Below are 57,671 nucleotides of genomic sequence, written 5' to 3'. Positions count from 1 at the left end.
CGACTGGCGCGGGCGCGGCAGCCCGTTCGCGGCCGGCGTCCCCGTCGTCGGCCTGCAGAACTACACCGACCTGCTCGCCGGTGGCGGTCTGCCCACGCAGGACCTCGGCACGGCCCTGCGGAACAACCTCTGGTACGTGCTGCTCGTCGTCCCGACGCAGACCGTCGTGGCGCTGCTGCTGGCGACGGCCGTCAACAACCGGCTGCTGCGCGGCCGCGGGTTCTTCCGCACCGCGTTCTACTTCCCGTCGGTGACCAGCTCGGTGGCCATCACCGTGGTCTTCCTCTTCCTCTTCGGGGCCTCCGGCGCGGTCAACCAGGTGCTCGCGTGGCTCGGGATCAACGGCCCGAACTGGTTCGCCGACCCCGACGGCGTGCTGCACCTGCTGTTCGGCGCGGTCGGGATCGACTCCGCGCCGGCGGTCCTGGCCGACCACGGCCTGCTCGGCGTCTCCTGGTGGGACTGGCTCGCCGGGCCCAGCGTGGCGATGACGGCGCTGATCATCCTGGCGATCTTCACGACGTCGGGGACGTTCATGCTGCTGTTCCTCGCCGCGCTGCAGAACATCGCCGGCGAGGTGTCCGAGGCGGCGACCATGGACGGCGCCAACGCCTGGCAGCGGTTCGTCCACGTGACGGTGCCGATGCTGCGTCCCACGCTCTTCACGGTCCTCACGCTGGGCCTGGTCGGCACGTGGCAGGTCTTCGACCAGATCTACACCGGCACGCAGGGCGGCCCGGCCAAGACGACCATCACGCCGGCCTACCTGAGCTACACGTCGTCCTTCGTGAACCAGCAGTGGGGGCAGGGCGCGGCCATCGCGTTCATCCTCTTCGCGATCATCGTCGTGCTGTCGCTGGTGCAGCGCGCCGTGCTGAAGGAGCGGTGATGGGGACGACGACGGCCGAGCGCTCGGCGGCACCCGCACCCGCTGCGCAGCCGGCGCCCCGTTCGGGCAAGCGGTTCCGGTGGACGACGGCGACGTCGTACACCGTGCTCGCGGTGCTCGCGCTGGTCTACGTGCTGCCGTTCTTCGTGCAGCTGGCCAACAGCCTCAAGACCGACGCCGAGGCCACGGCCTCCCCCCTCGACCTCGTGCCCGTGCCGCCGACGTTCAGCGCCTACGAGCAGCTCTTCTCCGGCCTGCCGTTCGGGCTGGCCGCCACGAACAGCGTGGTGGTGGCGCTGTCGGTCACCGCGGGACGCGTCTTCTTCAGCTGCCTGGCGGGCTACGCGCTGGCACGCCTGCAGTTCCGCGGGTCGTCGCTGGTGATGGCGCTGTTCATCGCCGTCATGGCGGTGCCCGGCGTGGTGCTGCTCATCCCCAAGTTCCTCGTGCTGAACCAGCTGGGGATCTACAACTCCTACGCAGGTCTGATCATCCCGCTCATGGCCGACGCCGCCGGGGTGTTCATCATGCGGAACTTCTTCACCGCGATCCCCCGCAGCGTGGAGGAGGCCGCCAAGCTCGACGGCGCCGGCGCGTTCCGCACCTTCTGGTCGGTGGTCCTGCCGATGGCGCGCCCGGCGGTCATCACCATCACGATCCTCAGCTTCCAGGCGTCGTGGAACGAGCTGAGCCACTTCATCGTGGCGACCAACTCCCCCGACCTCATCACCCTCACCAAGCTGGTCGCGCAGCTCGCCTCGGGCGGCCAGGGGCAGTCGAACCAGTACCCGCTGAAGCTGGCGGCGGCGCTGCTCATGACCATCCCCGTGGCCGTGCTGTTCTTCGTCTTCCAGAAGCGCATCATGGCGAGCGCCGAGGGCGCAGTGAAGGAGTAGCCCCCAGCCTCACCGGGTGCGCGACGACGACAGACGGAGAGAGGCCGGCCCGAGCGCCCCCTCGCGGGGACGCCGGACCGGCCTCTGCGTCAGACCGGAAGCGCTGGTCAGGCGCTCAGGAGGCTCCGCAGCACGTACTGCAGGATGCCGCCGTTGCGGTAGTAGTCAGCCTCACCGGGGGTGTCGATGCGCAGGCGCGCGTCGAACTCGGTGACCGTGCCGTCCTCCTTGGTGGCCGTCACCTTCAGGGTGCGCGGCGTCGTCCCGGAGTTCAGCTCGGTGACCCCGGTGATGTCGAAGGTCTCCGTGCCGTCCAGGCCCAGGGAGTCGGCCGACTCGCCCTCGGGGAACTGCAGCGGCAGCACGCCCATCCCGATGAGGTTCGAGCGGTGGATGCGCTCGAAGCTCTCGGTGATGACAGCCTTGACGCCGAGCAGCGTCGTGCCCTTGGCGGCCCAGTCGCGCGAGGAGCCCGAGCCGTACTCCTTGCCACCGAGCACCACCAGCGGGGTGCCCTGCGCGGCGTAGTGCTGCGCGGCGTCGTAGATGGTCTCCTGCGGGCCGCCCTCGACGGTGAAGTCGCGGGTGAAGCCACCGGCGACGTCGTCGAGGAGCTGGTTGCGCAGGCGGATGTTCGCGAACGTGCCGCGGATCATCACCTCGTGGTTGCCGCGGCGGGAGCCGTAGGAGTTGAAGTCCTTGCGGTCCACGCCGTGCTCGGCGAGGTAGCGGCCAGCGGGGCTGTCGGCCTTGATGGACCCGGCCGGGCTGATGTGGTCGGTGGTGACCGAGTCGCCCAGCTTGGCCAGCACGCGGGCGCCGGTGATGTCGGAGACCGGCGACGGCTCGGTCTGCATGCCCTCGAAGTACGGGGGCTTGCGGACGTAGGTCGACTCGCCGTCCCAGCTGAAGACGTCGCCGTCGGGCGTGGGCAGCGACTGCCAGCGCTCGTCACCGGCGAAGACGTCGGCGTAGTCCTTGGCGAACATCTCCTGGGTGATGGAGGTGCCCACCACCTCGGCCACCTCGGCCGCGGACGGCCAGATGTCCTCGAGGAAGACCTGCTGGCCGTCGGAGCCGGTGCCGATCGGGTCGGTCTCCGGGTCCCAGTCCATCGTGCCGGCCAGCGCGTAGGCGATGACCAGCGGCGGGGACGCCAGGTAGTTGAGCTGGACGTCGGGGTTGATGCGCCCCTCGAAGTTGCGGTTGCCCGAGAGCACCGCGGCGACGGCGAGGCCGCCCTCCTGCACGCCGGCGGAGATCTCCTCCGGCAGCGGACCGGAGTTGCCGATGCAGGTGGTGCAGCCGTAGCCCACCAGGTGGTAGCCGAGCTTCTCGAGGTAGGGCACCAGGCCCGCGCGCTCGTAGTAGTCGGTGACGACCTTGGAGCCGGGCGCCATGGAGGTCTTCACCCAGGGGCGGACCGACAGGCCCTTCTCGACGGCGTTGCGGGCCAGCAGGCCGGCGCCGACCATGACGAAGGGGTTGGACGTGTTGGTGCACGAGGTGATCGCGGCGATCACCACGTGGCCGTGGTCGAGGTCGAAGGTCGACCCGCCGCCCACGCTGACGGGCACCTTCTTGGAGGGGCGGCCGTCCGGGGTGGGCAGGTCACCGCCGGAGTGCACCGGAGCGGCACCGTTCCCGCCCGAGCCCGAGGGGGCGTCGGAGGCCGGGAAGGTCTCCTCGAGCGCCTCGTCCTGCGAGGTCCCCGCGGTGGCGTCCACGGCGTCGCCCGCGGCTGCGTCGTCGTCGGCGCTGACGTAGTTCGGCAGCACCTTGCGGAACGCGGCCTTGGACGCGGACAGCTCGATGCGGTCCTGGGGGCGCTTCGGGCCGGCGATGGAGGGCACCACGGTGGACAGGTCCAGCTCGAGCTTCTCGGAGAAGCGCGGCTCGGCCTTCGGGTCGTGCCAGAGGCCCTGCTCCTTGGCGTACGCCTCCACCAGCGCGACCTGCTCGTCCGACCGGCCGGTGAGGCGCAGGTAGTCGAGCGTGATGTCGTCCACGGGGAAGATGGCGCAGGTGGAGCCGAACTCGGGGCTCATGTTGCCGATGGTGGCGCGGTTGGCCAGCGGCACGGCGGACACGCCCTCGCCGTAGAACTCCACGAACTTGCCGACCACGCCGTGCTTGCGCAGCTGCTCGGTGATGGTGAGGACGACGTCGGTGGCGGTGGCGCCGGCGGGGATCTCGCCGGTGAGCTTGAAGCCCACGACGCGCGGGATGAGCATGCTGACGGGCTGGCCGAGCATCGCGGCCTCGGCCTCGATGCCGCCGACGCCCCAACCGAGCACGCCCAGGCCGTTGACCATGGTCGTGTGGGAGTCCGTGCCGACGCAGGTGTCGGGGTACACCGTCTCAACACCGTCGCCGCTCTGGCGCGAGTACACCACGCGCGCCAGGTGCTCGATGTTGACCTGGTGGACGATGCCGGTGCCCGGGGGGACGACCTTGAAGTCGTCGAAGGCGCCCTGGCCCCAGCGCAGGAACTGGTAGCGCTCGCCGTTGCGCTCGTACTCGATCTCGACGTTGCGCTCGAACGCGTCCTGGCGGCCGAAGACGTCGACGATGACGGAGTGGTCGATGACCAGCTCGGCCGGCGCCAGCGGGTTGACCTTGGACGGGTCTCCGCCGAGCTCGGCGACGGCCTCGCGCATGGTGGCGAGGTCGACGATGCAGGGCACGCCGGTGAAGTCCTGCATCACCACGCGCGCGGGGGTGAACTGGATCTCGGTGTCCGGCTCCGCCGAGGGGTCCCACCCGGCGAGCGCGCGCACGTGCTCGGCGGTGGTGTTGGCGCCGTCCTCGGTGCGCAGGAGGTTCTCCAGCAGCACCTTGAGGCTGAAGGGCAGGTCAGCGGCGCCCTCCACCGCGGAGAGGCGGTAGAGCTCGTAGCTCTTGGAGCCGACCTGCAGCTCGCCCCTCGCTCCGAAGCTGTCGACGCTGGTGCTCTTCGTGCTTCCCGAGCTCATGCCCGTCCTCCCGCTCGACCCGATCTCCGGTGACCGCAGACCATCCTCGCCCACGCCTGGTGATCACTCGTCATCGGGCATGGCTGGCTGAAGTACCTTGAGCTCAAGATACCTCGTCGGGTCAACGGCCCCCAGCGGCCGCAGCGGGCGTCAGCGGGAGCGGCGCTCCTCCCGGCCGCGCGGCACCACCAGCGGCGTCCCGGTCACGGGGTCGGGGACGACGACGCACGCGAGGCCGTACACGCGCTCGACCAGCTCCGCCGTGAGCACGTCCGCCGGCGGCCCGGCGGCCACCACGTCGCCGGCGTCCACCACCACGAGATGGGTGGCGTAGCGCGCGGCGTGGCCGAGGTCGTGCAGGACGGCCACCACCGTCGTCCCCGCCTCGTGCAGGTCGGCGAAGAGGTCGAGCAGCTCGACCTGGTGGGCGATGTCGAGGAAGGTGGTCGGCTCGTCGAGGAGCAGCAGCGGGGTCTGCTGCGCCAGGGCCACCGCCACCCACACCCGCTGGCGCTGGCCGCCGGAGAGCTCCTCCACCAGCCGGTCGCGCAGCTCGTCGACGCCGGTGGCGACCATCGCGTCGGCCACGGCCACCTCGTCGGCCGCCGACCACTGCCGCACCAGCCCCTGGTGGGGGTAGCGGCCGCGGGCCACGAGGTCGCCCACGGTGATGCCCTCGGGCGCGCTCGCCGACTGGGGCAGCAGCCCGATGCGCCGAGCCGCCTCCTTGGGCCTGTAGCCGGCCAGCACCCGGCCGTCGAGCAGCACCGACCCGCCCTGCGGGCGCAGCAGCCGCGAGAAGGCGCGCAGCAGCGTCGACTTGCCGCAGGCGTTGGGGCCGACCACCGCGGTGAAGGACCCGTCGGGCACCACGAGGGAGAGGTCCTCGGCCACGACCCGGCCCTCGTACCCCAGGCGCAGGTGCTCGGCCCTGAGCCTCGCCTCCCCACGACCGGCCTGGCCTCCCCGGCCCGCCTGCTCGCTCACACCGCTCCCCTCCCCCTCGGCCGGCCGCGGACCAGCAGCAGCACCAGCAGGTACACCCCACCGCCCACCACCGTCACCACGCCCACGGGCACCCCGGAGGCGAACCGCTGGGCCACCTGGTCCGCCGAGAGCAGCAGCAGCGACCCCACCAGCGCCGACCCCGTCAGCGGCAGACCCGCCCCGCGCATCGCCAGCCGCGCGACCTGCGGCGCGGCGAGCGCCACGAAGGCGATCGGCCCGGTGCTCGCGGTCACCACCGACACCAGGGCGACGCCGACGACGACGAGCGCCAGCCTCGCCCGCTCCACGGGGACGCCGTGGGCGCCGGCGGCGTCGTCGCCGAGCTCCAGCTGTCGCAGCGCCGTCGAGAGCAGGGCCAGCAGCGGCAGCAGGACGACCAGCACCGCGAGCGCCCACCGCAGGTCGTCCCAGCCCACCAGCGACAGGGAGCCGGCGCCCCAGACCGCGCCGGCCATGGCCACCTCGGTCTGGGCGCGCAGCAGCAGGTAGGTGTTCGCGGCGTGGAGCACCGCCGTGGCGGCGATGCCGACGACGACGAGGCGGTACCCCTGCACCGAGCCGTGCACGCGGGCGAGGGCGTAGACGGCGGCGGCGGTGAGCATGCCGCCCGCCAGCGCACCGACGGTCGTGGAGACCCCGCCACCGGTGGAGCCGGTGGCCGAGCCGGTGGTGGCGGAGAAGGAGGCGCTGGCGCCGGTCAGCACGGTGAGCGAGAGCAGCGCCCCGGTGTACGCGCCGGTGGAGAAGCCGATGACGTCGGGCGAGCCCAGCGGGTTGCGCGTGAGCGACTGGAACACCGCCCCGGAGGCGCCCAGCGCGGCGCCGAACGCGAGGGCCGCCAGCACGCGCGGGAGCCGCCACTCGAGCACGATCGTGCGCTCGAACCCGGCGCCGGGGTCCAGGGCGGCGGTGAGCACCTGCGCAGGGGTGAGCGGGTAGTCACCGGTGCCGAGGGCGATGACGGCGAGCGCGGCGCACGCGGCGGCCACCAGGAGGCCGACGACCAGCGGCCTGCGGTGCACCCGCAGGCCGACCAGCGGCAGGCGGCCACCCTTGAGAGCGGTCGGCGCGCTCACGGGGCGGGCACCCGCTGGCGGCGGACCAGCGCGACGAGCACGGGGGCGCCGAGGGCGGCGGTGACCACGCCGGCGGGCAGCTCCCCCGGGCGCAGCACCACGCGGCCGACGACGTCGGCCAGGAGCAGCAGCACCGGCGCCGCGAAGGCGCAGCAGGCCACCAGCCAGCGCTGGTCGGGTCCGACCGCCCAGCGGACGACGTGCGGCACCACGAGCCCGACGAAGGCGATCGGCCCGGCCGCCGCGGTCGCGCCGCCCGCCAGCAGCGCCACCGCTCCCACGGCTGCGACGCGCACCAGCCAGACCCGCGCGCCGAGGGCCTGGGCGAGGTCGTCCCCGAGGGCCACGGCGTTGAGCGCCGGGGCCAGCGCCAGCGCCACCACCAGCCCGGCGGCCAGCAGCGGCCAGACCGCTTCGAGCCCGGCCCAGCCGCGGTCGGCGAGGTTCCCGCTCTCCCACACCACCAGCGCCGAGAAGGCCCGCGGGTCGGACAGGCGCAGCGCCGACGTCAGGCCCGCGAGCACCGCTCCGAGCGCCAGTCCGGCCAGCAGCAGCTGCACCGGTGAGCCGCGCCCGCCGCTGCCCGGCGCCGAGGCGCCGACCAGCTGCACGAGGACGGTGGCGAGCAGGGCGCCCAGCAGCGCCGCCCACACGCCGCCGCCCGTGGCCGAGGCCCCCAGCACGCCCACCGCGACCGCGGCGGCGAACGACGCCCCGGCGGTGACGCCGAGGATGCCCGGGTCGGCCAGGGGGTTGCGCGTCACGGCCTGCACCAGGGCGCCCGAGACCCCCAGGGCGGCCCCGGCCGCCAGGCCGAGCACCGTCCGGGGCAGCCGCTGGTCGACGACGACGGAGGCGTCCGTGCCCACCGGCGCGCTGCCACCGCGCAGCGCCGAGGCCAGTGCGTCGACGACAGCACCGACGGGCACCTGGCGCGAGCCGACGGCCAGGCTCAGCCAGACCGCAACGACGAGTCCGGCGGCCAGCACGAGCAGCGCCGCGCGGCGCCGTCGTGCCCTGGTCATGCCGTCCTCACAGGCGTGAGGTTAGCCTGACCTCACAGGGGAGATCTCGGCGGCGCTCGTCGTCGTCCCCAGCCCGTCCGACACCTGGAGACCCTCGTGCGCCGCCGCGACCTGCTCGCCCTCGTCCCCGCCTCCGCGATCGCCGCGGCGCTCGCCGCGTGCTCCTCCGGGAGCACCGCCTCCGAGGGCGCCTCCAGCGCGGTCCCCTCCGGCGCGGCGGGCTCTGCTGGCGGGGCGTTCCCCGCCACCGTGCAGACGAAGTTCGGCGACGTGACCATCACCGCCGCTCCGCAGCGCGTCGTCGCCCTGGGCTGGGGGGACGCCGAGACGGCGCTCGCCCTGGGCGTGCAGCCCGTCGGCGCCTCCGACTGGCTGGGCTTCGGCGGCGAGGGCGTCGGCCCGTGGGCGAAGGGGCTCTACACGACGGCGCCGGTGATCATCGAGACGCTGGAGCCGTCCTACGAGGCGATCGCCGCGCTCAAGCCCGACCTCATCCTCGACACCAAGAGCTCCGGCGACCAGGCCCGCTACGAGCGGCTCTCGCAGATCGCGAAGACCGTCGGCGTGCCCACCGGCGGCGACAGCTACCTCACCACCACGGGCCAGCAGGTGGAGCTGGTCTCCACCGCCCTGGGCAAGCAGGCCGAGGGCCAGCAGCTGCTCGAGGAGCTGCGCGCCGCCTTCGAGCAGGCCGCCGCCGACCACCCGCAGTGGAAGGGCCGCACCGCCACCGTGGCCACGAAGACCTCCAACGGGTGGGGCGCCTACGTCGCAGCGCCGGGCGGGGAGGGCACGGACCCGCTGGGCGGGCGCGTGGAGTTCATGGAGGCCCTCGGCTTCCAGCAGAACCCGAAGATCGCGGCGCTGCCCGCCAACAGCGGCGGGTTCAGCGTCGACGTCTCCACCGAGCAGCTGGACCTGCTCGACGCCGACGTCGTCGTCGCCTTCCCGATCTTCATCCCCACCACCGACATCACCGGCGACGCCGCCTGGAACGCGCTGCCCGCCGTGACCGCGGAGCACGCGCTCGTCATCGACGGGGACACGAGCTCGGCGTTCTCCCTCGGCACCACGCTGGCCACCCAGTACGCGCTGGAGCAGCTGGTGCCGCAGCTGGAGACCGTCTCCCCCTGACGGCCCCCGCGGGGGCCGTCAGGGGCGCACGGAGCGCGAACCCCTCAGGCGCGCGCGAAGCGCGCGACGGCCTCCACGTGGTGGGTCTGCGGGAACAGGTCGAACGCGCGCAGCGCGTCGAGGCGGTAGCCCAGCTCGGCGAGGACGGCGACGTCGCGGGCCAGCGCCGCCGGGTCGCAGGCGACGTGGACCACGGTGCGGGGCGCCAGTGCGGCCACCCGCTCCAGCACGCCGCGGCGGGCGCCGACGCGGGGCGGGTCGAGCACCACGACGTCGACGGACTCGCCGTCCGCAGCCAGCGCGGACAGCGCCCGGTCCACGCGTCCGGGGAGCACGCGCACCTGCGGGAGGTCGCGCAGGTTGCGGCGGGCGTCGGCCACGGCGCGGGCGTCACCCTCGACGCTGACGACGCGCCCCTGCTCGCCGACCTCCTCGGCGAGGGCCGCGGTGAGCAGCCCCGCACCGGCGTACAGGTCCGCCACGGCGTCGCCCGGGGCGAGCCCGGCGAAGGCGACCACAGCACCCGCGAGCGCCTCCGCGGCGCCCGGGTGCACCTGCCAGAAGCCGGAGCCCGTCACCCGGAACGTGCGCGGCCCGCGGGGCAGCGCCACCTCCTGGGCCACCCAGGTGCGGCCGCGCACGCGCGCCAGGCCCTCGTCGCCCACCACCGCCAGGGACGACGGCACGGGCGGCGTCGGCAGCCGCAGCCGGCGGCCCTGCCCGTCGCCGGTGCGGCGGGGGGTGACCACGAGCAGGCGGTCCTCGCCGGCCTGGGGGGCCACCACCTCCACGGCCTCGGCGCCGGGCCAGGTCACGGCGCGGGGGTCCACCTCCGCGGCGCGCGGGGCGGCGATGCGGCAGTCGTCCACCTCCACCACGCGGTGGGAGCGGTGCTCGCGCAGCCCGAGGCGGCCGCCCGGGCCGACGGCGTACTGCACGCGCGTGCGCCAGCGCAGCCCCTCCTCGACGTCCACGCCGTCGCCGTCCACGGCCTCCACCACGAGCCCGCCCTCACCGACGACGCCCGCCAGAGCGGCGGCGTCCAGCCCCGCGAGGCGCTCCAGCTGCTCGGTGAGCACGGCGGCCTTGAGCGCCCGCTGGGCGGGGACGGCCGCGTGCTGCCAGTCGCAGCCCCCGCACCGGCCCGGACCGGACCACGGGCACGGCGGCGTCACGCGGTCGGGCGAGGGGCGCAGCACGGCCACGGCGTCGGCGCGCCAGAAGCTGTCCCGGGGGGCGCCCTCGGTGACGCGCGCCACCACCCGCTCACCGGGCAGCGCGTGGCGCACGAAGAGCACGCGGCCCTCGTGGCGGGCCACGCAGTGGCCGCCGTGGGCGACCGCGCCCACCTCGACCTCCACCTCCAGGCCCACCGGAGACCCGGAGTCGTCCTGGTCGTCCTGGTCGTCCTGGTCGGTCTGGTCGGGCGTGTGCTGGGTGCTCACCGGGTCTCCCCCTCGTGGTCTGACGTCGTCTGGGCCGTCACGGCGCCCTGGCGCACCGACCCGGCCGCTGGTCCGCGCCAGCGGTCCTCGGCGCCCGCCGAGGAGCTCAGCTGGAACGGCACGCTGGCCACCACCACGCCGGGGGTGAACAGCAGGCGCCCCTTGAGGCGCAGCGCCGTCTGGTTGTGGAGCACCTGCTCCCACCAGTGCCCCACGACGTACTCGGGGATGTAGACCACCACGAGGTCGCGGGGTGACTCCCGGCGCAGGTCGCGCACGTACTGGACGATCGGCCGGGTGATCTCGCGGTAGGGCGACTCCAGCGCCTTGAGCGGCACCGGCAGGTCCAGCGCGTCCCACTGGCGCTGCAGCGCCGCCGTCGCCTCCGGCTCCACGTCCACCGTGAGCGCCTCCAGCACCGAGGGCCGCGAGACCCGGGCGTACGCCAGCGCGCGCAGCGTGGGGCGGTGCACCTTGGACACCAGGACGATGGCGTGCACCTTCGACGGCAGCAGCTTCACCGCCGGCGTCGCCTCCACCGCCAGCTCCTGCGCGACCCGGTCGTAGTGCTTGCGGATGGCGCGCATGATCACGAAGAGCACCGCCATCCCCAGCAGCGTGATCCAGGCACCGCGGGTGAACTTGGTGATGAGCACGATGACGAGCACCGAGCCGGTCATCGCCACACCGACGGTGTTGATGATGCGCGAGCGCACCATGCGGGCCCGCTCGCGCGGGTCGCTCTCGGTGGCGAGCAGCCGGGTCCAGTGCTTGACCATGCCGGTCTGGCTCATGGTGAAGGAGATGAACACGCCCACCACGTAGAGCTGGATGAGCTTGGTGACCTGAGCGTCGAAGGCCACGATGAGCACGATCGCGACGCCGGCGAGGGCGATGATCCCGTTGCTGAACGCGAGGCGGTCGCCGCGGGTGTTCATCTGCCGCGGCAGGAAGCCGTCGCGCGCCAGGATCGAGGCGAGCACCGGGAAGCCGTTGAAGGCGGTGTTGGCGGCCAGCACCAGGATCACGCCGGTGGCGATGGTCACGAGGTAGAACGCCGGCGCGAAGCCGGAGAACACCGACTGGGCGATCTGGCCGATCACCGGGTCCTGCACGTAGCTGTCGCCCACGGGCGCGCCGTTCCGGATCAGCTGGATGGCGGGGTCCTCGGCGAACTGCACGCCGGTGGCCCGGGCCAGCAGGATGATGCTGAAGAGCATGACGATGCTGATGCCGCCCAGCAGGGCCAGCGTCGTCGCCGCGTTCCTGCTCTTGGGCTTGCGGAAGGCCGGCACGCCGTTGCTGATGGCCTCCACGCCGGTGAGCGCCGCGCAGCCGGAGGAGAACGCCCGGGCCAGCAGCAGCGCCCCGCCCAGGCCGGTCAGGCCCGCCTCGTAGCCGGGCTCGGCGATGAGGCTCAGGCCGGCGCTCTCGGCGGGCGGCAGGTCGCCGAGGACGTAGCGGGTCCCGCCCACCAGCGCCATGACCCCGATGGCGCCCATGAACACGTAGGTGGGGATGGCGAAGGCGGTGCCCGACTCCCGGACGCCGCGCAGGTTCAGGGTGGTGAGGACGACGACGACGGCGACCGCCAGGAGCACCTCGTGGCCGTTGAGGAACGGCAGGGCGGCGGTGGCGTACTGGGCGCCGGAGGACACCGACACGGCCACCGTCAGCGTGTAGTCGCACAGCAGCGCGGCGCCCACCGTGACGCCGCCGGTGCGGCCGAGGTTGGTGGTCACCACCTCGTAGTCGCCGCCGCCGGAGGGGTAGGCGTGCACGTTCTGCCGGTAGGACGAGACCACGACCACCAGCACCAGGACGACGACGAGCGCGATCCAGGGTGAGAGCAGGTAGGCACCCGCACCGGCGATGGCGAGGGTGAGCAGGATCTCGTCGGGGGCGTAGGCGACCGAGCTCAGGGCGTCGGAGGCGAACACCGGCAGCGCGATGCGCTTGGGCAGCAGCGTCTCGTTGAGCTTGTCGCTGCGCACCGGGCGACCGACGAGCAGCCGCTTCACCGCGTCCGTGATGGGCACGAGCGTCGATGGTAGGCCGGGCGGGGGCCTGCGGGGTGCGTCCGGCCCCGGGAGGCGCACCCGGACCCGGGAGGCGGGGGGCTCGGCGGCGGGTGGTGCCGGTGGTGCGGCCCGTCGGTCGCACCACCGCCGCGCGCTGTAGGTTCGCCGGTGTGCGCGTGGTCATCATGGGGTGCGGCCGGGTCGGCTCGGCCCTGGCCCTGAGGCTCGACGCCCTGGGGCACCTGGTCACGGTGGTCGACCAGAACCCGGACGCCTTCCGGCGCCTCGGCGCGTTCGACGGCGAGCGCGTGACCGGCATCGGCTTCGACCGGGACACCCTCGTCGAGGCCGGGATCGAGTCCGCCGACGCCTTCGCCGCCGTCAGCAGCGGCGACAACTCCAACATCCTCGCCGCGCGCGTCGCCCGCGAGACGTTCGGCGTCACCAACGTCGTGGCCCGCATCTACGACCCGGGCCGCGCCGAGGTCTACGAGCGCCTCGGCATCCCCACCGTCGCCACCGTGCCGTGGGCCGCCGACCAGGTGCTCCGCCGGATCCTCCCGCAGGGCGCCACGAGCGAGTTCACGGACACCACCGGCACGCTGTCCCTGGCCCAGGTGCAGGTGCACCCGGGGTGGGTGGGCACCCGGCTGACGGCGCTGGAGGCCCGCGTGGGCGCTCGGGTGGCCTACGTGGTGAGGCTGGGGCGGGCGCTGCTGCCCGGGCCCGACACCGTCCACCAGGACGGCGACCAGGTGCACCTGCTCGCCCGCGCGGCCGACCTCGCCGACGTGGAGCGGTCGCTGGTCCAGCCGCCCGCGGCCGAGGAGTGAGGTCCATGAGCGGTCGGGGAGCCCGGAGGGCGCGGGTCGGGTCGGAGCGGGTGTCGAGGGTCTGGGGGGCGTCGTGCGGGTCGTGATCGCCGGAGCGGGCAACGTGGGGCGCTCCATCGCCCGCGAGCTGCTCGGCAACGGGCACCAGGTGCTCCTCATCGACAGGGACCCGCGGGCGATGAAGATGCAGTCGGTGCCCGAGGCCGACTGGCTCCTGGCCGACTCCTGCGAGACGTCCAGCCTGTCCGAGGCCGCCCTCGACACCGCCGACGTCGTGGTGGCCGCGACCGCGGACGACAAGGCCAACCTCGTCACCAGCCTGCTGGCCAAGACCGAGTACGGCGTTCCGCGCACCGTGGCGCGGGTGAACAACCCCAAGAACGAGTGGATGTTCGACGAGGCCTGGGGCGTCGACGTGGCGGTGTCGACGCCGCGCCTCATGACGGCGCTGGTCGAGGAGGCCGTCTCCATCGGTGACCTCGTGAGGATGTTCACCTTCCAGCAGGGCGGCGCGGCCATGGTCGAGCTCACGCTGCCCGCGGCCTCGCCGCTGTCGGGCACCCGCGTGGGCGACGTCGAGTGGCCGCCGGACACCGTCCTCGTGGGCATCATCCGGGCCGGGCGCCCGATCGCGCCGTCGGCCGACGACGCCCTCGAGGGGCGCGACCAGCTGCTCCTGCTCACCGTGCAGGACAGCGAGGAGGCCCTCAAGGAGCTGCTGGCGCCGCCGGCGACGGAGCAGCAGGCCTCCCAGGGCGGTCTGCTCGACTACTGAGGTCCGGCTCCACGGGAGCTGTCAGCGTCGCCGACCGGACCCGTCGGTCCCGTCGGTCCCGTCGACCCGGTCTCGGCAGCGCTCCCGGCCCGTCGCAGCGCGAGCCAGGTGACCCAGGCGGCGGCCGCGAACAGCGGCAGTCCCATCGCCAGGCGGGCCACGCCCAGGGCGGTCACGGCACCGGCGAGGTACAGAGGCGTCTGCACGGCCAGGCGCACCGCGAAGAGCCCCACCCACATCCACGTGAGCCGTCGGTGCAGGCGCAGCTGGGCGGGGTCTCGGCGCCACTCGCCGCTGCCCGCTCCGCCACCGCGCGCCGCGGCGACGAGCAGCCCCGTCACGGGCAGCGGCCCCCCGGGCAGGGGCCCGACCTTCGGCAGCGGCAGCGTGGAGGTCGCCAGCACCACCGCGTAGACGGCGTTGAGGAGCAGCCCCCACCAGTAGAAGTCGACGGCGTCGCCCGTGCGCCAGGCGGTGAGGGCGCAGATGCCCACCCCCACGGCCCCGGCGAGGGCCTGCTGCAGGGGCTGCCGGGCCAGGAGCCGTGCGACCGCTGCCACCGCCGCGACGCCCAGCGCGAGGCCCCCGGCCCACACGAGCGAGCGGGTGGCTGTGATGACGATCACGAAGACCAGGCCCGGGAGCACGGCCTCGGCCGCTCCGCGGGGGCCGCCGACGGTCTCCGCGAGGGAGAAGCCCTCGCCGGAGGCGGCCCGGCCGACCCCGGACTGCAGGCTCACCGCTGTCCTCGCCGCGTCAGGAGGCGGCGGCAGCGGGGACGAGCTCGTAGCGGGGGTTGTAGAGGGTCTTGCGGCCGTCGTCGCACCCGACGAAGCCCTCCACGCGCACCGCGGCGCCGGGGACGATGCCCGGGATCTCGCGGCGGCCCAGCCAGATCAGCGTGAGCGTGCCGGTGCCGTCGAACAGCTCCGCCACCAGCGCGGGGACCCCCGCTCGGGGCCGCAGCGTGACGGTGCGCAGGGTGCCTGAGACGCTGGCCCTCCGTCGGCCCGACAGGGAGGCGCAGGGGGTGCCGCCCATGGCGGCGGAGGCCTTCTGCGCGTCCTCGGCGATCAGCTGCTCGTTGCCCGCCGTCAGCCGCGACAGCGCGCGCAGGAGCGGGTGGCGAGCGGACTTAACGGTGCCCATGGCGACGAGGGTAGGCGCTCCGAGCGAGTGCTGTGAGCAGGTCCGAGGACCGCTGGGCCGGACGGGCGCGCCGCCCTGGACGGCGTCGCCCGGCCAGCCGCGCAGACCTCCGGCACCCGCGCTCGAGCCCTCCTAGACCTCCTGCTGGCCCTGCTGCGCAGCGGGCTGCTCCCCGGTGGGCTGCTCCCCTGCCGGCACGGCCCCCGCGGGCGCCTGCGGCAGCTTCAGCGGCAGCAGGTCGCGCGGGGCCATCGCCTCGCTGCCGCGCACCACGACCGCCCCCCGCAGGAGCGCCTCGAGGGGCGCGGCCGCCTCGGCGTCCACGGCCGCGGGACCTGAGAGCACGGCCCTCAGGAACCAGCGGGGGCCGTCGACGCCCACGAAGCGCGCCGGGGAGGCCATGACGCGGCCGTCGGGCAGACGGGTCGGCACCTGCGCCACCAGCTCGGTGCCGTAGGGGCCGGGGACCTCCTGCGAGACGCCGCCGGAGCTCGCCAGCGACGCGGCGATCTCGCTGCGCACCTCGCCCCAGATGCCCTGCGTGCGGGGCGCGGCGAAGGCCTGCAGCTGTGCGGTCGACCCTGACAGCGCCACCGTGGCGGCGACCACGCGGCGGGTGCCGTCCTCCACCTCCAGGCGCAGCTCCATCCCGGGCACCCCGGGCAGCCGGAGCGCCCCGAGGTCCACGCGCGGCAGCTCGTCGTCCACCTCGGTGACGTCGAAGGGCCCCTGCGGGCGCGGCGAGAGGCCCGCGGGGGCGGCGGGGGCCGTGCTGGCGCCCTCTCCTCCCCCGGCCCCGCCGTCGGCCCCCGGGACCCCCGCGGCCCCGGAGCTCTCGTCGGTCTCGGTGGTGGTGGCCTCCGCGGCCTCGTCGTCGCGCGCGGAGCGGCGCCGGAAGATGCTCACAGCACGTCACCCGTCGTCGTGGTGGTGGAGGTGGTGGACGCGGCGGCGGGAGCGCTGCCCCAGCCGCCGGTGGACCCGTGCCCGCCGGCGCCCCGCTCGCTGGGCTCGAGGGACTCCACGGGCACGAAGCGGGCCCGCGCGACGCGCTGGAGGACCAGCTGCGCGATCCGGTCGCCGCGACGCACGTGGAAGGGCTGGTCGGCGTCGGTGTTGACCAGCGTCACGCGCACCTCCCCGCGGTAGCCGGCGTCCACGGTGCCGGGGCCGTTGAGCGTGGTGACGCCGTGGCGGGCCGCCAGGCCCGAGCGCGGGTGGACGAAGGCGGCCCAGCCGTCCGGCACCGCCACGGCCACGCCCGTGGGCAGCGTGGCGCGCCCGCCCGGGGCGATGACCGCGTCGACGGCGGAGAGCAGGTCGGCGCCGGCGTCCCCGGGGTGGGCGTACGCCGGGTCCGGCAGGTCGGCGGTGAGGCGCTGCAGCGGCACCTCGAGCTCCTCGACCGGATCCGCCGCCGGGACGCCGGCGGGGTCGCCCTCGAGCCCCGCCCCTGCTTCGAGCACGCCTGTCACGGGCCGAGCGTAGGCGGCTGCGGGACGTGCGAGGCTGGCGGGGTGGGCGACCCGCACGAGCCGCAGGACCAGCCGCAGGACGCGGCGCAGCAGCCTCAGCAGACGGCGCAGGCGCGCGGCGCCGCCGGCCGACCGGGGCCGGCGCAGACCGGTCCCGCCTTCTCCGAGCGCCTGTGGCCCGCGCCGGCCACGTGGCTGCTCGTGCCGCTGGGCGCGGCCTTCGGCGCCGCCACGGGCTTCATCGGCGGGCCGCTGTGGGTCGTGGTCGGGGGCGCCGTCCTGGCGCTCGTGGTGGTCGCGTGGCTGGTCACCGCCAGCTCGGTGGTCTCCCTCGGCGACGACGGCGTGCTGCGCGTGGGCGAGGCCCGCATCGAGGTGCGCCACCTCACCGGCGCCGTGAGCGCCCGCGGCGAGCGCGCCAGGGCCCTGCGCGGGCCCCTGCTCGACGCGCGCACCCACCTGCACCTGCGCGGCTGGGTGGACCCGGTGGTGCTCGTGGCCCTGGGAGATCCCGAGGACCCCACGCCGGCGTGGCTGTTCTCGTGCCGCCACCCCGAGGACCTCGTGGAGGCCCTGGCTCGCCACGGCGTGGCCGGCCCGGTGCCCGTGCACGTGCCGCTGAGCGGCGGCCTGCCGCTGTGGGGGCCGGGCAGCCGCGAGGCCCTGGACGCAGCGGCGCCCCGGCCGGAGCTGGGCTCGGACCGGGGCGCTCAGGGGCGTCCGGCGGACTAGCCGCCGGACGCGGACGGCTGCGTCAGGCGGCGCACTCGGTGCAGACGAGCTGCCCGCCGGCGTCGCTGGCGAGCTGGCTGCGGTGGTGCACGAGGAAGCACTGCGAGCACATGAACTCGTCGGCCTGGCGCGGGAGGACGCGCACCGAGAGCTCCTCGCCGGACAGGTCGGCGCCGGGGAGCTCGAAGCCCTCCGCGGCCTCGGTCTCGTCCTCGTCGACGGAGGCGGCGCCGGGCTCGTTGCGGCGGGCCTTCAGCTCCTCGATCGAGTCCTCGGAGAGCTCGTCGTCGGTCTTGCGCGGTGCGTCGTAGTCGGTCGCCATGGTGGCTGCTCCGGATCTGGCTGGTGGTGGGGCTGGTCGGGGTCCGGCCAGGGCGCGGTGGGGACCGGCTGGCCGTGGGCCGTGCCCCCCGGGACCGAGGCGGACCGCCAGGTGTACTGGCTGCCGCTCCGGATCCGGCTGTGACACGGCCGGGAAATCGCTGTGGATCGTCTGGTGGTCGTCGCCGCCCGTGGTGGACGGACCCCCTGCAACACCGGGAACGCCGTTGGCATGCCCGGTAGCGCCGGGATCATGCCCTACCCGCTCGCGCGCCGCGCACCGGGTCCCCCCCGAGGCGGTCACCGGCCTCCCGCGAGGGACCTCCGCGGACCCTCCGGACGGGCACGCCGGCCGCTCGCCGGTGGGCCCTCGGCCCGGGGCTGCTCATGCGGGAGGGAGCGCCCCCGCACGGGACAGCTCGGCGGCGAGCTCGGCCGCCAGCGGCGCAGCCGCGGCGACGAGCATCTCCTGGCTGGCACCGGCGCCGTCGAGGCCCACGAGGGAGATGCCGGCCTCCGCCGCGACCAGCCAGCCGGCCGCGGCGTCCCACGGGTTGAGGCCGCGCTCGTAGAACGCGTCCAGGCGCCCGCTGGCCAGGTAGCACAGGTCCAGGGCCGCGGAGCCGGTGCGGCGCAGGTCGCGCACCCGCGGGAGGACGTGGGCGACCACGCGCGCCTGCTCCTCGCGGCGCTGCGCGGTGTACCCGAACCCGGTGCCGACGAGCGCCTCCGCCAGCGGTGGCGCTGGTGCCGCCACGACGGGCTCGCCGTCCAGGCGCGCTCCGCCGCCGGCCGCCGCCGTCCAGGTCTCACCGGTCTCGGGGTTGTGGACGCACCCGGCGACCGGTCGCCAGCGCGGCGGGGCGGGCTCGCCGGCCACCACGGCGACGCTCACCGCGTACGCCGGGATGCCGTAGACGTAGTTGACGGTGCCGTCGATGGGGTCGAGCACCCACGTGAGCCCGCTGGTGCCACCGGTCGAGCCGCCCTCCTCGCCCAGCACCGCGTCCTGGGGGCGCTCGGCCCGCAGCACCTCGCGGATGAGCTGCTCGGCCGCCGTGTCCATCGCGGTGACCACGTCCGTGCGGCTCGACTTGGTGGCCGTGACCGCGCTGTGCTCGGCGCGCCCGGCGCGCACCAGCTCCCCCGCAGCGCGGGCGGCGCGCTCGGCGAGGTCCGCGAGCGCGGCCACCTCCTCGGCGGACGGGTCGCTCATGCGCCGCCCCCGGGGGCGGTGACGGCCGGGTCCGTCCAGTCCGCGCCGCACGCGGCCGGCTTGTCGGGCGTGCGCAGGTTGCGGCAGCAGCCGACCGGGCACACGTCGTGGCTCGGGCCGAGCGGCCCCACGGCGACGCGCTGGGGAGCCTCTCCGTGCTCGGCGGCGGCCCGCTCCACCACGAGGTCGACCAGGGACCGCACGAAGGCGGCGTGCACCCCGGCGGTCGCCGCGCGCGCCACCGGGAGCCCCAGCCCCTCGGCGGTCTCGGCGGCCTCGGTGTCGAGGTCGTACTTGACCTCCATGTGGTCGCTGATGAACCCGATCGGCGCGACCACGGCGGACGGTGCGCCCTCGGCGCTGACGGCCTCGAGGTGGTCGTTGACGTCGGGCTCCAGCCACGGCTGGCTGGGCGGGCCCGAGCGGGAGCAGTACACGAGGGCGCTGGGGTGCTCCACGCCGGTGCGCTCGGCCACCCGGCGCACCACCTCGGCGCGCACGGCCTCGTGCTGCGCCACGTAGGCGCCGCCGCCGGGGCCGGCGGCCTCGGCCATGCCGGTGGGGATGGAGTGCGTGGTGAAGACCAGGTGGGCGCCGGCGCGCACGTCGTCGTCGAGCTCGTCCAGGGCCGCCAGCACCGCGTCGGTGTTCGCGTCGAGGAACCCGGGGGCGTTGAAGTAGTGGCGGACCTTGTCGGCGCGCAGGGCACGGCCCTCGCCGGCCAGGGCGATGAGGGAGGCGGCCACGTCCTCCCGGTACTGCCGGCAGCCGGAGTAGGAGGCGTAGGCGCTCGTGGTGAGCACCAGCACGCGGCGCGCGCCGGCCTCGTGGGCCTCGCGCAGGGTGTCGGTCAGGTACGGGTCCCAGTTGCGGTTGCCCCACACCAGCGGCAGACCGTCGAGCCCGCGCGCGTCCAGCTCGGCGCGCAGGGCCGCCAGCAGCTCCTTGTTCTGGTCGTTGATGGGGCTGCGCCCGCCGAAGGCGAAGTAGTGCTCCCCCACCTCCACCAGGCGCTCGCGCGGGATGCCGCGGCCCCGGGTGACGTTCTCCAGGAACGGCACCACGTCGTCGGGGCCCTCGGGCCCCCCGAAGGACAGCAGCACGAGCGCGTCGTACGGGGCGCTCGGGGACGTCTCGGCACTCACCCGGACATCCTGCCCCGAGCCGCTCGGCACGGCGCACGGAGATCGCCCGCAGACCGCCCCGGGCGGGCGGAGCCGTCCGCGCCCTGGTCGGCGGGCCGGCGCCGGAGGGGATCAGCACGGCGCCGCGCGCGGCCGACGCGGCGCCTCGACGCGGGGGAAGCGCGGGTGGCACCCTGGCTGCTCGGGGTCCGCGGCAGGTGCCGCGGCACCGCCGCGCCGAGGGCGCCGGCGGAGGAGACGGGGAGGCCGGGTGCGCGACGGGCTGGAGGAGGCGCTGGGGAGCGCTGACGCCGCAGCGGCTGGTGCTGGGGCGCCGGTCGAGCTGTCGGTGGTCGGCGCCGACCCGGCCGACCCCTCGGTGCTGCTGCTGGAGGCCCCCGACGGCCGCCGCTTCCGCCTGCCCGTGGGCTCGCGGCTCAAGGCCGCCGTGCGCAGCGCGGGGCCGGCGAGCAGCCCGGAACCGGCGGCGAGCGAGCCACTGCGCCCGCGCGACATCCAGGCCCGCATCCGCGCCGGGGAGACCGCCGCTGACGTCGCCGCCGACGCGGGCGTGCCCCTGGAGCAGGTGCAGCGCTACGAGGGCCCGGTGCTCGCCGAGCGCGCCCACATCGCCGACCTCGCCAAGCTCGCCGTGGTCCGCGGCGGCCCGGGCCGCCTGACGCTGGAGGACGCGGTCCGCACCCGGCTGCTGGCCCGCGGGGCCGACCCGGGCACGGTCGCCTGGGACGCGTGGCGCCGCGACGGCGGCTGGGCGGTCCAGGCGGCCTTCCGCGCCGCCGGCCGCGACAGGTCGGCGCAGTGGTCCTTCACGCCCTCGAACCGCGTCCTGGAGCCCCTCGACGACGAGGCCCGCTGGCTCACCGCCCCCTCGGACGACCCGACCGGCCGCCGCCTCGCCGCGGTGCGGGTCTACGACGTCGAGGCCGAGGACGCCCGCCTGGACGGCGGTCACGAGCACGGGTCGGGCAGCGCCCACCCCACCGGCCAGAGCGCCTCGCTCGCCGAGGGCTCCGTGGCGACGTCCGCACCGCCGGTCACCTTCGAGCCCTCGCCCGCACCGCGTCCCGGTCCGGTGGGGCCGGCCGACGACGAGGCCGGTGGGACCACCGGGGGCGCGGAGCCCACCGAGCCCACCGAGCCCCGCGGGACCGGCCGGGGCGCTGAGGACCGCCGGGGGGCCGAGACGGGCCCGAGCGTCGAGACCGCCGGGCCCGCGGCCCGGGCCGGTGACCTCCCAGCGCCCCCGTCCCTCGAGGACGACGACGCCGAGTCCGCGCAGCCCGAGGGCGCCGCGCCCTCCGACGACCTCGCCTCGCGGACCCTCGACCTGCTCGACGCGCTGCGCGACCGCCGCGGCCGGCGGGTCCCCCTGGACCTCGGCCCCGACGGCGAGCCGTGGGACGACGAGGAGGACGACGACCTCCTCAACGCCCTGCTGGACCTGCCCCCCGGTGCCGACCCCGATGCGCTGGAGCTGCAGGAGGAGGTCGACAGGGCGCGCGCGCGCCTGCGGATGGTCACGCCTCCGCGCGGCCTCCAGCTGCCGCGGCCGGGAGAGGACTCCTCCACCGAGGACTCCGACGACGAGGCGCCGGCCCCCGGCGCGCCGCGGGCCTCGCTCGGCCTCGTGCCCGCTCCCCCGCCCACCGAGCCGGTGCGGGTCACGCCCGCACCTGCGGCACCCGCCGCGCAGGAGGGCCCTCGGGAGACCCCCGGGGGCGCCGACCTCGACGGTGAGCTGCTCCGCCGTGAACCGGTGACCCGCCGGGAGCGCTGGCGCGGCGCCGACACCCAGCCGACGCCGGTCCCCGCTCCCGCAGCGCCCCCGAAGGCCCCGGCACCGACCAGCACGCCGAAGGGGTCGCGCGACCACGAGGACGGCGAGGAGCGGCAGCCCCCGTCGCGCAGCGTCCCCGCGCCCTCAGGCGTCGAGGACCCCGAGCACGACGGCGACGACCCGGGCGAGCAGCCCGCGCGCCGGCGCCGCAGCGTCCCGAGCTGGGACGAGATCGTCTTCGGGGCTCCGCGCCGGGACTGAGCCCGTCCCGGCGGCCACGGAGCCTCAGTCGCTGCGGGCGGCGACCGCCGCGGTCTCGCGGCGCATGTGGTGGCGGCGGCACAGCACCTCGTAGCCGACGACGCCGGCGTCCGCCGAGACGTCGCCGACGACCACCTGCTCACCTTCCACCACCATCGTGCCGTCCACGGTGCGGGCGTTGTGGGTGGCACGGGCGCCGCACCAGCACAGCGCCTCGACCTGCAGCACCTGCACCCGGTCCGCCAGCTCCACCAGGCGGGCGCTGCCGGGGAAGAGCCGGGTGCGGAAGTCGCTGGTGATGCCGAAGGCGTACACGTCCACCCCGGCCTCGTCGACGACGCGGGCCAGCTGCTCCACCTGCTCGGGTCCGTAGAACTGCGCCTCGTCGCAGACGAGGTAGTCGATCGGTCCGGCGGCGGCGGCGCGCGCCACCTCCGCTTCGAAGTCGGTGCTGGACGTCACCTCGTGGGCCGGTCGGCGCAGACCCAGCCGGCTCGAGATGGTGTCGGCCCCGGCACGGTCGTCCCGGGTGAACAGCAGCCCCCGGCGACCGCGGGCGCGGTGGTTGTGGTCGACCTGGAGGGCGAGGGTCGACTTCCCGCTGTCCATGGTCCCGGAGAAGAAGACGAGCTCGGCCACGACCCCATCTTCCCGGGCGGTCCGTCGTCGCGGTCGGCGGGTTCAGCGGCGGCGGGGGCTCCCCGCCACCAGCAGCGGGACGAGGACCTCCTCGGGCGTGCGACCGCCGTGCATGCCCACCAGCCCTGCCAGCTCGGGCCTCTGGACCCGGCTGTCGTGCACGGACGCCGCCGCCGTCGCGGCGGCGACCACGTCGCCGGCGCGCTCGAGGACGGCCGCGTCCAGGCCGTGCGGACCGAACCAGCCGGCCTCGACGGCCTCCTCGCGGCTGGCCACCTCCAGCACGTGCCCGAGCCGCTCGCGCCAGGCGGCCAGCACGTCGGGGACGGCACCGGGGGTGCAGTGCAGCTGCGGGGCGCGCGGCTCACCGGCCACCACCTCCACCCCGGCCGCCAGCTCGGGGTCGGCGGCGACGTCCCAGCGCGCGTCGTCGGGGACGTCGACCATGCCGTGGTCGCCGGTGACCAGCAGCACCGCGCTCGGCGGCAGCCCGGCCACGAGGTCGGCGACGGCGGCGTCGACGCGCTCCAGCTCGTCGGACCACTGGGGCGACGACCAGCCGTGGGTGTGGCCGGCCTTGTCGAGGTCGCCCCAGTAGACGTGGACCAGCGCGCGGGTGCGGTCGCGGGCCGCGGACCTCAGGGCGCCCAGCCCCGCCTCCACGCGGGCCGGCAGGGCGCTGGCGGCGCGGAACCTCCCGCCGCGGGAGGTGGCCTCGGTGAGGCCGGAGCCGTCGAAGAAGCCGGGTCCCACCCGGGTCACCGCAGCGCCCGCGGCGGCGAGGTGCTCGAAGACGGTGGGGTGCGGCTGCCAGCGGCGGGGGTCGGGCGGAGGTGCGCCGGCCGCACCGGCTCCCCGGGCTCCGGCACCGGGAGCGGTCTCCCAGGAGAGCTCGTTGAACAGCACCCCGGTGGCGGGGTCGCGCACCTGGTAGCCGAGCACGCCGTGCTGGCCCGGGTGGAGGCCGGTGCCGATCGAGGCGGTGGAGGTGGCGGTGGTCGAGGGGTAGCCCGCGGCGACCACCGCGGCGCCGGGCGCGCCAGCGGCAGCCGTCATGGAGCGCATCCGGGGCGCGTGGCCGCCCCGGGAGGCCAGCAGCCGCGCGCCCAGGCCGTCGACGAGGAGCACGCAGACCTGCTGCACGCCGTCGTGGGCCTCGCGCAGCGCTGAGGCCAGCGGAGGCGGCTCCTCGCGCACCGGGGCCCCCAGGAGGTCCGCGACGGCGGGCAGGACGTCCGCCAGGGCGCCCTGCGCCTCCTGGTCCGGCAGTCCCCCGGCGCTCACTCCGGGACCGTCACGGGCGCGGGGCCCGCGTGGCGCGGGTGAGGCTGCGCGCGAAGCGCCGGGCGGCGAGCACGGCGGCCTCCCCCTCGGCGTCGGCGCTGATCCGCAGCGAGACGTCGTCGGCGGTCATCGTGCCGGTGTAGCCGTGGTCGGCCTCGCACTCGGGGTCACCGCAGGTGGCGGGCTCGACGTCGAGGCGGCTCAGCGTCCCCCAGGCCACCGTGAGGGTCAGCTCCTGCGGGGCGGCGCCCGGGCGGTGGCGCTCGGGCGCCGTGACGCGGTGGCCGACCACCACGGAGCGCACGTCGTGCAGGGGCACGGACTCCGAGGACGCCACGGCCACCGGGGCCCCGCCGGTCTCGGGCGGGTCGTGGTCGTCCACGTGGGCCGTGACCAGCCGGGTGGCGGTCAGGGCGAGCACCGTGACGTGGCGCCGCACCGCGTCGGCGTCGAACGTGGTCTCGAGGTGCACGAGGGCGTCCACGAGCGGCTCGCCCGCGAGCGACTGCAGCACCACGTCGGCGAGCAGCTGCGGGTAGTACCCGGTCTGCTCCAGCTCGACGACGAGCTCGTCCGGCAGGCGCTCGGGCTCGCGCGGCCCCTCGCTGCGCCAGGCGGGCGCCGCGGGCGCGCTGGGCTGCGCGCTCCCCAGGACGCCCTCGACCGCCTCTGATCGCCGTCTGCCGGCGCCGTCACCACCCCACACGCCGTCCATCCTCCCACCGGGGTCCGACGTCAGGCCGGCAGCACCCGCCGGCCGGCGTCGGACCGGCCGACCGGCACCGCCAGCTCGACCTGCGCCCCCAGCACGGCGAGGCCGCGCTCGGCCACCTGCACCGGGGAGAGCTCGCTGGAGAACACCTCGGGCAGGTCGTCCGCCATCACCGAGATCCGGGCCAGCAGGTCCTCCAGGGCCCCGACGTCCACGGCCGGGGTGCCCATGTAGCCGAACAGGCGCGGTGCCGCGCGCAGCGTGCGGACCAGGTCCACGACGTCGACGTCGGTCAGCGGTGGGATGCGGTGGGAGACGTCCCCGAGCAGCACCGTCGTGTCCCCGGCCAGGCCGAAGGAGACCAGCGGCCCGAACAGCGGGTCCTCCAGGGTCCGCACCAGCACGGAGATGCCGGAGGGGGCCATGGCCTGCACGAGCAGGGCGGGGGCCGGGCCACCGCCGCTGCCGGCGGGCCCGGCGAGCATCGCCTCGACGTGGGCGCGCAGCTCGCGGGCGTCGGTCACGTCCAGGCGCACGCCGCCCAGCCCGGGGTGGCGCAGGTGGCGCTCGGTGGCCTTGACCACCACGGGCCAGCCCACCCGGTCCGCAGCCCGCACGGCCTCGTCGGCCGAGCGGACCGTCACCACGGGCCACAGCTGCACGCCGTAGCAGGCCAGCAGGGCGCTGACCTCCTCCTGCTCCAGCCGCAGCGGCGGGTCGTCGGGGGTGCGACCCGCCAGCAGCGACTCCACCAGCGCCCGCGCGGCGCGCGCGTCGGTCCCGGCAGGGGCCACGCGAGCGCCCGGGTCGCGCCGGCGCCACGCGGCGTAGCGGACCACCGCGGCCAGGGAGCGGACCGCGTCCTCGGGGGTGGTGTAGACGGGCAGCGCCGCCGCCGGCGGCCGGGGGGCGCCGTCGTCGTCCTCGTGCCCGGCGGTGGGGTGCAGCGTGCGGGTCGGCTCCGCACCGCCTCCCACCAGGGCCACCAGGCACGCCGCGCACGGCTTGCCCGCGGCTGCGGCGACCTCCTGCAGGGCCGTGACCACCTCCTGGTCGACCTCGGCGACCGGGGGGATGAGGCAGGCGACCACCACGTCGACGTCGGGGTCGGTGAAGACGCGCTCCAGCGCGCCCCTCACCTCGGAGGCGTCGGCCTCGGGGGCGACGACCACCGGGTCCGCCACGTCCAGGCCCCAGGAGACGGCCGCCTCCGCCGCCAGCGCCGCGAGCGCGCCGGAGTTGGCCACCACGCCCACCCGCTCCCCCGCCGGGAGCGGCTGGGTCTGCAGCAGCTGCGCGACGTCGAAGAGCTGGTGGACGTTGTCCACGCGGATGACGCCGGCCTGGCGCAGCATGGCGTCCAGGGCCTCGCGGGGTGCGCGGGTCTCCCGCACGGCGTGCCCCGGCGGCACGGTGAAGGAGCTGACGCCGGACTTCACGACGACGACGGGCTTGCTGCGGGCCAGGCCCCGCGCGACGCGGGAGAACTTGCGGGGGTTGCCGACGCTCTCCAGGTACAGCCCGACCACCGTGGTGGCGGGGTCGTCCTGCCAGTACTGCATGCAGTCGTTGCCGGAGACGTCGGCGCGGTTGCCCGCCGAGACGAAGGTGGACACGCCCAGACCGCGGCGGTTCGCGGCGTCCAGGACGGCGACGCCCAGGGCGCCGGACTGGCTGAACAGCCCCAGGCCGCCCGGTGGCGGCACGACCGGGGCGAGGGAGGCGTTGAGGCGGACCTCGGGGTCGGTGTTGATGATCCCGAAGGACGTCGGACCCACCAGGCGCATCCCGTGCACGCGCGCCAGGCGCAGCAGCTCGCGCTGGCGGGCCAGCCCCGCCTCGTCGACCTCGGCGAAACCGCTGGAGACCACCACGAGACCGCGCACGTCCAGCTGCGCCAGCTCGGCGACCACCCCGTTGACGGACCCGGCGGGCACGGCGACCACGGCGAGGTCCACCGGCCCGGGGACGTCGGCGAGGGAGCGGACCGCCGGCACGCCGCGCACGACGTCGGCCTCGGGGTGCACCACGTGCACGGCCCCGGCGAAGTCGCCGCCGACGAGGTCGGCGAGCAGCCGGCCCCCCACCGAGCCCGGCCGGCGGCCGGCGCCCACCACGACCACCGAGCGGGGGTGCAGCAGCCGGCGCAGGCTCTCCGACTCGGCGCGGTGCTCCCGCGCCTCCATGACCTCGCGCGAGCGGTCGGTCGGGGTGATGTCCACGGTGAGCATCACGACGCCGTCCTCGACGGCGCGGGTGGTGGCGAAGCCGGCCTCGGCGAAGACGTCGAGCATCTTGCGGTTCTCGGGCAGCACCTCCGCCACGAACCGGGTGAGGCCCTGCTCGCGCGCGGCCACCACGAGGTGCTCCAGCAGCACCGAGCCGACGCCGCGGCCCTGGTGCGCGTCGGAGACGTTGAAGGCCACCTCGGCCACGCCGTCCGCGACCCGGTCGTACCTGCCGACGCCGATGATCGCCTCACCGACCAGCACGACCAGCGCCACCCGGTCGTGGTGGTCGACCGTGGTGAAGCGGGCCAGGTCACGGGGGGACAGCCGCGGCATGGGGGCGAAGAAGCGCAGGTACGTCGAGCGCGGCGACTGCGCCACGTGGAAGGCCTGCAGCGCGTCGGCGTCGGCGGGGAGGATCGGCCGGATGTGCGCCGCGCCGCCGTCCCTCAGGACGACGTCCGCCTCCCACGCGCGCGTCCACGCGGGGTGGGTGGGTGACACGGTGTGAAGGCTAGTCGCCGCGCGACGGTCGCGGAGGGCGACCGGTGCGAGCCCGCTGGACGCCCCGGCGGGTGGCAGGGTCGGGTGCGTGGAGCTGGACGAGGTGCTGCGGCGCCGCAGGGCCGTGCGCCGGTTCACCGACGAGCCGGTGGACCGCCGGGTGCTCGACGCGGTGGTGGCCGCCGGGGTGAGCGGCCCGACGGCCGGGGGCTCGCAGGGCAGGTCGCTGCTGGTGGTCACCACCAGCGGTGACCGGGACCGGTTCTGGCGGGCGACCAGCGACGACGTCGACGCCCCCGACGCCTGGCTGACCGGCGTGATGACCGCTCCGGCCGTGGTGGTGTGCCTGTCCGACCCGAGCGCCTACGTGGAGCGGTACGCCCGCCCGGACAAGCAGCGGGCCCGGCCCGACCTGGGCCCGGACCCCTCCGACGCCTCCGCGTGGCCCGTGCCGTGGTGGGACGTCGACGCCGGCGCCTCGGGGCTGCTCGTGCTGCTGGCCGCCGTCGACGCCGGTCTGGGCGGGTGCCTGGTGGGCGTACCGCCCCGCCGCTGGCCCCGGGTGCGCGAGGCCTTCGGCGTGCCCGACCCGCAGCGGCTGACGGCGGCCGTCGTCCTCGGCCACCCCGCACCGGACCCGCCGCGCTCGCGGCGCCGGCCGCCGGTGGGTGCGGTGGTCCACGACGGCGCCCACGGGCGCCCCTGGGTGCCGGGCGCCCCACAGGCCCCCGGGTCCCCGGGGTCCGGCCGGGCCTGACGCGAGCGGCGCCCGCCCGCAGCCACGCCGTCAGCGCAGGGCGCGCACCCAGCCGACGGCGCGGGCGGCGTCGCGGCGGGCCTGCTCGATGCGGACGGCGAGGACGAGCACCACCGCGCCGGCGACGAAGAGACCGACCCACACCGGGGCCTGCAGGGCGTACGGCCCGACCTGACCGACCGCCACGAGCAGCGCCGCCGCGGCGCCCACCGCCACGGGCGCCTGCAGAGACCAGCGCACGCCCGCGGCGCAGACCAGGGCCGCGACCACCGCCACGACCGCGGCGCGCCAGGGGTCCGGGCCCAGCAGGTCCGGTGAGCCCACCGAGGCCAGCAGCGCGGAGGGCAGCAGGCCGACGACGAGACCCGCGCCCAGCACCGGCCACGAGCCGAGGCCGGGGTGGCGCTGCCAGACGAGCACGCCCACCGCGAGGGCGAGGACGGCCGGCGGCAGCGACCACCACTCCACACCGGCGTCTTCGGGGGCGAGGTCACCCACCTCGCTCCACCAGGCCGCCGACAGCAGCACCACACCCGGGACGACCCACGCGGTGCGGCGCGGGTGGGCCGCCCGCAGCAGCGCCCCCAGGCCGGCGACGCCGAGCGGGACCGACGCGTGCACCGGACCGCCGTCGGAGATGAGCAGCGCCGTCACCGACAGCAGGCCCCACCCGCTGGCGAGCACGGCCTCCGGAGCGCCCCGCACCCCTGCGGACAGCGCCAGCAGGGCGACGGCGAGGACCAGGGCCAGGGCCACCGGCACGGGCCCGGACAGGGGGGACGGCGCCCCCAGGACACCGCCGAGGGCGGCCAGGCAGGCCGAGGCGGCCCACACCGCCCGCGGCACGGGCAGCGCGTCCCGGTCGCGCCAGACCTCGGCGGGCGCGGTGGCGGTCGGGCGGCGGGCCCCGGCGAGGAGCGCCGCGAGCGCCAGCGCGCCCCAGGCGGCCGGTCTCCACCAGGTGTCCTGGGCGCTGCCGACGACCGGTTCGCTGAGCAGCGAGCCACCGGCCAGCGCCAGCGCCGCCGCGACCACGGGCCACGGCAGCAGCTGGGGGCGCAGGGCCAGCAGGGCGGCCGCCACCGCGGAGGTGCCCAGGGCGAGCAGCAGGAGGGCGAACGCCCCACCCGCCGAGGCCAGGGACACCAGGGCGCCGATGACGCCGCCGTAGGCGACGACGACGGCGGTGCGCCGCAGCTGCGGCCGCCCCGCCAGCGCCGAGGGCCCCGTCGCTGGCGCGGGCTCCGCGCCCGGCACGGGACGCCCGGCGCGCGACGCGGTCCACGCGGCGGCGAGGGCGAGCAGCGCCAGCTCGAGGGCGGCGAGGTGGGGCTGCGAGGCGTCGGGCCCCCGGCCCTCGACGGCGTCGGCACCGACGTCCACCGCGAGCAGCACGAGCACCGCGGCCACCAGGTGCGCCCCTCCGACGGCCAGTCCCACCTCGCCCAGGCCGGGGGCGCGGGCCGACAGGAGGCGGGAGGCGGGCGCTGAGAGCACCGCGAGGGTGAGCGCCGCGGCGGCCCAGGTGAGGAGCTCGCCGTCCACGGCGAGGGTGAGGGCGGTGGGGACGCCGGCGGTGAGGACCACCGCCGCCCACGCCGGCGCGACGGGGCGTCGGGGCCGGCCCGCGGGGCGCAGCCAGTGCGCTCCCGCGGTGCACGCGCCGACGGCCGCGAGGAGGGCGCCGAGGCCGTAGGCGTCGGCGTCGGCGCCGCCGAGCCCGAGCACGTCCAGGCCGCGTGCGGCTCCGAGGAGGACGAGGAGCACCACCACGGACAGGACCGCGAGCGCCTCGGCGCTGGCTCCGAGGTCGCGTCGTGCCGTGGCGCGCGAGGCGGCGGCCGCGCCGGCGCAGACGGCCAGCAGCACGAGGGCCTGGCCGAGGGCGCCGATCGCGCCCCAGACGTAGGCGGTGAAGGCGATGGCGGCCACCGCGACGAGCGCGACGCCGGTGACGAGGAGGAGCTGCTGGGCCCCGAGGCGGCGCTGGCGGGGTGCCCTGGGCCCGAGGTCGGTCGGCGGCGCCGCAGCCGGGCGGCCGTAGGGGTCCGCCGGCCCCTCGCTGCCGGCGGCGCCGGGCGCCGCCCACACCGCCTCGGGGGCGGCAGGCGCGTCCGCATCCACCCGGACGGCGACCGGGGCCGACGGGACGGGAGGAGCGGTCGGGGCGGTGCCGGGCGTCCCGGCCAGGGAGGCCAGGAGGCCGGCGCGCCGCTCCTGCAGCACCGCGAGCTGCTGGTCGAGCTCCCACAGGTCGGCCGCGTCCTGGCCGACCAGGCGCAGGCCGCACGCGGTGCAGGCGGGACGCCCCGGGACCAGCGGCGCGGAGCACCGGGGACACCCGGGCACGGGCGGCGGGGAGTGCTGCACCTGGTCGCTCACAGGACCACTCTGGCAGCGCGGGCCCCCCGTCGTCGTCGTCCAGCAGGGGGTTGTGGACGACCCCCGAGGGGAGGGGCGGTGCAGGTCGGGCGCCTCGTTCCGCGGACCGCACCCGCGGGTGAGCACCCGGTTCGCCCACTCCCGCCCGGGTTGTCGGCACCTCGCGGGAGGATGGCCCCATGGCACGTCGCAGCACCCCGACCTCCTCCGACGGCACCCAGCCGCCCACGGGGAGGGTCGTCGACGTCGACGTCGACGAGGAGATGCGGACCTCGTTCCTGGAGTACGCCTACTCCGTCATCTACTCCCGCGCACTGCCTGACGCCCGCGACGGCCTCAAGCCGGTGCAGCGCCGCATCCTGTTCCAGATGGGTGAGATGGGCCTGCGGCCCGACCGCGCCCACGTGAAGAGCGCCCGCGTCGTCGGTGACGTCATGGGCCGGCTGCACCCCCACGGCGACACGGCGATCTACGACGCACTGGTCCGCATGGCGCAGGACTTCTCCCTGCGCCTGCCCCTCGTCGACGGCCACGGGAACTTCGGGTCGCTCGACGACGGTCCGGCGGCGAGCCGTTACACAGAGGCGCGGATGGCCGTGTCGGCGACGGCCATGGTGGACGGCCTCGACGAGGACGTCGTCGACTTCGTCCCCACGTACGACAACTCCTCCACGCAGCCGTCCGTGCTGCCGTCGGCCATCCCGAACCTGCTGGTCAACGGCGCCTCGGGCATCGCGGTGGGCATGGCGACCAACATGCCGCCGCACAACCTCGGCGAGGTCGTGGCGGCCGCGCGGCACCTCATCGCGCGCCCCGGCGCGACCCTGGAGGACCTCATGCGCTTCGTGCCCGGACCCGACCTGCCGTCCGGCGGGCGGATCGTGGGCCTGGAGGGCATCCGCGACGCGTACGCCACCGGCCGCGGCACGTTCCGCACCCGCGCGACGGCGCGCATCGAGGACATCACCGCCCGGCGCAAGGGCATCGTCTTCACGGAGCTGCCGTACGCCGTGGGTCCGGAGAAGGTCATCGAGAAGGTCAAGGACGCCGTCTCGGCCAAGAAGCTGCTCGGCGTCTCCGCCATCGACGACTTCACCGACCGCCAGCACGGCACGCGCCTCGTGGTGGAGGTCAAGACCGGGTTCCAGCCGGAGGCGGTGCTGGAGCAGCTGTACCGGCTGACGCCCCTGGAGGACTCCTTCGGCATCAACAACGTCTGCCTGGTCGAGGGGCAGCCGCGCACCCTCGGCCTGCGCGAGCTGCTGCAGGTCTTCATCGACCACCGCCTCGAGGTGGTCCGGCGCCGGAGCACCCACCGCCTCACCAAGCGCCGCGAGCGCCTGCACCTGGTGGAGGGCCTGCTCATCGCCGTCGTCGACATCGACGAGGTGATCCAGGTGATCAGGACCTCCGACGACGGCGCGGCGGCGCGCACCCGGCTGATGGAGGTCTTCGAGCTCTCCGAGCTGCAGGCCGAGCACATCCTGGAGCTGCGGCTGCGGCGCCTGACGCGGTTCTCGCGGATCGAGCTGGAGACCGAGCGCGAGGAGCTGCTGGCGGCGATCGCCGAGCTGGAGGCGCTGCTGGCCGACGAGCAGCTGCAGCGGGAGGCGGTCTCGGACGAGCTGGCGCAGGTGGCTCGCGACCACGGGACGCCGCGCCGCACGGTGCTCCTCGAGGCCGGTGCGGCCCCGGCGACGGCGGCGGTGCCGCTGCAGGTCGCCGACGACCCGTGCTGGGTGCTGCTGTCGGCCACGGGGCTGCTGGCGCGCACCGGTGGCGCGGAGCTGAGCGCGGGGGGCCCGCGCACCAACCACGACGTGCTGCGCAGCACGGTGAGGACGACGGCGCGCGGTGACGTGGGGGCGCTGACGTCGCGGGGCCGGGTGCTGCGGGTCGGCGTGGTGGACACCCCGGTGCTGCCGCCGACCGCCAGCGCGCCGAGCCTGTCCGGTGGGGCGCCGCTGCGGGAGTTCGTGTCGCTCGAGGCGGGTGAGGACGTCGTGGCGCTGGTGCCGCTGACGCCCCAGCCCGGCGACGAGGAGGGGGCGGGGCTGGCGCTGGCCACCGCCCAGGGCGTGGTCAAGCGGGTGGCCGCGGAACCGTGGGGCGCCCGCGACTCCTGGGAGGTCATCGGGCTGGACGGGAGCGACGCGGTGGTCGGCGCCGCCTGGCTGTCGACGGGGACCGAGGAGCTGGTGTTCGTCACCAGCGACGCCCAGCTGCTGCGCTTCAGCGCGTCCCTGGTGCGCCCGCAGGGCCGTCCGGCGCGCGGAATGGCCGGCGTGCGCGTGACCGCCGGCGAGCGCGTCGTCGCCTTCGCCGCGGTCTCGGCGGCTGAGGCCGCACGCACGGAGGTCGTCACCGTGGCCGCCGCCGAGGGCGCCCTGCCGGGCTCACCCGGGATCAGCGTCAAGGTCGCCCCGTTCGAGGAGTACCCGCCCAAGGGACGGGCCACGGGCGGCGTCCGCTGCCACCGGTTCCTGCGCGGGGAGGGCTCCCTGGCGCTGGCGTGGGTGGGCCCCGGCCCCGCGCGAGGCGCCTCGGCGACGGGGGCACCGGTGGAGCTGCCGGAGCCGACGGGCAGGCGAGACGGCTCGGGCGTACCGCTGGCCGGGGCGCTGACGGCGGTGGCGGGCAGCCCTGCTCCCGCAGACGGGGACGACGGGGCGTCGGTCCGGGGCTGACCGCGCCCACGGACCTTGGCGGACCGGCTGGCGGTCAGCGCTCGACGGCGGCGCCCCAGACCACCTCGACCTGGTGGGGGGCGTAGCCGAGCCGCTCGTAGATGCCGAGCGCTCCGCTGGGGTTCTCCCGGTCCACGTCGAGGCCGGCGGCGTCCATGCCGGCCTCGGTGAAGGCCCGCAGGCTGGCGGCGAGCAGCGCTGCGCCCACACCGCGCCTGCGGTGGGCGCGGCGGGTGCCGAGCAGGCCCGTCCAGCCCTCCTTGACGCCGTCCACCCAGTCCTGTGCGAAGGCGAAGGCGATGGTGTAGCCCGCCACCCGAGGCTCGCCGCCGTCGTCGGTGAGCACCACGAAGCTCCAGTCGGTGCGGGCGTCGCGGTGCCCGCTGACCCACCGCTGCCAGTCCTCGCGGGTGCGGGGCTCGCTGCCGCGGTGGTCGGCGAAGGCCTCGTTGTGGGCCAGGCGCACCTCGTCGTCCAGCTCCGGTGCCCACGGCACCAGCCGCAGCCCCTCCGGAAGGTCCACCTCGGGCAGCGGAGGCGCCCCCTCGCCGGTGAGCCGCCTCCTCATGACCAGGTGGTAGCGGCGCACCTCGAAGCCGGCGGCACGGGCGAGGGCCGTGCGGTCGGTGAGCTTCTCGTCGCTGTGCAGCACCAGCTCCCCCGGCGCGGAGCCGGGGGCTGCAGAGATGAGCTGGCGCCCCACGGCGCACTGCCAGGCGAGCAGCTGCCGTCCCAGCCCTCGGCCCCGGTGCTCGGGGTGGACCCCGCCCCACAGCGACGCGCGCACCGTGCTGACGTCACCGGGGCGGACGTCCACCAGGCCGAAGGCGACGAGGTTCCCCTCCTCGTCCTGCGCCGCCAGGGAGCGGTGCGCCGGGTCCTTCCACGAGCCGGCGAGCAGCTCGTCGTGCAGGTCGTCCTCGGTGTAGCGCTCCGCGGGACGGTCGGCGGCCTCGATCGCCTGGGTCAGGTGGTACCAGCGCGGGACGTCGACCTCGGTCAGCGGCCGCCAGGTCAGGCCCGGCGAGACCGGCTCGGGCAGGTCGGGAGTGCTCACGCGCTCCGACGCTAGCCAGCCCCGCCCCGCAGCGCACCCCCCTGCGCCGTCACCCCTCCAGGCGGGTGGGGTCCTCCACGCGCGTGGCCAGCCCCTGGCGGCGGCGGTGCAGCCACGTGAAGAACCACAGCACCAGGCCGAGGACGAGCAGCGCGGCAGCGATCTGGTACTGGGTGCCGTCGCGCGGCGTCAGCGGCGTGACGAGGTAGAGGCAGATCACGGCCCCGAGCCACGGGAGGAACGTCGGGGTCTTGAAGTGCTGGTGCTGGACCCGGTCCCGGCGCAGCACGATGACCGCCACGTGCACGACGGTGAAGACCGCGAGCAGGAGCAGTGACGTGGTGCCGCCGAGGTTCTTCACCACGGAGGAGTCGGGGTTGGAGGCCGCCAGCCACGACACCACGCTGATGAGGATCATCGACAGGGAGGTCGCGAAGAGCACCGCCGTCCACGGGGTGCGCCGCCCGCGCAGCACCCGTCCCAGGAAGCGCGGCAGCACGCCCTCGTGGGCCATCCCGTAGAGGAGCCGGGAGGCCATGAGCATGTTCAGCAGCGCCGTGTTGGCCACCGCGAACATCGTCACCAGGGCGAAGATCCCGATCGGGAAGCCCGGGGCACCGGCGGAGACCACCTGCAGCAGCGGCGTGTCGCCCTCGGACAGCTGGTCGAGCGGGACGACCGCGACGGAGATCACACCCACGAGCAGGTAGAGCACCATCGCGATGCCGAGCGCGGCGAACATCACCTTGGGGAAGGTGCGGGAAGGGTCGCGCGTCTCCTCAGCCATGTTCACCGAGTCCTCGAACCCGATGAGCGCGAAGAACGCCAGCGCCGTGGCTGCGGTGATGGCGGTGAAGGGCGCCTGGTCGTCGGAGAGCTGGAGCGAGGTCGCGCGGGACAGGTCGCCCTGGCCGCCGAGCAGCGCGTAGGCGCCCACCACGAGGACGATCAGCAGGCCGGTGAGCTCCACCAGCGTCAGGGCCACGTTGGTCTTGACGCTCTCCCCGACTCCGCGCAAGTTGATCGCGGCGACCAGCGCCATGAAGAGCAGCGCCACCACGGTGACGACCAGGGCCGACGGCGTCTCGACGCCGAAGAGCTTCATGGTGTTCGAGGAGAACGCCCTGGAAGCGGTCGACGCCGAGGTGATGCCCGAGCACATCACCGTGAAGGCGACCATGAAGGTCACCACGTGGATGCCGAACGCCTTGTGGGTGTACAGCGCGGCGCCCGCCGCCTGCGGGTACTTGGTGACGAGCTCGAGGTAGCTCGACGCGGTGATCATCGCCACGCCGAACGCCACGGCGAACGGGATCCACACGGCGCCGCCCACCTCAGCGGCCACCTGCCCGGTGAGGGCGTAGATGCCCGTCCCGAGGACGTCGCCGATGATGAAGAGCAGGAGGAGCTTGGTGCCGAGCGCGCGCTTGAGCTCGGGTCGTCCCGTCTCGTCAGCCGCGGACGCAGAGGGTGCCGTCGTCGCCATGGCGACAGGGTGGCGCGGTGATCTTGCTCGCGCCAGGCGAGACCACCGTTGCGAGCGTTCCGCAACCGGAACGTCACACAGCGGTGCCCGGGCGGCTCAGGCGTCGATGCGGTCGGCGTCCAGGCCGGTGGCCCCCTCGACGATGAAGTCCTTGCGGGGAGCGACGTCGTTTCCCATGAGCAGCTCGAAGACGCGCTCAGCGGCCGCGGCGTCGGCGATGCCCACCCGGCGCAGCGTGCGGTGGGCCGGGTCCATCGTCGTGCCGGCCAGCTGGTCGGCGTCCATCTCCCCCAGGCCCTTGTACCGCTGGATGTCCGGCTTCCACCGCCGACCCGACTGCTTGAGACGCGCGAGCGTGCTCTGGAGCTCGGCCTCGGAGTAGGTGTAGACGTACTCGTTCTTGGCCCGGCCGCTGCCGATGACCTCCACGCGGTGCAGCGGGGGCACCGCCGAGTAGACCCGCCCCGCCTCGACCATGGGCCGCATGTAGCGGAAGAACAGGGTCAGCAGCAGCGTGCGGATGTGGGCGCCGTCGACGTCGGCGTCGGCCATGAAGATGACCTTGCCGTAGCGGGCGGCCTCCAGGTCGAAGCTGCGTCCCGACCCCGCACCCACCACCTGGATGATCGCGGCGCACTCCGCGTTGCGGAGCATGTCGGCGATGGAGGCCTTCTGGACGTTGAGGATCTTGCCGCGGATGGGCAGCAGGGCCTGGAAGTCGCTGGAGCGCGCGAGCTTGGCGGTGCCCAGGGCGCTGTCGCCCTCGACGATGAACAGCTCGGACTTCTCCACGTCGTTGCTGCGGCAGTCGGCCAGCTTGGCGGGCAGGGTGGAGGTCTCCAGCGCGGTCTTGCGGCGCTGCGTCTCCTTGTGCTGGCGGGCGGTGACGCGGGCGCGCGACTCGGCGACCACCTTCTCCAGCAGCGTGGCCGTCTGGAGCTTGGTGCCCTTGGCGGGGCTAGCGAAGAGCGCGGCCACCTCCTTCTCCACCACCCGCGTGACGATCCCCCGGACCGCCGAGGTGCCCAGGACCTCCTTGGTCTGCCCCTCGAACTGGGGCTCTGCCAGGCGCACGGTGAGGACGGCCGTCATGCCGGCGGTGACGTCCTCCTTGGTGACCGGCTCCTCCTTGGCGCCCACCTTGAGCTTGCGGGCGTTGTCGGCGATGGCCTTGCGCAGCGCCTTCAGCAGCGCGGCCTCGAAGCCTGCGACGTGGGTGCCGCCCTTGGGGGTGGAGATGATGTTCACGAAGCTGCGCAGCTCGGTGTCGTAGCCGGTGCCCCAGCGCAGCGCCACGTCGACGCCGCACTCGCGCTCCACCTCCTGGCTGACCATGTGCCCGCGCTCGTCGAGCATCGGCACGGTCTCCTTGAAGCGCCCCTCCCCCTGCAGCCGCCAGGTGTCGGTGACCGGCGGGTCGGTGGCGAGGTGGTCGACGAACTCGGTGATGCCGCCGTCGTGGCGGAAGAGCTCCTCGTGGGGCCCGTCCTGGCCCGGGGTGCCGGTCAGCCCGCGCTCGTCGCGGATGCGCAGCTCCAGGCCCGGCACGAGGAAGGAGGTCTGGCGGGCCCGGGTGACGAGCTCGTCGTAGGAGAACGCCGCCTCCTTGAGGAAGATCGTCGGGTCCGACCAGTACCGCACCCGGGTGCCGGTCCTGCCCCGCCGCACCTTGCCAGTGACCCGCAGCTCGGAGGCGTCCGTGAAGGGCGTGAAGGTGCTCGTGGGCGAGGGGGTGGAAGCACCGCCGACAGCGCCGCCGGCGGGGTCGGCGAAGGTGCCGGGCTCGCCGCGGCGGAAGCTCATGGCGTGGGTGAGCCCGCCGCGGTCCACCTCGACGTCGAGCCGGGCCGACAGCGCGTTCACCACACTGGCGCCCACGCCGTGCAGGCCGCCGGAGGCCGTGTACGACCCGCCGCCGAACTTGCCACCCGCGTGCAGCTTGGTGAAGACCACCTCGACGCCGGTGAGGCCGGTGCGCGGCTCGACGTCCACCGGGATGCCGCGCCCGTCGTCGCGCACCTCGACCGACCCGTCGGCGTGCAGCACCACGTCGATGTGGGTGCAGTGCCCGGCCAGCGCCTCGTCGACGGAGTTGTCGATGACCTCCCACAGGCAGTGCATCAGCCCGCGGGAGTCGGTGGAGCCGATGTACATGCCGGGGCGCTTGCGGACCGCCTCCAGGCCCTCCAGCACCGACAGGTGGCGCGCGGTGTAGTCGCCACCACCGGCCTTCTGGACGGGGCGCTGAGGGGTCGAGGTCACTCCAGGAGGGTAACGACGCCCACCGACACCGCGGTGGGCTTCCGCCGTGGTCCTCCGCCTGCCGCGCGGGGGGGGGCGTCCGGCTGGGCGTCAGCCGGACGTGTTACGCGCACGGCGAAAGGGTTGGTTCCGACCGCCGGGAAGCAGCGGGGCGTGGTTCGATGCTGAGTCTGGTGGACGCCATCCGGCGTCCAGCAACGGTCCGGGGCACCACCCGGACCACGAGGCACTCGGAAGGGGCCACAGTGACCGCTGTCCTGACGACTCCGCCCATCACCGCCGCCGAGCGGTGCGACCGCTGTGGGGCGCAGGCCTACGTGCGCGTCCTGCTGGCCACCGGCGGCGAGCTGCTGTTCTGCGCGCACCACGGCCGGGAGCACTCCGCCAGGCTGCGCGAGGTAGCCGCCGAGATCCACGACCAGTCCGATCGGCTGACCGCACCGGCCATCGCGCCGGACGGGGAGCACTGACCCCCCACCGCGCCCGAGGGCGCCGGCGATGAGCGTGATCACGCTCGTCGCCGGCGCTCTCGTCGTCGTGGGGCTGGCGGGCATCGTGCTGCCGGTCCTGCCCGGCAGCCTGCTCGTGGGCCTCGGCGTGCTCATCTGGGCGATCGCCCAGGGCACGCTCGGAGGCTGGCTGGTCTTCGCGGCCGCCGCGGTGCTGCTGGCCGTCGGCTGGGGCACCTCCTACGTCTGGACCGGGAAGCGGCTGCTCGCGGCCGGGGTCCCGACGCGCTCGCTCGTCATCGGAGCCCTGGCCGGAGTCGTGGGGATCTTCGTGATCCCCGTGGTCGGCCTGGTGGTCGGCTTCTGCGTGGGGCTGTACCTCGCCGAGGCCGGACGCCTGGGGTTCGGCGAGCCGTCCTGGCGCTCGACGCGGCTGGCGCTGAAGACCGTGCTGCTGTCCATCGGGGTCGAGCTGCTCCTCGCCCTCGTGGCCACCACCGTGTGGGTCGTGGCGGCGTACAACGCCGCCTCCTGACCGCTCTGGCTCCCCGGCACGCGTCCTGAGGCCCCATCAGCGGGGGCCGACCCCGGGCGGACCCCCGACGGCGACGAGTCCCGCACCACAGCGAAGAGGCCCCCTCCCGGTGTCCGGGAGGGGGCCTCTTCGTGCCCGTCGGCAGACCTCAGTCGAGGTAGTCGCGCAGGACCTGCGAGCGCGACGGGTGGCGCAGCTTGCTCATGGTCTTCGACTCGATCTGGCGGATCCGCTCGCGCGTCACGCCGTAGACCTTGCCGATCTCGTCCAGTGTCTTCGGCTGGCCGTCGGTGAGGCCGAAGCGCATGGAGACCACACCGGCCTCACGCTCGCTCAGGGTGTCGAGGACCGAGTGCAGCTGCTCCTGCAGCAGCGTGAAGCTCACCGCGTCCGCCGGGACGACGGCCTCGGAGTCCTCGATGAGGTCACCGAACTCGCTGTCGCCGTCCTCGCCCAGCGGCGTGTGCAGGGAGATCGGCTCACGGCCGTACTTCTGGACCTCGACCACCTTCTCGGGGGTCATGTCCAGCTCCTTGGCCAGCTCCTCCGGGGTGGGCTCGCGGCCCAGGTCCTGGAGCATCTGGCGCTGCACGCGGGCGAGCTTGTTGATGACCTCGACCATGTGCACCGGGATGCGGATGGTGCGGGCCTGGTCGGCCATCGCGCGGGTGATCGCCTGCCGGATCCACCAGGTGGCGTACGTGGAGAACTTGTAGCCCTTGGTGTAGTCGAACTTCTCGACCGCGCGGATCAGACCGAGGTTGCCCTCCTGGATGAGGTCCAGGAAGAGCATGCCGCGACCGGTGTAGCGCTTGGCCAGCGAGACCACGAGGCGCAGGTTGGCCTCGAGCAGGTGGTTCTTGGCGCGGCGGCCGTCGTGGGCGATCCACTGCAGCTCGCGCTTGTAGGCCGGGTCGAGCGTCTCGTCGGAGGCGAGCTTCTCCTCGGCGAACAGACCGGCCTCGATGCGCTCGGCGAGCTCGACCTCCTGCTCGGCGTTGAGGAGGGCGACCTTGCCGATCTGCTTGAGGTAGTCCTTGACCGGGTCTGCGGTGGCGCCGGCGGAGACCACCTGCTGGGCGGGCGCGTCGTCGTCGTCGGCGTCGGAGACGACGAAGCCGGTGTCGGAGTCGGCCTCGCCCTTGGCGGCGGCCGGTGCGGCCTCCTCGTCGTCGGCGTCGCTCTCGGCGTCGGCGGCGGCCTCGGGGGCCTCCTCAGCACCGTCCACCACGGCGTCCGCCTCGGCGTCCTCGCCCGCGAGCGCCTCGACGTCCTCGGGGCTCTCGTCCTCGGGAGCGTCCTCGTCGGCGCCCTTGGCGGGAGCCGTCTTGGCGGGGGCCTTGGCGGACTTCGCGGCGGGCTTGGCGGGGGCCTTGGCGGCCTTCGGCTTGGCGGCGGCGCGCGGCTTGGGGGTGGTGCCGGTCTCTCCGTCGGCCTCGAGCGTCGCGGTGGCCGAGGCGGCGCGGCGCGAGGACGCGGCGGCCACAGCACGGGCGGGACGGGGCGCCTCGGCCGTCTCGGCCTCGTCGGCGGCGGAGCGCACCGGGGCAGCGGTGCGGGTGGTCGTGCTGGCGGCACGCGGGGCCGCAGCGCGCACGCTCTTGGCGCGGGCGGGGCGGACCGGCGCGGCGGGCTGCTCGACGACGACGGTGACCTCCGCCGCCTCCAGCGCACGCAGCACGGCCTTCATCCGCTTCATGGGCACCTGCGCGTCCTCGCAGGCGGTGCGGAGCGACGCGGCCTGGACCGAGCCGTTCGCGGTGCCCTCCCGCAGGAGCTCCTGCAGGCTGGGGTGGCTGAACTCCGGCGGGAGCGTGGGCGTGGAGACCGACGACACGGACTGCCTTTCGTCGACTGCGGATCTCGGACTGAGGGGCGGTCACGCCGCCCTGACAGGGTTCACAACGCCCGGGGTGCCGTCCTGCTTCCCGGGTCTGACCGGAACAGGGCATGCGTCGCCGAGGACCTTGGCAAGCATTCTGCCACGCCGGGGGCGCCCCCGGCACCACCCCGCCCGCACCGCCCCCCGTCCGGCCCCACGTCCCCCCACGGCGGATGCGCACCTCGGACCCGGCCCGAGCGCGCCCGGACGCGCCGAGGGCCCCGGCAGCGGTGCTGCCGGGGCCCTCGGGACGAGCGCGGTACGGGGCGGGGCGGGAGCGCCTCAGGACGCCGCGGGCTTGACGGTGATCACCGGGCAGGGCGCCTCGAGCAGGATCCGCGTGGCGTTGGCGCCGAGGATGAGCTTGCCGACGCTCGAGCGGCGACGCAGACCGATGACCACCAGCTCGGCGCCCTCCGCCGCGGTGATGACCTCCTCCGCGGCGTCGCGCAGGGGGCCCGGCGGCACGAGCTGGTGCTCGACCTCCAGCGAGCCCAGCGCGGCCTCCAGCTCGGCGGCCGGGGTCGGCTCCCGGCCGGTGTCGACCACCAGCAGCGAGGTGCCCCGCAGGGACGCCTCCTGCTCGGCCCGGGCCAGCGCGGCCCGCCCCTCGTCGGTCCCGGCGAAGCCCACGACGACCGCCATCGCACCCCCATCGCTCCCCCGCCGCTGACGGGCAGCTGACGGACACGGCGCGTCTCGCCGTGGAGGCGAACCTACCCACCCCGCCCGCCGGGGTGCGCACCAGCGCGCGCCCCGACCCGGGGTGCGCGCTGCTCAGGGGGCGAAGAGCTCCCCCGCCACCTTGGCGATGGCCTCGCTCTCGATGAGGAACCCGTCGTGGCCGTACGGGGAGGCGACCACGTCCAGCTCGGCGCCGGGCACCCCGTCGGCGAGCTCCTCGGACAGGGAGACCGGGTAGAGGCGGTCGGTGTCGACGGCCACCACGCGGGTGCGCGCGGTGACCCGGGACAGCGCCGCCTGGGTGCCGCCCCGACCGCGGCCGACGTCGTGGCTGTTCATCGCCTCGGTGAGCACCACGTAGGACCCCGCGTCGAAGCGGCGGACCAGCTTGTCGGCGTGGTGCTGCAGGTAGGACTCCACCGCGAACCGCCCGCCGCCGCCCAGGGGCTGCTCCCCCGGCTGGGCTGACCGCCCGAAGCGCGCGTCGAGCTCGGCCGCGGACCGGTAGGTCGTGTGGGCGACCATGCGCGCCAGCCCGAGCCCGCGGTGCGGGCCCTGCCCCGGGGCGGCGTCGTGGTAGTCGCCGCCGCTCCAGCCCGGGTCGGAGCGCACCGCTGCCAGCTGCGGGGCGCACCAGGCGATCTGGTCCGCGGTCGCCCGGGCCGTGGTGGCCACGGCGAGCAGCCGCTCCACGCGCTCGGGGTGGGTGACCGCGTGCTCGACGGCCCGCATCCCCCCCATGGACCCGCCGACCACGGCGGCCCAGCGCCGCACGCCCAGGACGTCGGCCAGGGCCGCCTCGGCGGCCACCTGGTCGCGGATGGTGACGTAGGGGAAGCGGCTCCCCCACGGGCGTCCGTCGGGGGCGGTGGACGAGGGGCCGGTGCTCCCCTGGCAGCCCCCGAGCACGTTGGGGGCGACGACGAACCAGCGGTCGGTGTCGATGGCGAGCCCGGGGCCCACCAGCTCCGACCACCAGCCCGGCGTGGGGTGCCCTGGCCCCGCCCCACCGACGACGTGGCTGTCAGCGGTCAGGGCGTGGCAGATGAGCACCGCGTTGTCCCGGGCCGCGCTCAGGCGGCCCCAGGTCTCGTAGGCGAGCCGCACCGCGGGCAAGGACCCTCCGCCCTCCAGCGCCAGGGGGCCGAGGTCGGCGAACAGGCGGTCGCCGACCGGGTCGCCCTCGCGCCAGCCGCCGGAGACCGGGAGCTGCTGCTCCCGGGTCCCCGGGCCGGCTGCCGGAGGTTGCTGGCCCTGCCCGCGGGCGGCGGCGCTCATGCGCCCTTCGCGGCGGTGAAGCCGGCCTCGAGGTCGGCCAGGACGTCCTCGACGCCCTCCAGGCCCACCGCCAGGCGCACGAGGCCCGGGGTGACCCCCGCGGCCCGCTGCTGCTGCTCGTCGAGCTGGCTGTGGGTGGTCGAGGCCGGGTGGATGACGAGGCTGCGCACGTCGCCGATGTTGGCGACGTGGCTGTGCAGGCTCAGGCCCGACACGAACCGGCGACCGGCCTCGGCGCCGCCGTCGATCTCGAAGGCCACCACGGCGCCGACGCCGCGCGGCAGCAGGCGCTGCGCGCGCTCGTACCAGGGGCTGGAGGGCAGTCCGGCGTAGGAGACCGAGAGCACCTCGGGGCGCTGCTCGAGCCACTGCGCCACCCGCGTGGCGTTGGCCACGTGCCGCTCGATGCGCAGGCTCAGCGTCTCCAGGCCCTGGGCGATGAGGAAGCTGTTGAAGGGGGCCACGGAGGCGCCGATGTCGCGCAGCAGCTGCACGCGCGCCTTGAGGATGTAGGACAGGTTGGCGCCCAGGGGGCTGCCCACGCCCAGGTCACGGGCGTACACGAGGCCGTCGTAGCTGTCGTCGGGCGTGGTGAACCCGCGGAACCTGTCGCCCTGCCCGTAGTCGAAGCGCCCGCCGTCCACGATGATCCCCGCGATGGCCGTGCCGTGGCCGCCGAGGTACTTCGTGGCCGAGTGCACGACGACGTCCGCCCCGTGCTCGAGCGGTCGGAGCAGGTAGGGGGTGGCGACGGTGTTGTCCACCACCAGCGGCACGCCCACCTCGTGGGCCACCGCCGAGACGCCCTCGACGTCGAGCACGTGCGAGCGCGGGTTGGAGACCGTCTCCGCGAAGAACGCCCGGGTCGCCGGGGTGGCCGCGGCGCGCCACGCGTCGAGGTCGTCGGGGTCCTCGACGAAGGTCACGTGCACGCCGAACTTGGGCAGCGTGCGCCGCAGGAGGTTGTACGTGCCGCCGTAGAGGGAGGCGCTGGCCACGACGTGGTCACCGGCCTCGGCGACGTTGAGCAGCGCGAGCGTCTCGGCCGCCTGGCCGGAGGCGACGGCGAGGGCGCCCACACCCCCCTCGAGGGCGTTGACGCGCTGCTCCACCACGTCGGTGGTGGGGTTCATGATCCGCGTGTAGATGTTGCCGAACTTCTTCAGCGCGAACAGGTCCGCGGCGTCCGCGGCATCGTCGAAGACGTATGACGTGGTGGAGTAGATCGGCAGCGCCCTCGCGCCCGTGGCGCTGTCAGCCGACTGCCCGGCGTGGATCTGCTTCGTCTCGAAGGACCAACCGTCGTTCACAGGAGACTCCCCTGACCTCAGGGCCAGGGCGCGACGAGCCGACGGCCCGTCGGGCCCGTGGCCCGCGCTTGCCGCTTCCCCGGACGGGGAGCGGCCAGGTCATCACCCGGGGCACCCCACCGCGGGCGGGGGTTGCCGGCCAGCGAGCCGGGGCTTGTCGCTGGCGCTCATGACCTGCTCGGAGGATAGGCAGCGCTGCAGCGGCACTCCACCTCGTCTCAGCATCTGGACGCCTCCGCCACCCCTTCAGCGGTGTCCGGGGCCACCGGCCCCGGTGGCCCGCTCTCGGCCCGGCGGCGGCATCCCGATGCTCACCGCCTGCAGGACGAGGGCCGAGAGCGAGTGCTCGGGGTCGAGCTCCAGAGCGGCCTCGGCCCACACGCCCGCCGCTGGCGCCGCCCCCGTGCACCACGCGACGTAGGCGGCGCAGCCCGTCGCGGCGGCCCGCCAGCGCAGCGGCGCTCGGCGTGCGAGCTGCTGGAGCACCGCGAGAGCGGCTCCGGGGTCGACGAGGGGCGTGCCGGACCGGGCCAGCTCGGGCAGGGCCTGCGGCACCGCGGCAGCGAGCAGGTGGTCGCGCAGCGGGAGCCTGGTGAGGCCGTCCAGCAGCAGGGCGGCGTCGGCGGCGTCGAGGCGCAGGACGGCGCCGGGGGCTGCCTCCTCCGCGGCCAGCACGCGGCGCCAGGTGCGGCGGACGTCCGGGGAGGCGGGTCGGCGGCGGCGGTCAAGGCCCGCCAGGGCGCTGGCCACGGCGGCGTCCCCCGCCTCGTCCGGCTCGTGCGGGCCGCCCGGACCTCCCGGACCTCCCGCGCCGCCGGTGCCCGCGGCGGCGACGGCGCGGCGCAGACCTCGTTCCCACCCCTCGCGGTCCGCGGTGACCACGCGCCCGGCGAGGACCGCCTCGGCCGCCACGCGGGTGGAGGCCACGCGGTCCAACGGGAGGCCGTCCCGAGGGCAGCAGGACAGGTCGCAGGAGTAGGAGTAGAGCCGGCCGCGGTGCACCAGCCACGGCTCGGGCTCGATCCCGGCGGCCACCAGCGCCGCGCAGACGCGCTCAGCGCGGTCGGCCCCCGGCAGCCCCAGGAGCCCTCGCGGCCCGGCGGGGTGGGCGTCCTCGTCCTGCGGACCGCGAGGCGGAGGCACCAGCGTGAGCCTCCGGCGGCCCCGCTCCACCGGTGCTCCGCCTGCGTCGGTGACCAGTGCGACGAAGCACCGGCCGGCTCCGTCGGCGAGCAGGTGGTGGACCAGCGAGCCCACCACCTCCGGCTCGTCCGCCGCGGCGACGTCCACCCTGGCGACGAGGCCGGTGCGCCACCGCGGGCCTCTCAGGCCGACCACCAGGAGGCTCTCGCGCGGGCGGAATCCGAGGGTGCTCTCGGCGAGGGCGAGCACCTCGAAGGGGCTGCTGCTCCTGATGACGCTGCGTCCGGGCTGCTGGGCTGGCTCCACGGGTCCACCGTGGCCGGGGGTGCGGTCACCGCGCCGCCCTCGGACGCCTCCTGTGGACGGCTGCCCCGCGGGCTGTGCTGCTCGTCGCCCTGTGGGCGCACGACGAACTGCGCGAGACAGGACGACGGACGCCGAGCGGGAGTCGGCCTCAGCCGACGACGTCCCCGGGGACGACCTCCGGACGACCGCGGCGTCCGCGCCAGCGCGGGCGGGCCTCCGCCGGCGGACGCTGCTGCTCCCAGGCCAGGAACGCCTGCCCTTCGGACAGCAGCGCTCCGGCCAGCCAGGCCAGCACCGCGGCGTCGTCCGCCAGGCCGATCGGGCCGAGCAGCCCCTCGGGGAGCAGGTCCACCGGGGACGCGACGTACGCGGCGGCCCCCGCGATGAGCAGCAGCCGGCCGCGGGAGCAGCCCGTGTAGCGCCCCGCCAGCACGGCGGGCACGAGGCGCGGCAGGCTGGTGATCACCGCCGAGGTGCGCGGGCCACCGCGGACCCGTCCGCGGCGCATCGCCGTCCAAAGGGCCCGGGCGGCGCCCGGTGCGCTGCGCTCCGGTCCGAGCCCGGTCGGGCTCACCGGCCCGCTCCCCCCGTGACCTCACCCGCCCCGCCGCGGCGCAGCGGGAACGCCGCGCGGGCCGCCTTGGCGGTGCGGCGCAGCGAGTACGCGTCGAGCCCGGCACCGAGCAGACCACCGGCCAGTGGCAGACCGCGGCCCAGGCGCGACAGGCTGGAGCGGCCGAGCCGGGAGAGCAGCTGGAAGCCGATGGCCTTGTTGAGCACGGCCAGGCCGGGGCCCGCGAGCTGCTTGCGGGCCAGCCGGGTGACGAGTCCGCCAGGGCCCGCCAGGCCGAACTTGGCCAGCAGCGCCCCGCCGTCCTCGTCAGCCAGCACCAGCAGGACCGCTGAGCGGACCTCCTCGGAGGACAGGTCGTACCCGCGCAGCGCGGCGGTCCCCGCCACGGTGCGGGTGGCGATGACGTAGTAGCCCAGGAGGTTGGCGGGAAGCGCCACCGGGAGGGTGACGAAACCGCCGAGGCCGGTGACGAACCCGCCCACCGCGGCCGACCGGGTGGAGGAGGAGACCAGCGCGTCGATGGCGTCCTCGACGTCGGAGCGCTTGCGCCGGGCGGACTCCGCGGCCTCGGCGGCCGGCGGCAGCGGTCCGGCGCCGTCGATGCCCAGGTCGACCAGGCGGCGCACCAGCTGGGTGGCCGCCTGCGACAGGCGGCCGCGGTCGGCGTCGTCGGACGCGCGCGCGATGGCCTGGTCGGCGGCGGAGTCCTCGGTCTTGGAACGGCGCAGCAGCGGCATGGGGCTAACGGTAGGCCCGGTGCTGGGGCCACGGCGCGTCGAGAGCGCGCAGCTCGGACCAGCCGCGCTCGCGCGCCGTCCACGCCGCCAGGACGCCCGCCACGAGGCTGGGGCTGTTCAGGTCGCCCGCGAGCACGGCGTCGCGCGCGGCCTCCAGCGGCACCCAGGTGGAGACCATCCCCGCCTCCTCGTCGGTGCGCCGGTGCCGCTCGGACTCGGGCACCGGCGAGAGGTCGCGGGCGAGGAAGAGCCGGAACGCCTCGTCGGACCCACCCGGAGACAGGAACCAGTCGAGCAGCACGTAGTACGAGCCGGCGCGCAGGTCGGCCTCCTCGGCCAGCTCCCGGGCCGCCGCCAGGTGCGGCGGCTCCCCCGCCACGTCGAGCAGACCGGCCGGCAGCTCCCACAGCAGGTGCTCGACGGGGTGGCGGTACTGGCGGACGAGGAGGATGCGCTCGTCGTCGTCCAGGGCCAGCACCCCGACCGCGCCGGGGTGGCGCAGCAGCTCGCGCGTCACCGTGCCGGAGCCCAGCGCCCCGCCCTCGACGCCGTCGAGGGTGACGACGTCGCGGACCAGGTCCCACACGTACCCGCGGTGCACCACCTCGCTGGTGCGAGGGGCTGCGGTGACCAGCTCGTCGCGCGGCGCCCCCGAGGCTCCGGCCGTGGCGCTGGCCGGCACGCCGGCGCCACCGCTCACAGCACCCGCTGCGCTCACGCGGTGACCTCGAGCAGCCGCTCGGAGGCCTGGCGCGCCAGCGCCGCGGCCACCAGGCCCTGGAACAGGGGGTGGGCGCGGTCGGGACGGGAGCGGAACTCCGGGTGGGCCTGGGTGCCCACGTAGTACGGGTGCACCTCGCGCGGCAGCTCGACGTACTCGACCAGACCGCGGTCGGGCGAGGTGCCGGAGAAGACCAGACCCGCCTCCTCCAGGCGCCCGCGGTAGGAGTTGTTGACCTCGTAGCGGTGGCGGTGCCGCTCGGAGACCTGCGTGGAGCCGTACGCCTCCGCCACCACGGAGCCCTCGGCGAGCACGGCGGGGTACAGGCCCAGGCGCATGGTGCCGCCGAGGTCGCCGTCGCCGGAGACGATGTGCTCCTGCTCGGCCATGGTGGCGATGACGGGGTCGGACGCACCCGGCTCGAACTCGGTGCTCGACGCGCCCTCGATGCCGGCGACGTTGCGCGCGTGCTCGATGACCATGCACTGCAGGCCCAGGCACAGGCCGAGGGTGGGCACCTGGTTCTCGCGGGCCCACTTCAGCGCGCCCAGCTTGCCCTCGATGCCGCGCACCCCGAACCCGCCCGGCACGCAGACCGCGTCCACCCCGGACAGCTCGCGGCGGGCGCCCTCCGGCGTCGTGCACGTGTCGGAGGCGACCCAGCGCAGCTGGATCCGCGCGTCGCAGGCGATGCCGCCCGCGCGGATGGCCTCGGTGACCGACAGGTAGGCGTCGGGCAGGTCGATGTACTTGCCCACCAGCGCCAGGACCACGGTGTGGGCGGGGCGGTGGACGCGGCGCAGCAGCTCGTCCCAGGCGGTCCAGTCGACGTCGCGGAACGGCAGGTCGAGGCGGCGGACGGCGTAGGCGTCCAGACCCTCGCTGTGCAGCACCTTGGGGATGTCGTAGATGGAGGCGGCGTCCACGGCGTTGACCACGGCGTCCTCGTCGACGTCGCACATCGCGGCGATCTTGCGCTTGACCGACTCCGGCACGGTGCGGTCCGAGCGCAGCACGATCGCGTCGGGCTGGATGCCGATGCTGCGCAGCGAGGCCACCGAGTGCTGGGTGGGCTTGGTCTTCAGCTCGCCGGAGGGGCCGAGGTAGGGGACCAGGGAGACGTGCACGAAGAAGCAGTTGTCGCGCCCGACCCGCTGGCGCACCTGGCGCGCGGCCTCCAGGAAGGGCAGCGACTCGATGTCACCGACGGTGCCGCCGACCTCGGTGATGATGACGTCCGGCGCCGGCTCGCCGTCCGGGCCGGGCTTGGCCTGGGCGCGCATCCGCTCGACGATCTCGTCGGTGATGTGGGGGATCACCTGGACGGTGTGACCGAGGAACTCCCCGCGCCGCTCCTTGGCGATCACCGTGGAGTAGATCTGGCCGGTGGTGACGTTGGCCGCGGCGTCGAGCTCCACGCCGAGGAAGCGCTCGTAGTGGCCGATGTCGAGGTCGGTCTCGGCGCCGTCGTCGGTGACGAAGACCTCGCCGTGCTCGAACGGGTTCATGGTGCCCGGGTCGACGTTGAGGTAGGGGTCGAGCTTCTGCATCGAGACCCGCAGCCCGCGACCACGGAGGAGGTGGCCGAGGCTCGAAGCCGTCAGACCCTTTCCGAGGGAGGAAGCAACTCCCCCGGTCACGAAGATGTGCCGGGTGGTACCCCCGCGCTGACCCTGCGTTCCGCGTTTCGCCACGGGCTGCCAGCCTACCAGCGGCCGCGGACCGCACCGGGCCCGCTGGCCCGGCGTCACGCGCTCGGGCGCATCCGTGCGCCCGCGCTCAGCGCTCCTTCGCGGCTGCGACCAGCAGCTCCTCGGCGTGCGCGCGCGCCGAGCCGGACTCCTCCTGACCGGCCAGCATGCGCGCCAGCTCCACCACCCGCTCCTCGCCGTCCAGCGCCGTCACCCCGCTGACGGTGACCTGCCCGTCCACGGCCTTGGCCACCCGCAGGTGCTGGTCGGCCCAGGCGGCCACCTGCGGGAGGTGGGTGACGACGACGACCTGCCGGTCCCGGGCCAGGCGGGCCAGGCGCCGGCCGATCCCGACCGCGGCCTTGCCGCCCACCCCGGCGTCGACCTCGTCGAAGACGAAGGTGGGGACGACGTCGGTGGCGGCCAGGACCAGCTCGAGGGCGAGCATGACCCGCGACAGCTCGCCGCCGGAGGCGCCCTTGGCCAGCGGCCGCTCCGCCTGGCCGGGCGAGGGCCTCAGCAGCAGCGACACGTCGTCAGCGCCCGAAGCCCCCAGCCCGGGCACCCCGTCGCGGTCTCCCGGCGAGGGCGAGGACGGCGCGACCTGCACCAGCAGCTGTGCGTGCGGCATCGCCAGCTCGGGCAGCTCGGCCGTGGCCAGCTCCCCCAGCCGGCGCGCGGCCTCGGTGCGCGCCGCGGTCAGCTCGGCCGCCACCTCGAGCAGCTGGGCCACGAGCCCGTCGCGCTCGGCGCGCAGGTCGGCGGTGCGGTCGCCGTCGCCGTCCAGCTCCAGCAGCCGCGGAGACGCCCTCTCGGCCCAGGCCAGCACGGCGTCGACACCGGTCGGCGCGGTCTCGTCCGCTGCCGTCGACCTGTCGGGAGCGGCCGACGGCAGCGCCCGGACCAGCGCGGTCAGCTGGGCGCGGCGGTCCTGCACGGCGGCCAGCCGCACCGGGTCGACCTCGACGGCCTCCGCAGCGGAGGCGAGCTCGGCGGCGGCGTCGGCGACGAGGTAGCCGACCTCGGCCAGCTGGTCGGCCAGGGACCCCAGGTGCGGGTCGTGCTCGCGCACGGCCTCCAGCGGCCGGCGCGCGGCCTCGATGAGCGAGGCCGCGTCGGGCGCGTCCTCGGCCAGCGGGTCGCCCGTGAGGGCCGCGTGGGCGAGCGCCGCGGCCGCGCGCAGATCCTCGGCGTGGTCCAGCCGGTCGGCCTCGACCGCGAGCGCCCGGTCCTCCCCCGGCTGGGGGGCGACGGCCTCGACCTGGTCGAGCCCGGCGCGCAGCAGCTCGGCCTCGGCGGCCCGGTCCCGCGCGGTGGCGACGATGTCGGCGAGCTCGGCGTCCAGGGCCCCCAGGCGCTTCCAGGCGGCGGTGTAGCGCTCCAGGGGCTCGGCGACGGCGGCACCGGCGAACCTGTCGAGGGCCTGGCGCTGGCGGGCCGGGGAGCGCAGCAGCACCTGCTCGGACTGACCGTGGACGGCCACGAGGTCGTCGGCGAGCTCGGAGAGCACCGCCACCGGCACCGAGCGGCCGCCGGCGTGCGCGCGGCCGCGCCCGGTGGCGGAGACGCTGCGGGCCACGATCAGCACGTCGTCGTCGAGCTCGGCGCCGGCCTCGACGGCGCGGGAGGCGGCCCGGCTGCCCGGAGCGACCACGAAGCGGCCCTCCACCACGGCGGAGTCGGCGCCACGGCGCACGGAGCCGGCGTCGGCCCGGGCGCCGAGCAGCAGCCCGAGCCCGGTGACGAGCATCGTCTTGCCGGCGCCGGTCTCACCGGTGATGACGGTGAACCCGCCGGACAGCTCCAGCGTGGCGTCGGTGATGACGCCGAGGGAGCGGATCCGCACCTCCTCCAGCACGGCCCTCACCCGATCCCGCGGGGCGGGGCGAGCCGTCGGGTGGAGGAGTGCCCCGCGCCGACGAAGCCCCGCTGCGCGCCGTCACCGGTGGTGTCGTCGGGGCCGCGCCACCCGCCGACGGCCAGGCCGAACTTGGCCACGAGGCGGTCGGTGAACGGACCGGTGCTGATGTGGGCCAGGCGGACGGGCTCCGCGCCCCGGCGGACCTCGATGCGCGCGCCGGGCCGCACCTGCACCGACCGGCGCCCGTCGCACCACACGACGCCGTCGGTCTGGTTGCGCTCGAGCACCTCCACGGCCATCACCGAGTCGGGGCTGACCACGAGAGGGCGGGCGAACAGGGCGTGCGCGGAGATCGGCACCATGAGCAGCGCCTCCACCCCCGGCCAGACCACGGGGCCGCCGGCGGAGAACGCGTAGGCGGTGGACCCCGTGGGCGTGGCCATGACCACGCCGTCGCAGCCGTAGGTCGAGACGGGACGACCGTCGACCTCGGTCGCCAGCTCCAGGACGCGCTCACGGGCGCCCTTCTCCACGCTGACGTCGTTGAGGGCCCACGAGGTGGCCCGCACCACGCCGCCCTCGACGATGTCGACCTGCAGCGTCAGCCGCTCCTCCACGCCGTAGTCGCGCGCGGCGACGTGCGTGACGGTGCTCTCCAGCGCGTCACGCTCGATCTCCGCGAGGAAGCCGACCCGTCCGAGGTTCACCCCGAGCAGCGGGACGCCCGTGCCGTGCACCAGCTCCGCACCGCGCAGCACGGTCCCGTCGCCTCCCACGACGACGACGAGCTCGAGGCCGTCCAGGTGGTCCGGCTGCACCCGGCGCACGGCCGTGCAGTCGGGGATGTCGGCTGCCTCGTCGTCGAGGAGCACCGGTTCGACGCCGGCGGCGTCGAGCAGGGCCACCAGCTGGCGCGCCGCGTCGACGGCGTCCTGGCGGCCGGTGTGGGTGAGCACGAGCACGCGCCTCACGGCGTCCCTCCCGGTCCCTCGGCGACGGCGGTGGCCACGAGCTGCTCGACCTCCTCGGTCGGCAGCGGCTCCCCGCCGCGCAGGTGCACGAAGTACTCCACGTTGCCGCTGGGGCCTGGGAGCGGGCTGGCCGCGCAGGCCCGGAGCCGCAGGCCCAGCTCGCCCGCCGCGGCGACCACGTCGCGCACGGCGGACGCGCGCAGCTCCGGGTCGCGCACGACGCCCCCTGAGCCGAGCCGCTCGCGGCCCACCTCGAACTGCGGCTTGACCATGAGCAGCAGGTCGGCGTTCGGAGCCGCTGAGCGGACCAGCGCCGGCAGCACGAGGCGCAGCGAGATGAACGAGAGGTCAGCCACCACCAGGGACGGTGCGGGGGCGACCTGCTCACCGGTGAGCTCGCGCACGTTGGTGCGGTCGTGCACCTCCACGCGCTCGTCGTTGCGCAGCCGCCACAGCAGCTGGCCGTAGCCGACGTCGACGGCCACGACGGACGCGGCCCCGGCGCGCAGCAGCACGTCGGTGAACCCGCCCGTCGACGCACCCGCGTCCAGGCAGCGCCTGCCCTCCACCACGATCCCGGTGGCCTCCAGGGCGCCCAGCAGCTTGTGGGCGCCGCGGCTGGCCCAGCCGGCGTCGTCGGCGTCCTCCTTGACGACGACGGCGGCGCTGGCCTCCACCTGCGTGGCGGGCTTGGACGCCACCGAGCCGCTGACGGTGACGCGGCCGGCGGCCACCAGCTCCCCGGCGTGCTCGCGCGAGCGAGCCAGGCCGCGGCGCACGAGCTCGGCGTCGAGGCGCTGCCGACGCGCCACGGGGCTCATCGGACACCCGCCGCAGCGTCCGTCACGGTGGTCACGAGGTGGCTCACCCGGCGTCGGCCAGGCGCGCGCGCAGCGCGTCGTGCGCCTCCGCCAGGGCGCGAGAGGCCACCAGGGGGTCCTCACCGGGCGCGGCGGCGGTCCGGCGGAGCGGGCTGAGGGCGGCGTCGACGGCGGCGTCCCCGGTGCGCGGCAGCGAGACCGGACCGTCCTGCGGGGCCTGCCCCGCAGGGGCGGTCACGGGCGTCCACCGCTGTTCTGGCCACCGTCAGCCCCAGCACCTGCGGCAGCACCGGTCTGCTCGGCGGCGGCCTTGCGGGGCCGGCGGACGGGGGTGACCGTCGACGACGGCTCCGAGGGTGCGGGCCCCGACGACGACGCCGGCTCGTCCTGCGGCGAGGCTGCGCTCGCCGCGGCGTCCGCCCGGGCCTGCGCCGCGGTCGGGCGCCGCCGGGAGGTGGCCCTGGCCGACGGGCGGCGCTGCGGCGCGGTCGCCCCAGCTGCGTCCGTCGTCGTCGTGCTCGCCGAGGTCTCCGGTGCAGGGGCGTCCGGAGCAGCGGGCGGCCCGGCCGGTGCCGGTGGGCGGGTGGAGTGGGGTGCCCCGGCGGGCGGGCGGCCGCCGACCCCGCCCCGGGAGGTGGCGCGGGCCCGCGCTGCGGACGGACGGCGCGCAGGGCGCGAGGAGGTGTCCGAGCCACCCGCGTCTGAGGTCGACGAGGCTGGGCCGGCGCCCTGGGGAGCGCCCTCGAGGAGGGCGACGCGCCGCTGGAGCCTGTCGACCGAGCGCTTCAGCGCAGCCACCTCCTCGGCGCTGGCCAGCCCGACGGCCACACCGGCGCGCTCGACCTCCGCGCGGACGGCCTCGCGGACGGCCTCGAGCAGGCGGGCGCGAGCGATGGCGGAGAGGTCGTTCGCCGCCTGCGCGTAGCCGCGCAGTCCCTCGAAGGTCATGGCTCCCCTCCCGTGCACTTCCTGTGCACACCCGAGCGCGCCGCTGGTGGGCGCGGCTGCGCCGTCCTCACGCTACCCGGCGGAACCGGTGGTCAGCCCGACGGCTGTTCCCGCTGGCAGCGGGAGCTGAGGTCGGTCAGGGCGGCCGCCAGCGCGGGCGCCACCTGCACCGGCGCTCCTGCACCGGCGTCGGCAGAGGCCCAGGCCGCAGCGCAGGACGCCCGCAGCAGGTCGAGCAGGTCGGGCAGGGGCGCTCCCGGACCGGGGGCGCCGTCTGCGCCGTCGAGCGAGGAGCCTGCGAGCACCACGCGCGCGCCTCGGCAGACGGCCCCGCCCTCCACCAGCGCAGCTGCGGGAGGAGCCGGCTCGTGGAGAGCCCCGAGGTCGGGCAGGACCAGGTCCGGTCGCTGCCCGGCGGGTGCGCTCACCAGCGCCAGGGCGCTGGTGAGGCCGGTGAGGACCAGCGCCCCCGTCATCCCCGAGTTCACCGCGCCGGCGACGTCGGTGTCGAGGCGGTCACCGACCACCAGCGGGTGGTGTGCGCCGGCGCGCTGCGCCGCCGCGTGGAAGAGGGTCGGCTGGGGCTTGCCCGCCACGAGGGGGTCGACGTCGACGGCGTTGCGCACCGCCCCCACGAGCGACCCGTTGCCCGGGGCGGGGCCGCGCTCGGTGGGCAGGGTCAGATCGGTGTTGGTCGCCACCCAGAGGGCGCCGCCGCGGACCGCTGCCGCTGCGTCGGCGAGGTCGCTCCACCCGAGCTGGCGCCCGAAGCCCTGCACGACGGCCGCCGGTCGGTCATCGGTCGGCGTGACGGGCTCCAGGCCCGCCTCCAGCAGCGCCGCGCGCACGCCGGGTCCACCGACGGGCAGCACCCGTGCCCCAGCACCCAGCCGCTCCAGCACCAGCTGGGCGGCGGCCTGGGAGGAGGTGGTGACCTCTGCGTCGCGCGCACCGATGCCGAGGCGCCGCAGGTGGTCGGCCACCTCCTGCGGCGTGCGGGAGGCGTTGTTCGTGGCGTAGCCGACGGCGCGGCCGTCGTCGTAGGCGCGCCCGATCGCCTCGACGGCCCCGGGGACGGCGTCCTCCCCGACGTACACGACACCGTCGAGGTCGAAGAGGAGCAGGTCGTGCGCCTCGGCGAGCGTGGACGCTGTGCTGGCGGTGCTGGCGGTGTGATCAACCACCGGTGGCCTCCTTGCGGGCGCGCAGCGTCGCCCGCGCCTGGGTGAGGGAGTCGCGGTACTCGGGACGGTCCGGGCGCATGGCCACCGCCAGCGCCAGCTGCTCGACGGCTTCGGGGAACCTGTCGAGCCGGGACAGGCTCAGGCCCAGTCCGAACCGGGCGTAGTCGGAGTCGGGCGCCACCTCGACGAGCGCCGAGAAGGTGGACGCTGCCTCGCCGACGCGACCGGCGTCGAACTGGGCGCGGGCCAGGGCCTCCAGCACGCTGGCCGATCCGGGCTGGTCGCGGTTGGCGCGCTCCAGGAGCACGGCCGCCGCCTCGGCGTCTCCGCTCGCGAGCAGCGCCAGCCCGCGCTGCAGCCACTCGTAGGCACCACCGCTGGGGGCTCCGGGGTCGCTGGACACCCGGCGACGGTACGACGAGAGCCCCGCGGGCGGTGCCGCGGGGCTCTCGATCGGGCTCAGGTGCGAGGCTCGGCGTCCTCGGCGTCCTCGGCGTCCTCGGCGTCCTCGGCGTCCTCGGCGTCCTCGGCGTCCTCGGAGTCCTCGGAGTCCTCGGAGTCCTCGGAGTCCTCGAGGAGGTCGTACACCACGACGTCCTCGTCGGCGTCCTGGTCGTCGCCGGCGAGGCGCTCAGCGGCGCCTGTCTCCCCGGTGGTGTCAGCGGCAGCGGCGCGCTGAAGCCAGGTCTGGGCCTCGGCGTGGCGGCCCGCTGCCTCGAGCGCGTCGGCGTAGGCGGACATCAGGCGAGCCCGCCACGGCTCGCGGCCCTTGCCCTCCAGCTCGGGGCCCTGCAGCGACACGACCGCGGCCTCGGCCTGGCCGAGGTCCTGGCGCGCCCCCGCGGCGACGATGCGCATCTCGATGCGGCTGTCCAGGTCGAGCCGGGCCGCCTCGGGCGTGGCTGCGAGGTCGAGCGCTCGTTCGGGGCGCCCCAGGCCGCGCTCGCAGTCGGCCAGCACCGGGAGGTGCACGTCAGAGCCAGTGAGACGACGTGCGGTGCGCAGCTCGCGCAGCGCGTCCTCGAAGCGGCCGGCCGCGTAGGCGGCCAGGCCCGCGGCCTCGCGCACCGACCCGATGCGCCCGGCGCGGCGCGCGGCAGCGGCGGCGTGGGCGTAGGCCGCCTCGGGGTCGGTGTCCAGGAGGCGCCCGGCCGCCACGAGGTGGCGGGAGACGACGACGGCGGTGTCCTTGGACAGGGTCAGCAGGTCCGAGCGGACCTCGCGGTCGAGCTCGGTCCCGGTGATCGTGTCGGGGAGGCGCGGCTCGTCGCGGTGGGCCGGACCTCGGCGCGAGGTCGAGGGCGCGCTGCGGTCGCGGTCCCAAGGACGAGCCGCGCTCGGCCCACGCCCAGCGGGGCCTGGACCGCCGGGGCGGCCGGCGCCACCCTCGGGGCCGCCGAACCTCCCACCAGCACCTGCGCCTGCGCCCCGGGACGGGGCGCCGCCGCGGGACGGGGCGCCGCCGCGGGACGGGGCGCCGCCGCGGGACGGGGCGCCGCCGCGGGACGGGGCGCCGCCGCGGGACGGGGCGCCGCCGCGGGACGGGGCGCCGCCGCGGAAGGAACCAGGACCACCAGCGGCACCGCCGCTGCGGAACGGCGTGGAACCACTTGAGGGACCGCCGCTGCGAGAGGACGCAGCGCCGCGCGGGCTGGGCCCGCCCCGGCTGGGCGCCGCGCCACGAGGCGCCCCGTAGCCACCGGAGCGCGAGCCACCGCGCTCGTCGCCTCCGGCGCGACCGGCTGAGCCCTGCGGGGATGCGCCCCGCGGGGATGCGCCGCGGAAGGGACGGTCAGTTCCGGCCGCGCGCTGCTCAGGGCGCGGCGGGCGGTCAGCACCCTGGTAGCGAGCACCTCCCGCCTGAGGCCCAGCAGCATCGCGGGAGCGGAACGGGCGGGCCCCGCCGCCCTGACGCTCCCCCGTGCTTCCTCCACGGTCAGATCGCTGCGCACGGTCGCCCCACTGCGACCCTTCAGAGCGCTGGGACCGCTGCGGCGACCCGCTCCAGCCGCCACGTCCGCTACCACCAGCGCCAGGAGCACCGGCACGACCACCTGGGGGCCGCGAACCACCGCGCTGCTGGCTGCTGGACGCTGCACCGGAGGACCGGCCCGCGCCGCCACGGCCTGAAGGCGCGCCGCGGTCTCCCGAGCGGGGGCCGCCCGAGTGCGGAGTCGACGTCCTGTCACTCCTGCGCTGCTCGTCGTCCTGCACGGGGTCCTCCTCGAAGTCCTGGGGTGGTGGCCAACGCATCAAGGGGGATCGTCCACTGCTCCTGCGCAGTGGACGATCCCCCTCGACGAAAGGATGTCCGGCGGTGACCTACTCTCCCACCCAGCTTCCCGGGCAGTACCATCGGCGCAGGTGAGCTTAGCTTCCGGGTTCGGAATGGGACCGGGCGTTTCCCCACCGCTATGACCGCCGT

At 75.7% G+C, this 57,671-nt stretch carries 49 protein-coding genes, 1 rRNA gene and 1 riboswitch (1 of these 51 running past the window's edge); of the genes, 11 read left to right on the top strand and 39 right to left on the bottom strand.

The features are described 5' to 3' along the window. Window positions 1–889, top strand: the 3' portion of a protein-coding gene (locus FMM08_RS21275; protein ID WP_222711046.1) for a carbohydrate ABC transporter permease. 176 nt of this gene lie to the left of the window's left edge; only the last 889 of its 1,065 coding nucleotides appear in the window; its start codon lies beyond the left edge, outside the window; the stop codon is at window positions 887–889. After that, a complete protein-coding gene (locus FMM08_RS21270) occupies window positions 889–1,785 on the top strand; it encodes a carbohydrate ABC transporter permease (RefSeq protein ID WP_147928352.1) in 897 nt (298 codons plus the stop codon). The genes FMM08_RS21275 and FMM08_RS21270 overlap by 1 nt, the downstream gene beginning before the upstream one ends. Window positions 1,786–1,892: 107 nt before the next feature. On the opposite strand, the gene FMM08_RS21265 is transcribed toward FMM08_RS21270, so the two are convergent. The 4 genes from FMM08_RS21265 to FMM08_RS21250 form a co-directional block, all read right to left on the bottom strand. Next, entirely contained in the window at window positions 1,893–4,760 is a 2,868-nt protein-coding gene (locus FMM08_RS21265; protein ID WP_147928351.1) for an aconitate hydratase, read from the bottom strand. A gap of 150 nt (window positions 4,761–4,910) precedes the next feature. Beyond that, on the bottom strand, window positions 4,911–5,747 hold the full coding sequence (locus FMM08_RS21260) for an ABC transporter ATP-binding protein (RefSeq protein ID WP_147928350.1): 837 nt from the start codon (window positions 5,745–5,747) through the stop codon (window positions 4,911–4,913). Beyond that, the gene (locus tag FMM08_RS21255; RefSeq protein WP_147928349.1) at window positions 5,744–6,844 is read right to left on the bottom strand and encodes a FecCD family ABC transporter permease; all 1,101 of its coding nucleotides are present in this window, start codon (window positions 6,842–6,844) and stop codon (window positions 5,744–5,746) included. The genes FMM08_RS21260 and FMM08_RS21255 overlap by 4 nt, the downstream gene beginning before the upstream one ends. Further along, complete coding sequence (locus FMM08_RS21250) at window positions 6,841–7,869, bottom strand: FecCD family ABC transporter permease (protein WP_147928348.1); 1,029 nt, start codon at window positions 7,867–7,869, stop codon at window positions 6,841–6,843. The genes FMM08_RS21255 and FMM08_RS21250 overlap by 4 nt, the downstream gene beginning before the upstream one ends. Window positions 7,870–7,965: 96 nt before the next feature. On the opposite strand from FMM08_RS21250, the gene FMM08_RS21245 reads away from it, so the two are divergent. Then, window positions 7,966–9,003 carry an iron-siderophore ABC transporter substrate-binding protein gene (locus tag FMM08_RS21245; protein ID WP_255472673.1) on the top strand — a complete coding sequence of 346 codons (1,038 nt, stop codon included), beginning with the start codon at window positions 7,966–7,968 and terminating at the stop codon, window positions 9,001–9,003. A gap of 44 nt (window positions 9,004–9,047) precedes the next feature. On the opposite strand, the gene FMM08_RS21240 is transcribed toward FMM08_RS21245, so the two are convergent. Together FMM08_RS21240 and FMM08_RS21235 are read right to left on the bottom strand one after the other, a co-directional pair. Beyond that, window positions 9,048–10,448, bottom strand: coding sequence for a class I SAM-dependent RNA methyltransferase (locus tag FMM08_RS21240; protein WP_222711045.1), 1,401 nt, complete (start codon window positions 10,446–10,448; stop codon window positions 9,048–9,050). Beyond that, window positions 10,445–12,487 (bottom strand): APC family permease, encoded by a 2,043-nt coding sequence (locus tag FMM08_RS21235; protein WP_255472672.1) that lies wholly within the window; start codon window positions 12,485–12,487, stop codon window positions 10,445–10,447. The genes FMM08_RS21240 and FMM08_RS21235 overlap by 4 nt, the downstream gene beginning before the upstream one ends. A gap of 152 nt (window positions 12,488–12,639) precedes the next feature. Between FMM08_RS21235 and FMM08_RS21230 the strand changes: the two genes are divergently transcribed. Continuing rightward, window positions 12,640–13,302, top strand: coding sequence for a potassium channel family protein (locus tag FMM08_RS21230; protein ID WP_147928346.1), 663 nt, complete (start codon window positions 12,640–12,642; stop codon window positions 13,300–13,302). A gap of 73 nt (window positions 13,303–13,375) precedes the next feature. Beyond that, complete coding sequence (locus FMM08_RS21225) at window positions 13,376–14,077, top strand: potassium channel family protein (protein WP_147928345.1); 702 nt, start codon at window positions 13,376–13,378, stop codon at window positions 14,075–14,077. Here the strand turns inward: FMM08_RS21225 and FMM08_RS21220 are convergent. The 4 genes from FMM08_RS21220 to dut form a co-directional block, all read right to left on the bottom strand. Next, window positions 14,071–14,817, bottom strand: a complete 747-nt coding sequence (locus FMM08_RS21220) for a DUF3159 domain-containing protein (protein WP_147928344.1) — start codon at window positions 14,815–14,817, stop codon at window positions 14,071–14,073. The two genes, FMM08_RS21225 and FMM08_RS21220, sit on opposite strands and share 7 nt — an antisense overlap. Before the next feature lie 16 nt (window positions 14,818–14,833). Then, the gene (locus FMM08_RS21215) at window positions 14,834–15,226 is read right to left on the bottom strand and encodes an OB-fold nucleic acid binding domain-containing protein (RefSeq protein WP_187279917.1); all 393 of its coding nucleotides are present in this window, start codon (window positions 15,224–15,226) and stop codon (window positions 14,834–14,836) included. Window positions 15,227–15,358: 132 nt separating this feature from the next. After that, window positions 15,359–16,126, bottom strand: coding sequence for a DUF3710 domain-containing protein (locus FMM08_RS21210; protein ID WP_439653578.1), 768 nt, complete (start codon window positions 16,124–16,126; stop codon window positions 15,359–15,361). Window positions 16,127–16,128: 2 nt separating this feature from the next. After that, window positions 16,129–16,701, bottom strand: a complete 573-nt coding sequence (gene dut, locus FMM08_RS21205) for a dUTP diphosphatase (protein WP_255472671.1) — start codon at window positions 16,699–16,701, stop codon at window positions 16,129–16,131. 42 nt (window positions 16,702–16,743) lie between these two features. On the opposite strand from dut, the gene FMM08_RS21200 reads away from it, so the two are divergent. Next, on the top strand, window positions 16,744–17,433 hold the full coding sequence (locus tag FMM08_RS21200; RefSeq protein WP_187279916.1) for a DUF3093 domain-containing protein: 690 nt from the start codon (window positions 16,744–16,746) through the stop codon (window positions 17,431–17,433). Window positions 17,434–17,455: 22 nt separating this feature from the next. Here the strand turns inward: FMM08_RS21200 and FMM08_RS21195 are convergent, their stop codons facing one another. The 3 genes from FMM08_RS21195 to FMM08_RS21185 form a co-directional block, all read right to left on the bottom strand. Further along, window positions 17,456–17,755, bottom strand: a complete 300-nt coding sequence (locus FMM08_RS21195; RefSeq protein WP_147928340.1) for a DUF4193 domain-containing protein — start codon at window positions 17,753–17,755, stop codon at window positions 17,456–17,458. A 384-nt stretch (window positions 17,756–18,139) separates the two neighbouring features. Then, the gene (locus FMM08_RS21190) at window positions 18,140–18,970 is read right to left on the bottom strand and encodes an inositol monophosphatase family protein (protein WP_147928339.1); all 831 of its coding nucleotides are present in this window, start codon (window positions 18,968–18,970) and stop codon (window positions 18,140–18,142) included. Continuing rightward, a complete protein-coding gene (locus tag FMM08_RS21185; protein ID WP_147928338.1) occupies window positions 18,967–20,115 on the bottom strand; it encodes a ferrochelatase in 1,149 nt (382 codons plus the stop codon). The genes FMM08_RS21190 and FMM08_RS21185 overlap by 4 nt, the downstream gene beginning before the upstream one ends. Window positions 20,116–20,365: 250 nt before the next feature. Here FMM08_RS21185 and sepH point away from each other — a divergent pair, with 250 nt between their 5' ends. Next, complete coding sequence (gene sepH, locus FMM08_RS21180) at window positions 20,366–22,153, top strand: septation protein SepH (protein WP_187279915.1); 1,788 nt, start codon at window positions 20,366–20,368, stop codon at window positions 22,151–22,153. Window positions 22,154–22,177: 24 nt separating this feature from the next. On the opposite strand, the gene FMM08_RS21175 is transcribed toward sepH, so the two are convergent. From FMM08_RS21175 to FMM08_RS21160, 4 genes are read right to left on the bottom strand one after another with little or no spacing between them, the layout of a single operon-like run. Further along, window positions 22,178–22,792, bottom strand: coding sequence for a thymidine kinase (locus tag FMM08_RS21175; RefSeq protein ID WP_147928336.1), 615 nt, complete (start codon window positions 22,790–22,792; stop codon window positions 22,178–22,180). 42 nt (window positions 22,793–22,834) lie between these two features. Then, window positions 22,835–24,076 carry an alkaline phosphatase family protein gene (locus FMM08_RS21170; protein WP_147928335.1) on the bottom strand — a complete coding sequence of 414 codons (1,242 nt, stop codon included), beginning with the start codon at window positions 24,074–24,076 and terminating at the stop codon, window positions 22,835–22,837. 10 nt (window positions 24,077–24,086) lie between these two features. After that, complete coding sequence (locus tag FMM08_RS21165; RefSeq protein ID WP_222711044.1) at window positions 24,087–24,782, bottom strand: DUF5998 family protein; 696 nt, start codon at window positions 24,780–24,782, stop codon at window positions 24,087–24,089. A gap of 29 nt (window positions 24,783–24,811) precedes the next feature. Further along, window positions 24,812–27,520, bottom strand: a complete 2,709-nt coding sequence (locus FMM08_RS21160; RefSeq protein ID WP_147928334.1) for a bifunctional acetate--CoA ligase family protein/GNAT family N-acetyltransferase — start codon at window positions 27,518–27,520, stop codon at window positions 24,812–24,814. An 88-nt stretch (window positions 27,521–27,608) separates the two neighbouring features. Between FMM08_RS21160 and FMM08_RS21155 the strand changes: the two genes are divergently transcribed. Then, on the top strand, window positions 27,609–28,277 hold the full coding sequence (locus FMM08_RS21155) for a nitroreductase family protein (RefSeq protein ID WP_187279914.1): 669 nt from the start codon (window positions 27,609–27,611) through the stop codon (window positions 28,275–28,277). A 30-nt stretch (window positions 28,278–28,307) separates the two neighbouring features. Here FMM08_RS21155 and FMM08_RS21150 read toward each other — a convergent pair whose 3' ends face one another. Beyond that, window positions 28,308–30,659 carry an SCO7613 C-terminal domain-containing membrane protein gene (locus FMM08_RS21150; protein WP_187279913.1) on the bottom strand — a complete coding sequence of 784 codons (2,352 nt, stop codon included), beginning with the start codon at window positions 30,657–30,659 and terminating at the stop codon, window positions 28,308–28,310. 179 nt (window positions 30,660–30,838) lie between these two features. On the opposite strand from FMM08_RS21150, the gene FMM08_RS21145 reads away from it, so the two are divergent. Next, a complete protein-coding gene (locus FMM08_RS21145; protein ID WP_147928331.1) occupies window positions 30,839–33,346 on the top strand; it encodes a DNA gyrase/topoisomerase IV subunit A in 2,508 nt (835 codons plus the stop codon). 34 nt (window positions 33,347–33,380) lie between these two features. On the opposite strand, the gene FMM08_RS21140 is transcribed toward FMM08_RS21145, so the two are convergent. The 3 genes from FMM08_RS21140 to FMM08_RS21130 all read right to left on the bottom strand — a co-directional run bounded on the left by FMM08_RS21140 (window position 33,381) and on the right by FMM08_RS21130 (window position 38,151). Then, complete coding sequence (locus FMM08_RS21140) at window positions 33,381–34,403, bottom strand: GNAT family N-acetyltransferase (protein ID WP_147928330.1); 1,023 nt, start codon at window positions 34,401–34,403, stop codon at window positions 33,381–33,383. 49 nt (window positions 34,404–34,452) lie between these two features. Further along, on the bottom strand, window positions 34,453–35,889 hold the full coding sequence (locus FMM08_RS21135) for an APC family permease (protein WP_147928329.1): 1,437 nt from the start codon (window positions 35,887–35,889) through the stop codon (window positions 34,453–34,455). A gap of 96 nt (window positions 35,890–35,985) precedes the next feature. Continuing rightward, on the bottom strand, window positions 35,986–38,151 hold the full coding sequence (locus tag FMM08_RS21130) for a DNA gyrase/topoisomerase IV subunit B (RefSeq protein ID WP_147928328.1): 2,166 nt from the start codon (window positions 38,149–38,151) through the stop codon (window positions 35,986–35,988). A 245-nt stretch (window positions 38,152–38,396) separates the two neighbouring features. On the opposite strand from FMM08_RS21130, the gene FMM08_RS21125 reads away from it, so the two are divergent. Both FMM08_RS21125 and FMM08_RS21120 read left to right on the top strand, forming a co-directional pair. Beyond that, a complete protein-coding gene (locus FMM08_RS21125; protein ID WP_147928327.1) occupies window positions 38,397–38,621 on the top strand; it encodes a DUF7455 domain-containing protein in 225 nt (74 codons plus the stop codon). A gap of 28 nt (window positions 38,622–38,649) precedes the next feature. After that, window positions 38,650–39,135: a DUF456 domain-containing protein gene (locus FMM08_RS21120; protein ID WP_147928326.1), complete on the top strand. Its 486-nt coding sequence runs from the start codon at window positions 38,650–38,652 to the stop codon at window positions 39,133–39,135. A gap of 148 nt (window positions 39,136–39,283) precedes the next feature. On the opposite strand, the gene FMM08_RS21115 is transcribed toward FMM08_RS21120, so the two are convergent. The 18 genes from FMM08_RS21115 to rrf all read right to left on the bottom strand — a co-directional run bounded on the left by FMM08_RS21115 (window position 39,284) and on the right by rrf (window position 57,671). Further along, window positions 39,284–40,972: an RNA polymerase sigma factor gene (locus FMM08_RS21115; RefSeq protein ID WP_147928325.1), complete on the bottom strand. Its 1,689-nt coding sequence runs from the start codon at window positions 40,970–40,972 to the stop codon at window positions 39,284–39,286. Window positions 40,973–41,299: 327 nt separating this feature from the next. Continuing rightward, complete coding sequence (locus tag FMM08_RS21110; protein ID WP_147928324.1) at window positions 41,300–41,662, bottom strand: universal stress protein; 363 nt, start codon at window positions 41,660–41,662, stop codon at window positions 41,300–41,302. Window positions 41,663–41,794: 132 nt separating this feature from the next. Next, entirely contained in the window at window positions 41,795–42,979 is a 1,185-nt protein-coding gene (metX, locus tag FMM08_RS21105) for a homoserine O-acetyltransferase MetX (RefSeq protein WP_147928323.1), read from the bottom strand. Further along, window positions 42,976–44,289 (bottom strand): bifunctional o-acetylhomoserine/o-acetylserine sulfhydrylase, encoded by a 1,314-nt coding sequence (locus FMM08_RS21100; protein ID WP_147928322.1) that lies wholly within the window; start codon window positions 44,287–44,289, stop codon window positions 42,976–42,978. Before FMM08_RS21100 ends, metX begins: the two co-directional genes overlap by 4 nt. 59 nt (window positions 44,290–44,348) lie before the next feature. Next, window positions 44,349–44,464, bottom strand: a riboswitch (SAM riboswitch). Window positions 44,465–44,535: 71 nt separating this feature from the next. Continuing rightward, a complete protein-coding gene (locus FMM08_RS21095) occupies window positions 44,536–45,738 on the bottom strand; it encodes a DUF4192 domain-containing protein (RefSeq protein WP_187279912.1) in 1,203 nt (400 codons plus the stop codon). A gap of 148 nt (window positions 45,739–45,886) precedes the next feature. Then, the gene (locus FMM08_RS21090; protein ID WP_222711043.1) at window positions 45,887–46,312 is read right to left on the bottom strand and encodes a YkvA family protein; all 426 of its coding nucleotides are present in this window, start codon (window positions 46,310–46,312) and stop codon (window positions 45,887–45,889) included. Further along, a complete protein-coding gene (locus FMM08_RS21085; protein ID WP_147928320.1) occupies window positions 46,309–47,049 on the bottom strand; it encodes a hypothetical protein in 741 nt (246 codons plus the stop codon). Before FMM08_RS21085 ends, FMM08_RS21090 begins: the two co-directional genes overlap by 4 nt. Window positions 47,050–47,053: 4 nt before the next feature. After that, window positions 47,054–47,767, bottom strand: coding sequence for an NUDIX domain-containing protein (locus tag FMM08_RS21080; RefSeq protein WP_255472669.1), 714 nt, complete (start codon window positions 47,765–47,767; stop codon window positions 47,054–47,056). Then, window positions 47,764–49,410, bottom strand: a complete 1,647-nt coding sequence (gene pyrG, locus FMM08_RS21075) for a CTP synthase (protein WP_147928371.1) — start codon at window positions 49,408–49,410, stop codon at window positions 47,764–47,766. The genes FMM08_RS21080 and pyrG overlap by 4 nt, the downstream gene beginning before the upstream one ends. Window positions 49,411–49,549: 139 nt before the next feature. Then, window positions 49,550–51,319, bottom strand: coding sequence for a DNA repair protein RecN (recN, locus tag FMM08_RS21070; protein ID WP_147928370.1), 1,770 nt, complete (start codon window positions 51,317–51,319; stop codon window positions 49,550–49,552). A 5-nt stretch (window positions 51,320–51,324) separates the two neighbouring features. Next, complete coding sequence (locus FMM08_RS21065; protein ID WP_147928319.1) at window positions 51,325–52,293, bottom strand: NAD kinase; 969 nt, start codon at window positions 52,291–52,293, stop codon at window positions 51,325–51,327. After that, a complete protein-coding gene (locus FMM08_RS21060; protein WP_304654002.1) occupies window positions 52,290–53,105 on the bottom strand; it encodes a TlyA family RNA methyltransferase in 816 nt (271 codons plus the stop codon). Before FMM08_RS21060 ends, FMM08_RS21065 begins: the two co-directional genes overlap by 4 nt. A 52-nt stretch (window positions 53,106–53,157) precedes the next feature. Beyond that, the gene (locus FMM08_RS21055; RefSeq protein ID WP_147928317.1) at window positions 53,158–53,352 is read right to left on the bottom strand and encodes a hypothetical protein; all 195 of its coding nucleotides are present in this window, start codon (window positions 53,350–53,352) and stop codon (window positions 53,158–53,160) included. Further along, window positions 53,349–54,062: a hypothetical protein gene (locus FMM08_RS21050; RefSeq protein ID WP_147928316.1), complete on the bottom strand. Its 714-nt coding sequence runs from the start codon at window positions 54,060–54,062 to the stop codon at window positions 53,349–53,351. The genes FMM08_RS21055 and FMM08_RS21050 overlap by 4 nt, the downstream gene beginning before the upstream one ends. A 92-nt stretch (window positions 54,063–54,154) precedes the next feature. After that, window positions 54,155–55,246, bottom strand: coding sequence for an HAD-IIA family hydrolase (locus tag FMM08_RS21045; RefSeq protein WP_147928315.1), 1,092 nt, complete (start codon window positions 55,244–55,246; stop codon window positions 54,155–54,157). After that, window positions 55,239–55,649, bottom strand: coding sequence for a tetratricopeptide repeat protein (locus FMM08_RS21040; RefSeq protein ID WP_147928314.1), 411 nt, complete (start codon window positions 55,647–55,649; stop codon window positions 55,239–55,241). The genes FMM08_RS21045 and FMM08_RS21040 overlap by 8 nt, the downstream gene beginning before the upstream one ends. Window positions 55,650–55,705: 56 nt before the next feature. Continuing rightward, window positions 55,706–56,404 carry a hypothetical protein gene (locus FMM08_RS23215; protein WP_187279911.1) on the bottom strand — a complete coding sequence of 233 codons (699 nt, stop codon included), beginning with the start codon at window positions 56,402–56,404 and terminating at the stop codon, window positions 55,706–55,708. Window positions 56,405–57,555: 1,151 nt separating this feature from the next. Further along, window positions 57,556–57,671 (bottom strand): 5S ribosomal RNA (gene rrf, locus FMM08_RS21030).

This window comes from Quadrisphaera setariae (assembly GCF_008041935.1).
Classification (GTDB): domain Bacteria; phylum Actinomycetota; class Actinomycetes; order Actinomycetales; family Quadrisphaeraceae; genus Quadrisphaera; species Quadrisphaera setariae.
The sequence above is the reverse complement of the archived record's forward strand: the minus strand, read 5'-3'. Positions and strand labels throughout refer to the sequence as shown.

Coding starts and splice junctions, on each gene's coding strand:
- FMM08_RS21270 (WP_147928352.1), top strand. CDS start 889: ATGGGGACGACGACGGCCGAGCGCTCGGCGGCACCCGCACCCGCTGCG.
- FMM08_RS21265 (WP_147928351.1), bottom strand. CDS start 4,760: ATGAGCTCGGGAAGCACGAAGAGCACCAGCGTCGACAGCTTCGGAGCG.
- FMM08_RS21250 (WP_147928348.1), bottom strand. CDS start 7,869: ATGACCAGGGCACGACGGCGCCGCGCGGCGCTGCTCGTGCTGGCCGCC.
- FMM08_RS21215 (WP_187279917.1), bottom strand. CDS start 15,226: ATGGGCACCGTTAAGTCCGCTCGCCACCCGCTCCTGCGCGCGCTGTCG.
- FMM08_RS21195 (WP_147928340.1), bottom strand. CDS start 17,755: ATGGCGACCGACTACGACGCACCGCGCAAGACCGACGACGAGCTCTCC.
- FMM08_RS21190 (WP_147928339.1), bottom strand. CDS start 18,970: ATGAGCGACCCGTCCGCCGAGGAGGTGGCCGCGCTCGCGGACCTCGCC.
- FMM08_RS21145 (WP_147928331.1), top strand. CDS start 30,839: ATGGCACGTCGCAGCACCCCGACCTCCTCCGACGGCACCCAGCCGCCC.
- FMM08_RS21135 (WP_147928329.1), bottom strand. CDS start 35,889: ATGGCGACGACGGCACCCTCTGCGTCCGCGGCTGACGAGACGGGACGA.
- FMM08_RS21120 (WP_147928326.1), top strand. CDS start 38,650: ATGAGCGTGATCACGCTCGTCGCCGGCGCTCTCGTCGTCGTGGGGCTG.
- FMM08_RS21110 (WP_147928324.1), bottom strand. CDS start 41,662: ATGGCGGTCGTCGTGGGCTTCGCCGGGACCGACGAGGGGCGGGCCGCG.
- metX (WP_147928323.1), bottom strand. CDS start 42,979: ATGAGCGCCGCCGCCCGCGGGCAGGGCCAGCAACCTCCGGCAGCCGGC.
- FMM08_RS21085 (WP_147928320.1), bottom strand. CDS start 47,049: ATGCCGCTGCTGCGCCGTTCCAAGACCGAGGACTCCGCCGCCGACCAG.
- FMM08_RS21050 (WP_147928316.1), bottom strand. CDS start 54,062: ATGACCTTCGAGGGACTGCGCGGCTACGCGCAGGCGGCGAACGACCTC.